The 56,422-nt window shown below is 66.2% G+C and carries 54 protein-coding genes and 1 tRNA gene (1 of these 55 cut by a window edge); 24 read left to right on the top strand and 31 right to left on the bottom strand.

Features of this window, described 5'->3' with window-relative positions; all coding sequences use genetic code 11:
- From ABY44_RS19680 to ABY44_RS19725, 10 genes are all read left to right on the top strand, one after another.
- On the top strand, window positions 1–639 hold a 639-nt coding region (locus tag ABY44_RS19680), incomplete at its 5' end, for a UDP-N-acetylmuramate--alanine ligase (RefSeq protein ID WP_431641632.1).
- 7 nt (window positions 640–646) lie between these two features.
- Window positions 647–1,198: a TlpA family protein disulfide reductase gene (locus ABY44_RS19685; RefSeq protein WP_021161888.1), complete on the top strand. Its 552-nt coding sequence runs from the start codon at window positions 647–649 to the stop codon at window positions 1,196–1,198.
- A gap of 194 nt (window positions 1,199–1,392) precedes the next feature.
- Window positions 1,393–1,845: a type II 3-dehydroquinate dehydratase gene (gene aroQ, locus ABY44_RS19690; RefSeq protein WP_011350880.1), complete on the top strand. Its 453-nt coding sequence runs from the start codon at window positions 1,393–1,395 to the stop codon at window positions 1,843–1,845.
- 66 nt (window positions 1,846–1,911) lie between these two features.
- Window positions 1,912–2,385 (top strand): acetyl-CoA carboxylase biotin carboxyl carrier protein, encoded by a 474-nt coding sequence (gene accB / locus ABY44_RS19695; protein ID WP_021161889.1) that lies wholly within the window; start codon window positions 1,912–1,914, stop codon window positions 2,383–2,385.
- A gap of 84 nt (window positions 2,386–2,469) precedes the next feature.
- Window positions 2,470–3,837: an acetyl-CoA carboxylase biotin carboxylase subunit gene (gene accC, locus ABY44_RS19700; RefSeq protein ID WP_021161890.1), complete on the top strand. Its 1,368-nt coding sequence runs from the start codon at window positions 2,470–2,472 to the stop codon at window positions 3,835–3,837.
- A 2-nt stretch (window positions 3,838–3,839) separates the two neighbouring features.
- The gene (prmA, locus tag ABY44_RS19705; protein ID WP_021161891.1) at window positions 3,840–4,742 is read left to right on the top strand and encodes a 50S ribosomal protein L11 methyltransferase; all 903 of its coding nucleotides are present in this window, start codon (window positions 3,840–3,842) and stop codon (window positions 4,740–4,742) included.
- Window positions 4,743–4,787: 45 nt separating this feature from the next.
- Complete coding sequence (locus ABY44_RS19710) at window positions 4,788–6,137, top strand: zinc-ribbon and DUF3426 domain-containing protein (RefSeq protein WP_060169897.1); 1,350 nt, start codon at window positions 4,788–4,790, stop codon at window positions 6,135–6,137.
- Between the two features lie 73 nt (window positions 6,138–6,210).
- A complete protein-coding gene (gene tpx, locus ABY44_RS19715; RefSeq protein ID WP_060085796.1) occupies window positions 6,211–6,714 on the top strand; it encodes a thiol peroxidase in 504 nt (167 codons plus the stop codon).
- Between the two features lie 85 nt (window positions 6,715–6,799).
- Window positions 6,800–7,738, top strand: coding sequence for a carbohydrate kinase family protein (locus ABY44_RS19720; protein ID WP_059697874.1), 939 nt, complete (start codon window positions 6,800–6,802; stop codon window positions 7,736–7,738).
- Between the two features lie 19 nt (window positions 7,739–7,757).
- Window positions 7,758–8,231: a glycine zipper 2TM domain-containing protein gene (locus tag ABY44_RS19725; protein ID WP_021161893.1), complete on the top strand. Its 474-nt coding sequence runs from the start codon at window positions 7,758–7,760 to the stop codon at window positions 8,229–8,231.
- A 242-nt stretch (window positions 8,232–8,473) separates the two neighbouring features.
- Here ABY44_RS19725 and ABY44_RS19730 read toward each other — a convergent pair whose 3' ends face one another.
- From ABY44_RS19730 to ABY44_RS19760, 7 genes are all read right to left on the bottom strand, one after another.
- Entirely contained in the window at window positions 8,474–9,142 is a 669-nt protein-coding gene (locus tag ABY44_RS19730; RefSeq protein WP_021161894.1) for a histone H1-like DNA-binding protein, read from the bottom strand.
- Between the two features lie 28 nt (window positions 9,143–9,170).
- Window positions 9,171–9,497: a hypothetical protein gene (locus tag ABY44_RS19735; RefSeq protein ID WP_080982133.1), complete on the bottom strand. Its 327-nt coding sequence runs from the start codon at window positions 9,495–9,497 to the stop codon at window positions 9,171–9,173.
- An 83-nt stretch (window positions 9,498–9,580) separates the two neighbouring features.
- Window positions 9,581–10,792: a ribonucleotide-diphosphate reductase subunit beta gene (locus ABY44_RS19740; protein WP_014898151.1), complete on the bottom strand. Its 1,212-nt coding sequence runs from the start codon at window positions 10,790–10,792 to the stop codon at window positions 9,581–9,583.
- 365 nt (window positions 10,793–11,157) lie between these two features.
- Window positions 11,158–14,151: a ribonucleoside-diphosphate reductase subunit alpha gene (locus tag ABY44_RS19745; RefSeq protein WP_060169895.1), complete on the bottom strand. Its 2,994-nt coding sequence runs from the start codon at window positions 14,149–14,151 to the stop codon at window positions 11,158–11,160.
- A gap of 451 nt (window positions 14,152–14,602) precedes the next feature.
- Window positions 14,603–15,193: a 1,6-anhydro-N-acetylmuramyl-L-alanine amidase AmpD gene (gene ampD, locus ABY44_RS19750; RefSeq protein WP_060169893.1), complete on the bottom strand. Its 591-nt coding sequence runs from the start codon at window positions 15,191–15,193 to the stop codon at window positions 14,603–14,605.
- Entirely contained in the window at window positions 15,190–15,510 is a 321-nt protein-coding gene (locus tag ABY44_RS19755; protein WP_027788431.1) for a PP0621 family protein, read from the bottom strand. Before ABY44_RS19755 ends, ampD begins: the two co-directional genes overlap by 4 nt.
- A gap of 13 nt (window positions 15,511–15,523) precedes the next feature.
- A complete protein-coding gene (locus tag ABY44_RS19760) occupies window positions 15,524–16,417 on the bottom strand; it encodes a cytochrome C assembly family protein (RefSeq protein WP_027788432.1) in 894 nt (297 codons plus the stop codon).
- Window positions 16,418–16,506: 89 nt separating this feature from the next.
- On the opposite strand from ABY44_RS19760, the gene ffh reads away from it, so the two are divergent.
- Together ffh and ABY44_RS19770 are read left to right on the top strand one after the other, a co-directional pair.
- Window positions 16,507–17,874, top strand: coding sequence for a signal recognition particle protein (gene ffh / locus ABY44_RS19765; RefSeq protein ID WP_021159890.1), 1,368 nt, complete (start codon window positions 16,507–16,509; stop codon window positions 17,872–17,874).
- A 94-nt stretch (window positions 17,875–17,968) separates the two neighbouring features.
- Complete coding sequence (locus tag ABY44_RS19770) at window positions 17,969–18,520, top strand: hypoxanthine-guanine phosphoribosyltransferase (RefSeq protein ID WP_060169891.1); 552 nt, start codon at window positions 17,969–17,971, stop codon at window positions 18,518–18,520.
- 83 nt (window positions 18,521–18,603) lie between these two features.
- Here the strand turns inward: ABY44_RS19770 and ABY44_RS19775 are convergent, their stop codons facing one another.
- Window positions 18,604–19,206 (bottom strand): MarC family protein, encoded by a 603-nt coding sequence (locus ABY44_RS19775; RefSeq protein ID WP_009688453.1) that lies wholly within the window; start codon window positions 19,204–19,206, stop codon window positions 18,604–18,606.
- Window positions 19,207–19,227: 21 nt separating this feature from the next.
- Complete coding sequence (locus ABY44_RS19780) at window positions 19,228–20,964, bottom strand: proline--tRNA ligase (protein WP_027788433.1); 1,737 nt, start codon at window positions 20,962–20,964, stop codon at window positions 19,228–19,230.
- 228 nt (window positions 20,965–21,192) lie between these two features.
- Between ABY44_RS19780 and ABY44_RS19785 the strand changes: the two genes are divergently transcribed.
- Window positions 21,193–21,840 (top strand): RNA pyrophosphohydrolase, encoded by a 648-nt coding sequence (locus ABY44_RS19785; RefSeq protein ID WP_027788434.1) that lies wholly within the window; start codon window positions 21,193–21,195, stop codon window positions 21,838–21,840.
- Window positions 21,841–21,853: 13 nt separating this feature from the next.
- The gene (locus tag ABY44_RS19790) at window positions 21,854–22,462 is read left to right on the top strand and encodes a CNP1-like family protein (protein WP_034195819.1); all 609 of its coding nucleotides are present in this window, start codon (window positions 21,854–21,856) and stop codon (window positions 22,460–22,462) included.
- Window positions 22,463–22,564: 102 nt separating this feature from the next.
- Here the strand turns inward: ABY44_RS19790 and proB are convergent, their stop codons facing one another.
- The 4 genes from proB to rplU form a co-directional block, all read right to left on the bottom strand.
- On the bottom strand, window positions 22,565–23,683 hold the full coding sequence (gene proB / locus ABY44_RS19795; RefSeq protein WP_027788436.1) for a glutamate 5-kinase: 1,119 nt from the start codon (window positions 23,681–23,683) through the stop codon (window positions 22,565–22,567).
- Between the two features lie 90 nt (window positions 23,684–23,773).
- Window positions 23,774–24,886 carry a GTPase ObgE gene (gene obgE / locus ABY44_RS19800; protein WP_060169889.1) on the bottom strand — a complete coding sequence of 371 codons (1,113 nt, stop codon included), beginning with the start codon at window positions 24,884–24,886 and terminating at the stop codon, window positions 23,774–23,776.
- 188 nt (window positions 24,887–25,074) lie between these two features.
- A complete protein-coding gene (rpmA, locus tag ABY44_RS19805; protein WP_006476999.1) occupies window positions 25,075–25,338 on the bottom strand; it encodes a 50S ribosomal protein L27 in 264 nt (87 codons plus the stop codon).
- A gap of 24 nt (window positions 25,339–25,362) precedes the next feature.
- A complete protein-coding gene (rplU, locus tag ABY44_RS19810; RefSeq protein WP_006025184.1) occupies window positions 25,363–25,674 on the bottom strand; it encodes a 50S ribosomal protein L21 in 312 nt (103 codons plus the stop codon).
- A 210-nt stretch (window positions 25,675–25,884) separates the two neighbouring features.
- On the opposite strand from rplU, the gene ABY44_RS19815 reads away from it, so the two are divergent.
- The 9 genes from ABY44_RS19815 (at window position 25,885) to ABY44_RS19855 (ending at window position 33,797) form a co-directional block, all read left to right on the top strand.
- Window positions 25,885–26,880, top strand: a complete 996-nt coding sequence (locus ABY44_RS19815) for a polyprenyl synthetase family protein (RefSeq protein ID WP_059528616.1) — start codon at window positions 25,885–25,887, stop codon at window positions 26,878–26,880.
- A gap of 178 nt (window positions 26,881–27,058) precedes the next feature.
- A tRNA-Pro gene (locus ABY44_RS19820) sits at window positions 27,059–27,135 on the top strand.
- A gap of 142 nt (window positions 27,136–27,277) precedes the next feature.
- Complete coding sequence (locus ABY44_RS19825; protein ID WP_021159896.1) at window positions 27,278–28,570, top strand: HlyC/CorC family transporter; 1,293 nt, start codon at window positions 27,278–27,280, stop codon at window positions 28,568–28,570.
- 83 nt (window positions 28,571–28,653) lie between these two features.
- Entirely contained in the window at window positions 28,654–29,931 is a 1,278-nt protein-coding gene (locus ABY44_RS19830) for a GspE/PulE family protein (RefSeq protein ID WP_060169886.1), read from the top strand.
- Window positions 29,928–31,139, top strand: a complete 1,212-nt coding sequence (locus ABY44_RS19835) for a type II secretion system F family protein (protein WP_060169884.1) — start codon at window positions 29,928–29,930, stop codon at window positions 31,137–31,139. Before ABY44_RS19830 ends, ABY44_RS19835 begins: the two co-directional genes overlap by 4 nt.
- A gap of 45 nt (window positions 31,140–31,184) precedes the next feature.
- Window positions 31,185–32,096 (top strand): prepilin peptidase, encoded by a 912-nt coding sequence (locus ABY44_RS19840; protein WP_059697884.1) that lies wholly within the window; start codon window positions 31,185–31,187, stop codon window positions 32,094–32,096.
- A gap of 1 nt (window position 32,097) precedes the next feature.
- On the top strand, window positions 32,098–32,706 hold the full coding sequence (coaE, locus tag ABY44_RS19845; RefSeq protein ID WP_027788442.1) for a dephospho-CoA kinase: 609 nt from the start codon (window positions 32,098–32,100) through the stop codon (window positions 32,704–32,706).
- Between the two features lie 109 nt (window positions 32,707–32,815).
- Window positions 32,816–33,571, top strand: coding sequence for a cell division protein ZapD (gene zapD, locus ABY44_RS19850; protein ID WP_027788443.1), 756 nt, complete (start codon window positions 32,816–32,818; stop codon window positions 33,569–33,571).
- A 25-nt stretch (window positions 33,572–33,596) separates the two neighbouring features.
- Entirely contained in the window at window positions 33,597–33,797 is a 201-nt protein-coding gene (locus ABY44_RS19855; protein WP_027788444.1) for a DNA gyrase inhibitor YacG, read from the top strand.
- Between the two features lie 66 nt (window positions 33,798–33,863).
- Here ABY44_RS19855 and ABY44_RS19860 read toward each other — a convergent pair whose 3' ends face one another.
- The 4 genes from ABY44_RS19860 to secA all read right to left on the bottom strand — a co-directional run bounded on the left by ABY44_RS19860 (window position 33,864) and on the right by secA (window position 39,392).
- Entirely contained in the window at window positions 33,864–34,322 is a 459-nt protein-coding gene (locus ABY44_RS19860; protein ID WP_027788445.1) for an NUDIX domain-containing protein, read from the bottom strand.
- On the bottom strand, window positions 34,319–35,188 hold the full coding sequence (locus ABY44_RS19865) for an ATP-binding protein (protein ID WP_060169882.1): 870 nt from the start codon (window positions 35,186–35,188) through the stop codon (window positions 34,319–34,321). The genes ABY44_RS19860 and ABY44_RS19865 overlap by 4 nt, the downstream gene beginning before the upstream one ends.
- 19 nt (window positions 35,189–35,207) lie before the next feature.
- Window positions 35,208–36,449, bottom strand: a complete 1,242-nt coding sequence (gene argJ / locus ABY44_RS19870) for a bifunctional glutamate N-acetyltransferase/amino-acid acetyltransferase ArgJ (protein WP_027788447.1) — start codon at window positions 36,447–36,449, stop codon at window positions 35,208–35,210.
- 144 nt (window positions 36,450–36,593) lie between these two features.
- Window positions 36,594–39,392 carry a preprotein translocase subunit SecA gene (gene secA, locus ABY44_RS19875; RefSeq protein WP_027788448.1) on the bottom strand — a complete coding sequence of 933 codons (2,799 nt, stop codon included), beginning with the start codon at window positions 39,390–39,392 and terminating at the stop codon, window positions 36,594–36,596.
- A 256-nt stretch (window positions 39,393–39,648) separates the two neighbouring features.
- On the opposite strand from secA, the gene ABY44_RS19880 reads away from it, so the two are divergent.
- Entirely contained in the window at window positions 39,649–40,125 is a 477-nt protein-coding gene (locus tag ABY44_RS19880; protein ID WP_431641646.1) for a DciA family protein, read from the top strand.
- An 80-nt stretch (window positions 40,126–40,205) separates the two neighbouring features.
- On the opposite strand, the gene lpxC is transcribed toward ABY44_RS19880, so the two are convergent.
- The 14 genes from lpxC to ABY44_RS19950 all read right to left on the bottom strand — a co-directional run.
- Window positions 40,206–41,123 carry a UDP-3-O-acyl-N-acetylglucosamine deacetylase gene (lpxC, locus tag ABY44_RS19885; RefSeq protein ID WP_027788449.1) on the bottom strand — a complete coding sequence of 306 codons (918 nt, stop codon included), beginning with the start codon at window positions 41,121–41,123 and terminating at the stop codon, window positions 40,206–40,208.
- 240 nt (window positions 41,124–41,363) lie between these two features.
- Window positions 41,364–41,870: a peroxiredoxin gene (locus ABY44_RS19890; protein ID WP_027788450.1), complete on the bottom strand. Its 507-nt coding sequence runs from the start codon at window positions 41,868–41,870 to the stop codon at window positions 41,364–41,366.
- Between the two features lie 188 nt (window positions 41,871–42,058).
- The gene (gene ftsZ / locus ABY44_RS19895; protein WP_021159911.1) at window positions 42,059–43,255 is read right to left on the bottom strand and encodes a cell division protein FtsZ; all 1,197 of its coding nucleotides are present in this window, start codon (window positions 43,253–43,255) and stop codon (window positions 42,059–42,061) included.
- A 113-nt stretch (window positions 43,256–43,368) separates the two neighbouring features.
- On the bottom strand, window positions 43,369–44,601 hold the full coding sequence (ftsA, locus tag ABY44_RS19900) for a cell division protein FtsA (RefSeq protein ID WP_006487138.1): 1,233 nt from the start codon (window positions 44,599–44,601) through the stop codon (window positions 43,369–43,371).
- Window positions 44,602–44,627: 26 nt separating this feature from the next.
- On the bottom strand, window positions 44,628–45,380 hold the full coding sequence (locus ABY44_RS19905; RefSeq protein WP_021159912.1) for a cell division protein FtsQ/DivIB: 753 nt from the start codon (window positions 45,378–45,380) through the stop codon (window positions 44,628–44,630).
- Window positions 45,381–45,399: 19 nt separating this feature from the next.
- Window positions 45,400–46,341, bottom strand: coding sequence for a D-alanine--D-alanine ligase (locus ABY44_RS19910; RefSeq protein WP_021159913.1), 942 nt, complete (start codon window positions 46,339–46,341; stop codon window positions 45,400–45,402).
- 1 nt (window position 46,342) lies between these two features.
- Window positions 46,343–47,740 carry a UDP-N-acetylmuramate--L-alanine ligase gene (murC, locus tag ABY44_RS19915; protein ID WP_059697890.1) on the bottom strand — a complete coding sequence of 466 codons (1,398 nt, stop codon included), beginning with the start codon at window positions 47,738–47,740 and terminating at the stop codon, window positions 46,343–46,345.
- The gene (murG, locus tag ABY44_RS19920) at window positions 47,737–48,840 is read right to left on the bottom strand and encodes an undecaprenyldiphospho-muramoylpentapeptide beta-N-acetylglucosaminyltransferase (RefSeq protein ID WP_021159915.1); all 1,104 of its coding nucleotides are present in this window, start codon (window positions 48,838–48,840) and stop codon (window positions 47,737–47,739) included. Before murG ends, murC begins: the two co-directional genes overlap by 4 nt.
- Window positions 48,837–50,120 carry a putative lipid II flippase FtsW gene (ftsW, locus tag ABY44_RS19925; protein ID WP_021159916.1) on the bottom strand — a complete coding sequence of 428 codons (1,284 nt, stop codon included), beginning with the start codon at window positions 50,118–50,120 and terminating at the stop codon, window positions 48,837–48,839. The genes murG and ftsW overlap by 4 nt, the downstream gene beginning before the upstream one ends.
- Complete coding sequence (murD, locus tag ABY44_RS19930; protein WP_431641649.1) at window positions 50,117–51,631, bottom strand: UDP-N-acetylmuramoyl-L-alanine--D-glutamate ligase; 1,515 nt, start codon at window positions 51,629–51,631, stop codon at window positions 50,117–50,119. The genes ftsW and murD overlap by 4 nt, the downstream gene beginning before the upstream one ends.
- Before the next feature lie 28 nt (window positions 51,632–51,659).
- Window positions 51,660–52,829, bottom strand: coding sequence for a phospho-N-acetylmuramoyl-pentapeptide-transferase (mraY, locus tag ABY44_RS19935; RefSeq protein ID WP_006477019.1), 1,170 nt, complete (start codon window positions 52,827–52,829; stop codon window positions 51,660–51,662).
- 16 nt (window positions 52,830–52,845) lie between these two features.
- Window positions 52,846–54,252: a UDP-N-acetylmuramoyl-tripeptide--D-alanyl-D-alanine ligase gene (locus tag ABY44_RS19940; protein WP_060169876.1), complete on the bottom strand. Its 1,407-nt coding sequence runs from the start codon at window positions 54,250–54,252 to the stop codon at window positions 52,846–52,848.
- Complete coding sequence (locus tag ABY44_RS19945; protein WP_060169874.1) at window positions 54,249–55,787, bottom strand: UDP-N-acetylmuramoyl-L-alanyl-D-glutamate--2,6-diaminopimelate ligase; 1,539 nt, start codon at window positions 55,785–55,787, stop codon at window positions 54,249–54,251. The genes ABY44_RS19940 and ABY44_RS19945 overlap by 4 nt, the downstream gene beginning before the upstream one ends.
- Window positions 55,784–56,422: the end of a peptidoglycan D,D-transpeptidase FtsI family protein gene (locus tag ABY44_RS19950; protein ID WP_027788455.1), read on the bottom strand. 1,209 nt of this gene lie beyond the right edge of the window; 639 of the gene's 1,848 nt are visible here — the last part of the coding sequence; its start codon lies beyond the right edge, outside the window; the stop codon is at window positions 55,784–55,786. Before ABY44_RS19950 ends, ABY44_RS19945 begins: the two co-directional genes overlap by 4 nt.

The raw sequence follows: 56,422 nt of genomic DNA on the forward strand, positions 1-56,422 counted from the left end.
CGCAAACCTCTTGTCGACCCGCGGCGCCTCCGCGAGGAAATTGCCCAGTCCGCCGCCCGCCTGATCGCGGAGGACGGCCTCGACTATGCCGGCGCAAAACGCAAGGCCGCGCGCCAGTTGCTGGGCGACTCGCGCGTTGCAGGCGAATGGCTGCCGGATAACGACCAGATCGAGGAAGAACTGCGCGAGTACCTCGCGCTGTTCCAGAGCGACACGCAGCCGGACGAACTGCGCCGCCTGCGCGAAGTCGCGCTCGACTGGATGCGCCGGCTCGCCGAGTTCCATCCTTATGTGACGGGTGCCGTGCTGAACGGCACCGCGAACGCGCATTCGGATATCCATTTGCAGGCATTCACCGACAACCCGAAGGACGTCGCGATCTACCTGCTGAACCAGAACGTCCAGTACGACGTGTCCGAGACGCGGCATTTCGCGGGCCGCGCCGACGTCGAGACGCTCAGTTTCCTGTGGCGCCCGCGGCGCGACGTGGATGCGATCGGCATCCATCTCGCGCTCTATGCGAGCGACGACCTGCGCGGCGCGGTCAAGGCCGACGCGCGCGGCCGGGTCGCCCGTGCGGATGCCGCCGCGCTGCGCGCGCTCGTCGAAGCAGGCAAGGCCCCTTCCGAACCGGAATGATTCAACGATGATGATGAAACGCATGTTGGCGCTCGCGGTCGTCGCGGCCGCCGCCGTTGCCGGCGGGCTCGCCGCCGGCCATTGGTTCCGCGGCACCGCCGATGACGGGGTCGCCGTCGCCGCGCCCGCCGCACAGGGCAGCCCGGTCGAACAGTTGTGGGCGGCCTCCCTGACGGGTGTCGACGGCAAGCCGGCCACGCTGTCCGCCTTCAAGGGCCAGAAGGTCGTCGTCAATTTCTGGGCGTCATGGTGCGGCCCGTGCGTCGAGGAGATGCCGGAGCTCGTCGCGCTGTCGCACCAATACAAACAGAAGGGCATCCGTTTCATCGGGATCGGCGTCGATTCCGAACAGAACGTGAAGAACTTTCTGCAGAAGGTGAAGGTCGACTATCCCGTCTTCGTCAGCGGTTACGCGGGCGCCGATCTGGCCCGCAATTTCGGGAATACCGCCGGCGCGTTGCCGTTTACTGTCGTCATCGACCAAACCGGCAAGATTCGCGAGACAAAATTGGGACAAATCCAGCCGGCCGAGCTGAAAAAGACGCTCGACGCGCTGTAACCTGTCCGAACGGCAGCCCGGACGTTGTCGGCGATTTGCCCGTCGATCGCCGCAATTTCGCGTGAATTCGCCGATACTTTGCATGCGCGCCGGTAATTCTTGCAGGTCCCGCGCGCTCGGCCGTTCGGCAAAACTAGACAAATTTCTCTAAATAGCGCTAAAGTTCGCGCAATTCCGCAGAAATAGAAGCGACCATGACACGATTGCTGGTGCTGCACGGCCCCAACCTGAACCTTCTCGGCACCCGGGAACCGGAGGTGTACGGCCGCGTCACGCTCGCACAGATCGATCAGGCGCTTGCCGCGCGCGCCCGGGAAGCCGGCGCCGAACTGTCGTCGTTCCAGAGCAACCATGAAGGCGCGCTGGTCGACCGCATCCAGGCCGCGCGGGAGGAACAGACCGATTTCATCCTGATCAATCCGGCCGCGTATACGCACACGAGCGTCGCGATCCGGGACGCGATCGCCGGCGTTGGCATCCCGTTCGTCGAGGTTCACCTGTCGAACGTGCATCGCCGCGAAGCGTTCAGGCACCACTCCTACTTTTCCGACCAGGCCGAAGGCGTGATCTGCGGGCTCGGCTGGAAAGGTTATCTGTACGCGCTCGAGTACGCGCTGGACAAGCTGCAAGGCACGTCGCGCGGCTGAATTCGCGATCTAGATTCAGCGCCGGCCCTTAACCGGCGCTTTCACGTATTGAAAGGGGAATTCCCGATGGATCTTCGTAAGCTGAAAACTCTGATCGACCTCGTTTCCGAATCCGGCATCTCCGAGCTGGAAGTGACGGAAGGCGAAGGCAAGGTGCGCATCGTCAAGAACGCGCCGCCGGTCTACGTGCAGCCGACGGCTGGGTATGCCCCGCAAGTCAGCGCGCCCGCTCCGTCGGTCGCGCTGCCGACCGAAGGCGCTGCCGCGCCGGCCGCTGGCGGCGCTGCCGCACCGGCTGCCCCGCAGGGCCACGTCGTGACGTCGCCGATGGTCGGCACGTTCTATCGCGCGCCGTCGCCGGGCGCAGACCCGTTCGTCCAGGTGGGCGACACGGTCAAGGAAGGCCAGACGATCTGCATCATCGAAGCGATGAAGCTGCTCAACGAGATCGAGTCGGACAAGGCCGGCGTGATCAAGGAAATCCTCGTCGAGAACGGCCAGGCCGTCGAATACGGCCAGCCGCTTTTCGTGATCGGCTAAGTCCGCCGCGCGGCCTGCGGGCCGCGCTCCGCCGATGCTCGCCAGGCGCCGTTCGCGCGCCCCTCGAAGAGACGAATACTCGCTATGTTTGAAAAAATCCTCATTGCCAACCGCGGTGAAATCGCGCTGCGCATCCAGCGTGCGTGCCGCGAGCTCGGCGTCAAGACGGTGGTCGTCTACTCGGAAGCCGACAAGGAAGCCAAGTACGTGCGCCTCGCGGACGAAGCCGTCTGTATCGGCCCGGCCCCGTCGAACCTGAGCTACCTGAACATGCCGGCGCTGATCAGCGCCGCGGAAGTCACCGACGCCGAAGCGATCCACCCCGGCTACGGCTTCCTGTCGGAGAACGCCGATTTCGCGGAACGCGTCGAGCAGTCGGGCTTCACGTTCATCGGCCCGCGCCCGGAAACGATCCGCATGATGGGTGACAAGGTCACCGCGAAGCAGACGATGATCAAGACCGGCGTGCCGTGCGTGCCGGGCTCGGAAGGCGCGTTGCCGGACGATCCGAAGGAGATCGTCAAGATTGCGCGTGCGATCGGCTATCCGGTCATCATCAAGGCGGCGGGCGGCGGTGGCGGGCGCGGGATGCGCGTCGTGCACACCGAGGCCGCGCTCGTCAACGCGGTCAACATGACCCGCGAGGAAGCCGGCCGTGCGTTCGGCAACCCGCAGGTGTACATGGAGAAATTCCTCGAGAACCCGCGCCACATCGAAATCCAGGTGCTGTCCGACGCGTACAAGAACGCGATCTGGCTCGGCGAACGCGATTGCTCGATGCAGCGCCGCCACCAGAAGGTGATCGAGGAAGCGCCGGCGCCCGGCATTCCGCGCCGCCTGATCGACCGCATCGGCGACCGCTGCGCGGACGCCTGCAAGAAGATGGGCTATCTCGGCGCGGGCACGTTCGAATTCCTGTACGAAAACGGCGAGTTCTACTTCATCGAGATGAACACGCGCGTGCAGGTCGAGCATCCGGTTTCGGAGCTGATCACGGGCGTCGACATCGTGCAGGAACAGATCCGCATCGCGGCCGGCGAGAAGCTCACGCTGCGCCAGCGCGACATCCAGTTCCGCGGACATGCGATCGAATGCCGGATCAACGCCGAAGATCCGTTCAAGTTCACGCCGTCGCCGGGCCGGATCACGTCGTGGCATACGCCGGGCGGCCCCGGCGTGCGCGTCGATTCGCACGCCTACAATGGCTATTTCGTGCCGCCGAACTATGATTCGATGATCGGCAAGCTGATCACCTACGGCGCGACGCGCGAGCAGGCGATCAGCCGGATGCGCATCGCGCTGTCCGAAATGGTCGTCGAAGGCATCCAGACCAACATCCCGCTGCACCGCGAGCTGATGATCGATTCGAAGTTCGTCGAAGGCGGCACCAGCATCCACTACCTCGAAAACCGGCTCGCCCAGAAGCAGCAGGTCGCACCGGAAGAAGCGTAAGCATGAGCTATCGCGAACTCGTCGTCGAACTGGCCCGTGAGCACGCGGAGGCACTGTCCGACGCGCTGCTCGAACTCGGCGCGCTGTCGGTGTCCGTGGAAGACGCCGACGCCGACACGCCCGACGAACAGCCGCTCTTCGGCGAGCCGGGCCTCGTGCCCGACCGCACCGCGTGGCAGCACTCGCGCGTGGTCGCGCTGCTCGCGGCCGAGCATGAGCCGGCCGTGCTGCTCGCCGCAGCTGCCAACGAGATCGGCATCGCTGAAACGCCGACGTTCGTCGTCCGCGAAGTCGAGGAACAGGACTGGGTGCGACTCACGCAATCGCAGTTCGAGCCGATCCCGATCGGCGAGCGGATCTGGGTCGTGCCGTCGTGGCACGATGCGCCCGATCCCGATGCGCTCGTCCTCGAACTCGATCCGGGCCTCGCGTTCGGCACCGGCAGCCATCCGACCACGCGTCTGTGCATGGAATGGCTCGAGCAGTCGGTGAAACCCGGCCAATCGGTGCTCGACTACGGTTGCGGCTCTGGCATTCTCGCGATCCTCGCGAAGAAATGCGGGGCGAACCCCGTCATCGGCATCGACATCGATCCGCAGGCCGTCGAATCGGCACGGCAGAACAGCGAACGCAACCGTGCGGAAGTCACGTACGGGCTGCCCGATGCGTGCCCGGACGGCGAATTCGACATCGTCGTCGCGAACATCCTGTCGAATCCGCTGAAGCTGATGGCTTCGATGCTCGCATCGAAGGTCAAGCCGGGCGGGCGCATCGCGCTGTCGGGCGTGCTCGCGCGCCAGGCGGACGAAGTCGCGGCCGTCTACGCGCGCTACGTCGACATCTCGGTCTGGCGTGAACACGAAGGTTGGGTATGCCTCGCCGGAACCCGGCGCGAAAGCCATTAGAATAGCGCTGTCCTTCACTCTGGCCAGCAGGCCGCCCGGCTCGACATGCTTCTTGCGACGCGCTGCCCTCATTGCGAAACCGTCTTCCGGCTGCAGCAGGAACAGCTCTCGCTGCATCAAGGGCTCGTGCGCTGCGGGCATTGCCACGAAGTCTTCAACGCATCCGAGTCGCTCGTTCCCGAGCACGCGCAGCAGCCTGAGCCGGCCCTGACCGAACCGGCTGCCGCGCCGGACGAAGGCAACGCGCACCATCCGGCCCCGCCGGCCCGGCTGTTCACTACCGATGCGCCGGCCGGGGCATCTTCCGACACCGATTACAAGCCGGAAGGCTGGGACATGTGGGCGCCGTGGCTCGACGCCGGCGTCGACCCGTCGCTGCAACACAACGTGCAGACCGTGCGCACCGAGCCGCTGATTCCGCTCGCCCTTCCGTCCACCGACGCCGGCGTCGTTCACTTGTCGGGTGCGCCCGCGCCGTTCGCCCCCTCCCCGGCCGAGCTGGGCACTTTCGCTGCCGTCGCGCAACCAGCCGAATCGCTGCAGACGCAAACGCCGCGGGATACCGAACCATCGGCCGCGCCCGTCGAGCGCGACCCGCGTGAGCCACGCTTCGTCGCACACCGTCCGTCGGACGCAGATACCGCTCACGATGCCGCCGAACCCGTTGGCACCGCACACTTTGCCGTGCCGGACGACGAACGCGCGCCGCGCGAACCGCGTTTTGCATTTGCACCGGCACCGGCCATCGCAACAGCCGGATCCGAACCCGACACCGGTACCGGCGCAAAGGCACCGCACGACGAGAAACCAGCCGCGGCCGCCAGCGCGCCGGCCGCACCGTTCCCCGCTGCACTGACCGACGACGATCGTCCTCACTTCGCCGTCACGCGCGAGACGCGCGCCCCGCAGCGGCGCGGAATGCTCGGCGGCTTTTTCGGCGGCCTCGTCGCCGCCGTGCTGGCCGTGCTGCTCGTCGCACAACTCGCGTGGTGGCAACGCGAAACGCTGATGATCCACTGGCCGGTCACGCAGGGCTGGTTCCGGCAGGCCTGCGCGCCGCTCGGCTGCACGGTCGCGCCGCCGCGCGCGATCGACGGCCTGCGGCTCGACGCGACCGACCTGCGCCAGCTCGACGGCCCGCGCGAGCTCGAGCTGAAGGTACCGCTGACGAACCGCTACCGCGTCGCGCTCGCCTACCCGTCGCTCGAACTGACGCTGCTGGACGACACCAACCACGTGACCGTGCGCCGCGTACTCGCGCCGCGCGACTACGTGCGCCCGGGCACGCCGATCGACGCCGGGTTGCCGCCCGGCACGACGCAGACGATGGTCGTCCGCCTCGAAACGAACGGCACGCCCGCCTCGAATTTCCGCGTCCAGATCTTCTATCCGTGACGCACCGCGGCGCGCGCATGCGCGCCCGTCTCAACCCGCGCGCCCGAGCGGCGCGCTCATTCGGAGCACGAACATGAGCAAAGTTACGCTGGGTGGCAACCCGATCGATCTCGCCGGCACGTTCCCGGCCGTCGGCGCGCAAGGCGCCGATTTCAAGCTGGTCGGCAAGGATCTCGCCGACCTGTCGCTCGCCAGCTTCGCCGGCAAGCGCAAGGTGCTGAACATCGTACCGAGCCTCGACACGCCGACCTGCGCGACGTCGACCCGCAAGTTCAACGAAGCCGCATCGTCGCTCGACAACACGGTTGTCGTCGTCGTGTCGGCCGACCTGCCGTTTGCCGCGACGCGCTTCTGCACGACCGAAGGCCTCGAGAACGTCGTGACGGCTTCGACGTTCCGCACCGGCCGCGCATTCGCGAACGCGTACGGCGTCGACGTGACGAGCGGCCCGCTGAACGGCCTGACCGCCCGTGCGGTCGTCGTGCTCGACGCGCAGGACAAGGTGATCCACGCGGAACTCGTCAGCGAAATCAAGGACGAGCCGAACTACGATGCAGCGCTCGCCGCACTGAAGTAAGCTTTCTTCCGCTTTCCCCTGCCGCGCCGCGCCTTTCGCGCGGCGTTGTCGCGCAGGGTCCCTCATTTCTACAGGAACGCACACCTTGGCTACGTTGATTTGCGGCTCGATCGCCTACGACTCCATCATGACCTTCGAAGGGCGGTTCCGCGAGCACATCCTGCCCGACCAGGTGCACCTCATCAACCTGAGCTTCCTGGTGCCGACGATGCGCCGCGAATTCGGCGGCTGCGCGGGCAACATCGCGTACGCGCTGCACCTGCTCGGCGGCGATGCACGCATGATGGGAACGGTGGGCGCGCTCGACGCGCAGCCGTATCTCGACCGGCTCGACCAGCTCGGCCTGCGCCGCGACCACGTTCGCGTGCTGCCCGATACCTATACGGCGCAGGCGATGATCACGACCGATCTCGACAACAACCAGATCGCGGCGTTCCACCCGGGCGCGATGATGCAGTCGCACCTGAACCACGCGGGCGACGCGCCGGACATCAAGCTCGCGATCGTCGGCCCTGACGGCTTCGACGGGATGGTGCAGCACGTGGAAGAGCTCGCCAAGGCCGGTGTGCCGTTCGTGTTCGATCCGGGCCAGGGCCTGCCGCTGTTCGACGGTGCGACGCTGCGCCGCAGCATTGAACTTGCGACCTACGTAGCGGTCAACGACTACGAGGCCAAGCTGGTGAGCGACAAGACGGGATGGTCCGAAGATGAAATCGCCAGCCGGGTCGACGCCCTCGTCATTACGCGTGGCGAGCACGGCGCGACCATCCGCCACAAGCAGGGTGCGGAGCAGATACCGGTCGTACCGGCCGAGCACGTCGCCGATCCGACCGGCTGCGGCGACGCCTTCCGGGGCGGCCTGCTGTACGGCATCGAGCATGGCCTCGACTGGGCAACCACGGGCCGCCTCGCGAGCCTGATGGGCTCGATCAAGATCGCCCACCAGGGGCCCCAGACTTACGTACTGACGCGCGCCGAGATCGACGCGCGCTTCGAGACTGCATTCGGTTACAGTCTCAAATGAATATTGTGGGAGAGCAAAGATGTTGACGAAAAAGACCCTCACGCTCGCGGCCATGCTGACGGCCTCGCTGACGCTCACCGGTTGCTTCACCGCGCCGGGCTCGGCGGATGTCTATAGCGTCGGCCAGGCGCAACGCGAACAGACGGTTCGCATGGGCACGGTCGAAAGCGTCCGTGCAGTGCGCATCCAGTCCGACGGCGGCGGTAGTGCGATCGGCACGCTCGGCGGCGGCGCACTCGGTGCGGTGGCAGGCAGCGCGATCGGCGGCGGCAAGGGATCGATCCTGACCGCGATCGCGGGCGGTCTCGTCGGTGCGGTCGCGGGCAACGCGGTCGGCGAAAACCTCAGCACGGCGAACGGTGTCGAAATCACCGTGCGCCTCGACAACGGCGATCTGCGCTCGATCACGCAGGCAGCAAGCGGCGAAGCGTTCCGCGCCGGCGAACGGGTGCGACTGCTGTCGAGCGGCGGCGTCACGCGCGTCACGCACTAACAGGTACCTCAGCTCGCGGCGCAAGCCGCGGTCGAACGCATGTGCGAAGCTGCACATGCGTTTTTTTTCGTCCGTACTCGCCGCGGCCCGCATACGGGCAGCCGGCACACAGGCTCCCAGGCACATCGACAACACGGACGAAAAAAATCCCGCCACCTGAGCCAGATGGCGGGACTGATTGAGTAGCGCTACTCAACCCACGGACACCATGTGAGTGTCCGGGTGGTACGGGTCAGCCTCGATTACGGACGGCTGCCGGTCGGGAACGGCCATGCCGCTGCCGGGTTGAGCGCGGTCTTCACGCCCGATGCCGGCGCAACCGATGCGGTCGACGCGGTCGTTGCCGGCGCAGCCTTCTTCACGACGGCCTTCTTCGGAGCTGCAGCCTTCTTGGCCGGTGCAGCAGCCTTCTTCGCCGGAGCAGCGGCCTTCTTCGCAGGAGCAGCGGCAGCCTTCTTCGCAGCAGGCGCAGCCTTCTTCGCGGCAGCCTTCTTCGCAGGCGCGGCCTTCTTGGCAGCAGCCTTCTTAGCAGGCGCGGCCTTCTTCGCAGCAGCCTTCTTCGCCGGTGCGGCCTTCTTCGCAGCAGCCTTCTTCGCCGGTGCGGCCTTCTTCGCAGCAACCTTCTTCACTGCGACTTTCTTGGCTGCAACCTTCTTCGCTGCGGCCTTCTTCGCCGGTGCTGCCTTCTTCGCAGCAACCTTCTTCACCGCGACCTTCTTGGCTGCAACCTTCTTCGCTGCGGCCTTCTTCGCCGGTGCTGCCTTCTTCGCGGCAACCTTCTTCACCGCGACCTTCTTCGCAGCAACCTTCTTCACTGCAGCAGCCTTCTTCGCCGGAGCAGCAGCCTTCTTCGCAACGGTCTTCTTGGCAGCAACTTTCTTAGCAGCCGGTTTCTTCTTGGCGGTAGCCATGTTGTTCTCCTTCAGGTTCAGATGAGAGTCAGTTCAAACTACACCCTTCGTCAAAACCCGCTTCCCGCGGACGCTGTTCAGGACGTGCGCTTCGAAGCGGGCTATTCATCGGCGTACGCGGATACCACGCGCTTACGCTAATGAATACGGTATGGCGCGCGTGACCACCCGGCCTCGCGCGCCAAATCAAGTCGGTAGCCGGCGCACCTCGCGCCGCTACCCCTAATCGCTTGATCAAGCGGACCGCCACACGGCCGTCCGCTTTTTCCGGAGGGAAGTTTGCCCATCCCACTGAAGGGTTCGCAAAGTGCCTGTCGTGTCGTTGGGCCGTTAAGGCACCGGGCATGCTTTGCATCAGGCGTTCTTGCTCCTAAACCTTGGGCCGGGGCCGAGAGGCCACCGGCTGCTCACATCATGTGACGGGTTCGCTGCTGCGGGTTATTCCCAGGACAGCGCACCGCCCGTCTGATACTCGATCACACGCGTCTCGAAGAAGTTGCGTTCCTTCTTCAGGTCGATCATCTCGCTCATCCACGGGAACGGGTTTTCCTCGTTCGGGTACAGCGGATCGAGGCCGATCTGCTGGCAACGGCGGTTGCTGATGAAGCGCAGGTAGCTCTTGAACATCGACGCGTTCAAACCCAGCACGCCGCGCGGCATCGTGTCTTCGGCGTAGCGGTATTCGAGTTCGACAGCCTGCTTGAACAGCTCGCGAATCTCGGCGCGGAATTCCGCGGTCCAGAGATGCGGGTTCTCGAGCTTGATCTGGTTGATCAGGTCGATGCCGAAATTGCAGTGCATCGACTCGTCGCGCAGGATGTACTGATATTGCTCTGCAGCACCCGTCATCTTGTTCTGGCGGCCGAGCGCGAGGATCTGCGTGAACCCGACATAGAAGAACAGGCCTTCCATGATGCAGGCGAACACGATCAGCGACTTCAGCAGCTTCTGGTCCGCTTCGAGCGTGCCGGTCTTGAAGGCCGGATCCGTCAGCGTGTGGATGAACGGGATCAGGAATTCGTCCTTCGCGCGGATCGACGTGACCTCGTGGTACGCGTTGAAGATCTCGCCTTCGTCGAGACCGAGCGATTCGACAATGTATTGGTACGCGTGCGTGTGGATCGCTTCCTCGAACGCCTGGCGCAGCAGGAACTGCCGGCACTCGGGCGCCGTGATGTGGCGGTACGTGCCGAGCACGATGTTGTTCGCCGCGAGCGAATCGGCCGTCACGAAGAAGCCGAGGTTGCGCTTCACGATGCGGCGCTCGTCCTCGGTCAGACCGTTCGGGTCCTTCCACAGTGCGATGTCGCGGGACATGTTGATTTCCTGCGGCATCCAGTGGTTCGCGCAACCGGCCAGATACTTTTCCCACGCCCACTTGTACTTGAACGGCACCAGCTGATTCACGTCAGTCTGGCCGTTGATGATGCGCTTGTCGGCGACATTGACCCGCGCTTCCGAACCGCCGGCGGGAACAGCCGATGCTTGCGGCGGCACCGCAAGATCGCCTTCGAAAATGTCACGGACCTGATGGGCGGCAGGCGTTGCAGCCTGCATTCCGACAGCCATCCCGGCGGAGGTGCGCATTGCGTTTTGCTGCGCTCCGCTCGCGGGGGTTACGGCAGTCTTCTCGTCATCCCAGTTGAGCATAAATTCTCACCATCAATTTAGAACGGTTTGTACCATCTTTTCCTGAGCGATAAAAGGGTTCGCTCACGAAAAATCCTTTTTTCGATTCGCGTTGCGACCTCGATACAACACTTTGAGCAACGCATCGTCATTCATGCAGCGCGCGATGTGAGTCGCGCGTGTATCGCGAGGTGCGCTCGACGCATCGAACGCTGATCGAAACACGACGTCGTCGGGGATGTTTCGATCGCTTGTCACTGCCTGCAACGCAGGTGCCGCGTTACAGATTCCTTATCATTTTTTTAGTTGAGAGCGGCGCACACTTCAACCTCGATCGGTCGTCGTGTGCGCCGCCCTTGCCTGCTTCTCAGGTCAGGCGCACTGCGTTACTGGCACGCTTCGCATTCGTCGAAGCCAGGATCGCCCGGACGCATCGTGCACACCGGACCATCCGCCTCGACCGGCGCGAGCGCCGGCGCTGCGTTGACCGCGCCCGACGACGCATCGCCGCCCGCCGCACCAAAGCCGCCCGCTGCGCCTTGCGCGCCGCCGCTGCTCGAGCCGCCGCTCGTCGGCACTGCGTTCAGTGCGCCGTGCGCGACCGTCGATTTCTCGACGTGCGTCGCCGCCATCGTGCGGAGGTAGTAGGTCGTCTTCAGGCCGCGCAACCATGCGAGCTTGTAGACCTCGTCGAGCTTCTTGCCCGACGCGCCGCCCATGTAGATGTTCAGCGACTGCGCCTGGTCGATCCACTTCTGGCGACGCGATGCCGCTTCGACCAGCCACGTCGGGTCGACTTCGAACGCGGTCGCGTAGATCGCGCGCAGGTCGGCCGGGATGCGGTCGATGCGCGACAGCATGCCGTCGAAGTACTTCAGGTCGGCGACCATCACTTCGTCCCACAGGCCGCGTTCCTTCAGGTCGCGGACGAGGTACTCGTTGACCACCGTGAATTCGCCCGACAGGTTCGACTTCACGTACAGGTTCTGGAAGGTCGGCTCGATACAGGCCGACACGCCGATGATGTTCGAGATCGTCGCCGTCGGCGCGATCGCGACGCAGTTCGAGTTGCGCATGCCGTGTGCGGCGATCCGCGAACGCAGCGACGTCCAGTCGAGCGACTCCGACGTGTCGACCTCGACGTAGCCGCCGCGCGCTTCCGTCAGCAGCTTCAGCGTGTCCTGCGGGAGGATGCCGCGATCCCACAGCGAGCCGCGGTAGCTCGAGTAGCGGCCGCGCTCTTCGGCCAGCTCGGTCGACGCGTAGTACGCGTAGTAGCAGACCGCTTCCATCGAACGATCGGCGAACTCGACCGCCGCTTCCGACGCGTACGGCGTGCGCAGCAGGTGCAGGCAGTCCTGGAAGCCCATGATGCCCATGCCGACCGGACGGTGCTTCAGGTTCGAGTTACGCGCCTTCGGCACCGCGTAGTAGTTGATGTCGATCACGTTGTCGAGCATGCGCATCGCGACGCTGATCGTGCGCTTCAGCTTCTCGTGGTCGAGCGCATAGCTGCCGTCGGCCTGCTTCACCAGGTGGGCGACAAGGTTCACCGAGCCGAGGTTGCACACCGCGATTTCGGTGTCGCTCGTGTTCAGCGTGATTTCCGTGCACAGGTTCGACGAGTGGACGACGCCGACGTGCTGCTGCGGCGAGCGCACGTTGCACGGATCCTTGAACGTGATCCACGGGTGGCCCGTCTCGAACAGCATGCCGAGCATCTTGCGCCAGAGTTGCTGCGCCGGGATCTTCTTGAACAGCTTGATCTCGCCGCGCGCGACCTTCTCTTCGTAAGCCGTGTAAGCCTTCTCGAAATCGGCGCCGAACTTGTCGTGCAGGTCCGGGCAGGTCGACGGCGAGAACAGCGTCCAGTCGGCGCCTTCCATCACGCGCTTCATGAACAGGTCGGGAATCCAGTTCGCCGTGTTCATGTCGTGCGTACGGCGGCGGTCGTCGCCGGTGTTCTTGCGCAGCTCGAGGAATTCCTCGATGTCGAGGTGCCACGATTCGAGGTACGCGCAGACCGCGCCCTTGCGCTTGCCGCCCTGGTTCACCGCGACGGCCGTGTCGTTCACGACCTTCAGGAACGGGACCACGCCTTGCGACTTGCCGTTCGTGCCCTTGATATGCGAGCCGAGCGCACGCACGCGCGTCCAATCGTTGCCGAGGCCGCCGGCGAACTTCGACAGCAGTGCGTTTTCCTTCAGCGCTTCATAGATGCCGTCGAGATCGTCCGCGACCGTCGTCAGGTAGCACGACGACAGCTGCGAGCGGTGCGTACCCGAGTTGAACAGCGTCGGCGTCGAGCTCATGAAGTCGAAGCTCGACAGCACGTTGTAGAACTCGATCGCGCGCGTCTCGCGGTCGATCTCGTTCAGCGACAGGCCCATCGCGACGCGCATGAAGAATGCCTGCGGCATTTCGATGCGGGTGCCGTCGACGTGCAGGAAGTAGCGGTCGTACAGCGTCTGCAGGCCGAGGTAGCCGAACTGCAGGTCGCGGTTCGCGTCGAGCGCTTCGCCGAGGCGCTTCAGGTCGAACTGCAGCAGCTTGTCGTCGAGCAGGCCTGCGTCGACGCCGCGCTTCAGGAACTGCGGGAAGTATTCCGCGTAACGGGCCGGCATCTCGGCCTGGACGACTTCCTCGCCGAGGATCTCGCGACGGATCGTGTGCAGCAGGATGCGGGCCGTGACCTGGCTGTATGCCGGGTCCTTCTCGATCATCGTGCGCGCTGCGAGGATCGCCGAGTCGTAGACCTGGCTCATCGGCACGCCGTCGTACAGGTTCTTCACCGTTTCGGCGACGATCGGGTCAGGGTTAACCGCAGCGCCGAGGCCGTCGCATGCCGACACGATCAGCGCGCGCAGCGCGTTCAGGTCGAGCGGACGCGTGACGCCGTTGTCGACGACGTTGATGCCGGCGCTCGACTCGCCGCCCGCTGCCGCCGCTTCCTCGCCCGCATGCTGGCGCTCGAGGTGACGCTTCTCGCGATACAGCACGTACGCACGCGCGACGTTGTGCTCGCCACCGCGCATCAGCGCGAGTTCGACCTGGTCCTGGATGTCTTCGATATGGAACGTACCGCCGTTCGGGCGGCTGCGCACGAGCGCGCGCACGACGTTGTGCGTCAGCTGTTCGACCTGCTCGCGCACGCGCGCCGATGCCGCGCCCTGCCCGCCGTTGACGGCCAGGAAAGCCTTGGTCACCGCGATCGCGATCTTCGAAGGTTCGAACGATACGACGCTGCCGTTGCGGCGGATCACCTTGTAGTCGGCGAACGTGGCCTGCGGCGCGAGCGCCTTCGCGCCCTGTTCGGTCCCGCCGAGCGGACGGCTCGAGGCGCTCTCGTACTGGGACGTCGCGTTGTCGGTGGTTTGCATGTGCAAAGCTCCTGGTGTTGGATGGTGCGGAGAGAACCGCGGATTAAAACGAACGCTGCGCAACGCGGTGCGCGAGCGGTAAGAGGCGAGCGATGCGCCGGGGAAGCCGGTTCGGTCGATGCGCGACAACCGAGCCGGTCGTGTGCTTCGTCATGTATACCCTGCCCCGTCGAAGTTCGCTGCGCTGATCGCGACGCCCGGACCGCCCGGCCTGACGCGCCGCCCTGAGAACCCTGTCCGCCGGCGTTGGCCGCCGGCCGGTGCCGCTCGGGTTTCCCCTGCGACACACACTATATCTAGTGCAGAACTGCTCAACTGGCACCAAGTATAGTGGACATTCGGAGGACGTCCAAACGGATAATTTACGATGGAGGTCTTGACATCGCTCACGCGCAGACACGACAAGGCATTGGTCGGAGAAAAAACTTTCTCCGGTCAAAAAACCCCGCGATCAGTGCTGACGGAAAGGAAAGTATTCGGCGGAAAACCCGGCATCGCTCGCGAAGCGTTGCCAATCGAAATGCGGGCCCGGGTCGGTCTTGCGGCCCGGCGCGACGTCCGAGTGCCCCGCGAATGCGTCGACCGGGTAGTGTGTGGCGAGCGCGCGGGAGAGTGCGGCGAGCGTCGCGTACTGCGCGTCGTCGAACGGCACGTCGTCCGCGCCCTCGAGCTCGATGCCGATCGAGAAGTCGTTGCAGCGCGGCCGGCCGAAGAATTCGGACGAGCCCGCGTGCCACGCACGCTCGTCGCACGACACGAACTGCACGAGTTCGCCGCTGCGGCGGATCAGGAAGTGCGCGGACACGCGCACGCCGCGCAGGTGGCTCTGGTAATAGGGGTGCGCATCGCAGTCGAGGCGATTCAGGAACAGCGCCTCGATCGCGTCGCCGCCGAACTCGCCGGGCGGCAAGCTGATGTTGTGGACGACGACGAGCGTCGGCACCGCGCCCGCGGGCCGCACCTCGTAATTCGGCGACGGCGCGTGGCGCGCTTCGCGCACCCAGCCGTGTGCGTCGACCGACAGTCGTGCTGCGTCGTTCATCGGGCGTCGTGGCCGCTCGCGCGTGCGCCGTGGCGCTGCGCGTGCTCGGTGCTGCAGAAGTATTCGCCGCCCGCGACGACGGCATCGCCCTTCGGCGCATGCACGCCGCATTCGGCGCAGCGCACCATCGGCTCGGGCAGCGAGCGAGCGGCGTCGCCGTTCGGCCGCGCAGCTCCGGGACCACCGGTGCCGGGCGCGCCGTCGTAACCGGCGCCGCGGCCGGTGCGCGCCTGCGCGTGCTCCTGCGCCTGGCGCAGCTTGCGCGCGAGCCACGAACCCGCGAAGAAGAGAAGGATCAGGAGAAGAATCTGTCGCATCGGAAACCTGCGTTCAAACCACGGAACGGTGCAGCAGCACCTCGAAAACGAACCGGCTGCCGACATACGCGAGCAGCAGCGCGGCGAACGACACGAGCACCCAGCGCGCGGCACCGCGGCCACGCCAGCCTGACGTCTTGCGGGCGACCAGCAGGCCGCCGAACATCAGCCACGACAGGATCGCGAATACGGTCTTGTGGTCGAGCCGCAGCGCGCGCGCGTCGACCTGCTCGCTGAACAGGATGCCCGACGCGAGCGTCAGCGTGAGCAGCACGAAGCCGGCGCCGATCAGGCGGAACAGCAGCTTCTCGAGCGTGAGCAGCGGCGGCAGCGTCTCGAGCCAGCTCGCGATCCAGCCCGTCGAGCCGTCGCGTCCGCCGCTCCTCAGCGACTGCAGGCGCCGCTCGACCATCAGCATCAGGATCGCGTGCAGCGCGGCGATCGCGAACAGCCCGTACGCGATGTTCGCGATCAGGAAGTGCAGCTTGAACAGCGGCGCTGCGGCATAAGGAAGCACCCGCACGCCGCCGAACACGAGCGGCAGCAGCGACGCACCGCACGCGAGCGGCAGCACGAGCAGCCGCAGGCTGTCGAGCGGGAAGAAGAAGCTCTCGATCCAGTAGATGCCGGCGCCGAGCCAGAACATCGCGGACAGCGCGAACGCGAAGCCGAACACCATCGCGTCGTGCGGGAAGATGGTCGTATGGAGCAGCACGCCGTGCGCGACGAGCGCGGCGAACAGCAGCGCGCGGCCGGCCCCGCTCATCCCGGACGCGGCGGACGCGGGAACCGGCACGGCCGGCACGCTCGCGACGAGCGGCGTCGCGCCCTGGCGGTGCGTGCGCCAGCCTGCGACGGCAAGGCCGCCGTACAGGAATGCGGTGAGGGCATACAGTACAATATCCATGTTCGAAGTTTACACTAGGCCCCCTTCCCGCGACGGCTCCCTTTGTTCGGTTCCGCCGCGCCTTCGGGCCCCACTGTCCATCGCTCCCCATGCTCGACAATCTCACTCAACGGATGGCGCGCGTCGTCAAGACGCTGCGCGGCGAGGCCCGGCTTACCGAGGCGAACACGCAGGAGATGCTCCGCGAGGTGCGTCTCGCCCTGCTGGAGGCCGACGTTTCGCTGCCGGTCGTCCGCGAATTCATCGCCAAGGTCAAGGAAAAGGCGCTCGGCGAAGAAGTGATCAGCAGCCTGTCGCCGGGTCAGGCGCTCGTCGGCGTGGTCCAGAAGGAACTGACCGCCGTGATCGGCGGCGACTACGAAGGCAAGGCCGCCGAGCTGAACCTCGCGGTCACGCCGCCCGCGGTGATCCTGATGGCCGGCCTGCAGGGCGCGGGCAAGACCACGACCGCCGGCAAGCTCGCAAAGCTGTTGCGCGAGAAGTACAAGAAGAAGGTGCTGACCGTGTCGTGCGACGTGTATCGCCCGGCCGCAATCATGCAGCTGAAAACGGTGAGCGAACAGGTCGGCGCCGACTTCTTCCCGTCCACGCCGGATCAGAAGCCCGTCGACATCGCGGTCGCGGCCGTCGACTGGGCGAAGCGCCACTACCATGACGTGCTGATCGTCGATACGGCCGGCCGCCTCGGTATCGACGAGGCGATGATGCAGGAAATCGCCGCGCTGCACGGCACGCTGAAGCCGGCCGAAACGCTGTTCGTGGTCGACGCGATGCTCGGCCAGGACGCGGTCAACACCGCGAAGGCATTCAACGACACGCTGCCGCTCACCGGCGTCGTGCTGACCAAGCTCGACGGCGATTCGCGCGGCGGCGCCGCGCTGTCGGTACGCCACGTCACGGGCAAGCCGATCAAGTTCGTCGGCGTGGCCGAGAAGCTCGACGGTCTCGAGGTGTTCCACCCCGACCGGATGGCAAACCGGATCCTCGGCATGGGCGACATCCTCGCCCTCGTCGAGGAGGCGCAGCGCGGCGTCGACGTGCAGGCCGCGCAGAAGCTCGCCGACAAGGTCAAGAAAGGCGGCGACTTCGACCTGAACGATTTCCGCGCGCAGATCTCGCAGATGAAGAACATGGGCGGCCTGTCGTCGCTGATGGATAAACTTCCGGCGCAGTTCCAGCAGGCGGCGGCCGGCGCCGACATGGGCCAGGCCGAGAAGTCGATCCGCCGGATGGAAGGCATCATCAGCTCGATGACGCCCGCCGAGCGCGCGAAACCCGAGATCATCAAGGCGACGCGCAAGCGCCGCATTGCAGCCGGCGCGGGCGTGCCGGTGCAGGAAGTCAACCGGATGCTGAACCAGTACGACCAGATGCGTACGATGATGAAGAAGCTGAAGGGCGGCAACATGCAGAAGATGATGCGCGGCCTGAAGGGCATGATGCCCGGCATGCGCTGATTCCGCCCATCGGCCGGCGCGCGGGTTTTTGCTGTAGCGCGCGCCGTCCGTTCTGCTTCATTCTTATTTGTATACCGACTGCCCGCCAGAACACATGAACCGCGAAGAAGCCCTCCACATTTTCAACCACTCCGAAGAGATCGTCTCGGCCGACGCCGTCAATGCGTCGATCTCCCGGATGGCCGACGCGATCCGCGCCGAGATCGGCGATGCGTTCCCGCTCGTTCTCTCGGTGATGGGCGGCGCCGCGGTGTTTACCGGGATGCTGCTGCCGCATCTCGATTTCCCGCTCGAATTCGACTACATCCACCTGACCCGCTACCGCAACACGACGCAGGGCAGCCCGGAAATGCACTGGCGCGTCGCGCCGCGCGAATCGGTGAAGGACCGGATCGTGCTCGTGCTCGACGACATCCTCGACGAAGGCGAGACGATGGCCGCGATCCGCGACCGCATCCTCGACATGGGCGCGAAGCGCTTCATGTCGGCCGTGCTGTGCGAGAAGACGCTCGCGAAGGCGAAGCCGCTGCACCCCGACTTCTGCGGCTTCGCGGTGCCGGATCGCTACGTGTTCGGCTGCGGGATGGATGCGAAGGGCTACTGGCGCAACCTGCCGACGATCCGCGCGCTGACCACGGACGTCTGAGCGCCCCGCTCCGCACTATATAAATAGAAAGCGGCGCTCCGGTTTCCCGGAGCGCCGCTTTTTTGTGGGCACGCGCCGCCAGCCTACAGCTGGTGCACGAATGCGCGGATGCCGCCCAGCATCATCTCGACCGAAATCGCGACGAGCACGAGGCCCATCAACCGCTCGAACGCCGCGACGGTCCGTTCGCCGATCCATTGCTGGATCCGCTCGGCCAGCACCAGCGTCACCGCGCAGACGATCATCGTGACCGTCAGCGCGCCGACCCACTCGAGCATCTTGCCGGGCCCCTGCGACGTCAGCAGCATCACCGTCGCAAGCGCCGACGGCCCGGCGAGCGCCGGAATCGCGAGCGGCACGATGAACGGCTCGCCGCCCGCGCGCGGATCGTTGCCGAGTGCGCCGTCCGGATGCGGGAAGATCATCCGCAGCGCGATCAGGAACAGCACGATCCCGCCGCCGAGCCGCAACGACAGGTCGGTGAGGCTCATCATCCGCAGGAAGCGGTCGCCGACCAGCATGAAGAACAGCAGGATCACGAACGCGATCCCCACTTCACGCAGGATCAGCTTCACGCGCCGCTCGCGCGGCACATCCCGCATGGCCGAAATGAACAGCGGGATGTTGCCGAGCGGATCGGTGATCAGCACCAGGAGCACGGTGGCCGACAGGAAGGTGTATTCCACCGCGTTCCCCGGTCGGTGCGCTTAGCGCGCGAGCGCGGCGCGGATCTTCTCCGCGACCGTCGCCGCAGCCGCGTCGGCCGGCAGCAGCGTCGCTTCGGCGTCGCGGCGGCCCTGATACTCGATCTTGCCTTCCTTCAGGCCGCGCTCGCCGATCACGAGACGATGCGGCACGCCGATCAGCTCCCAGTCGGCGAACATCACGCCCGGGCGCTCGCCGCGATCGTCGAGGATCACGTCGATGCCGGCCGCGGCGAGTTCCGCGTACAGCTTGTCGGCGGTCTCGCGCACCATGTCGCTGCGGTCATAGCCCATCGGGCACAGCACGACTTCGAACGGCGCGATCGATTCGGGCCAGATGATGCCGCGGTCGTCGAAGTTCTGCTCGATCGCCGCGCCGAGAATACGCGTGACGCCGACGCCGTAGCAGCCCATCAGCATCGGCTGCGGCTTGCCCGACTCGTCGAGGAACGTCGCGCCCATCGCTTCCGAATACTTGGTGCCGAGCTGGAACACGTGGCCGACCTCGATGCCGCGGCAGATGTCGATCACGCCCTTGCCGTCCGGCGACGGGTCGCCCTTCTTCACGTTGCGCACGTCGGCGACGTCCGGCTCGGGCAGGTCGCGGCCCCAGTTCACGCCGGCGATGTGATAGTCGACCTCGTTCGCGCCGACGACGAAGTCGCTCATGTTCGCGACCGTGCGATCGGCGATCACCTTCACCGGCTTCTTGGTGCCGACCGGGCCGAGATAGCCCGGCGGCGTGCCGAACCACTCGACGATTTCCTGCTCGGTCGCGAAGCGGTGGTTCTTCAGGCCCGGCAGCTTCGACACCTTGATCTCGTTCAGGTCGTGGTCGCCGCGCAGCATCACGAGCCAGATGGTCGGCTCGGCGCCTTCGTTGTCGGTCGCGAGCACGATCGACTTGATCGTGCGCTCGAGCGGGATGGCCAGCAGTTCGGCGACGGCTTCGCATTTCGCCTTGCCCGGCGTCGCGACCTTCGCCATCGCCTCGGCCGGCGCCGCGCGTTCGGCGCTCAGCGGCAGCGCTTCGGCCGCTTCGACGTTCGCCGCGAACTCGGACGTCGGGCAGTACGCGATCGCGTCCTCACCGGTGTCGGCGATCACGTGGAATTCGTGCGAGAAGTTGCCGCCGATCGAGCCGCTGTCGGCCGCGACCGCACGGAACTCGAGGCCGAGGCGCGTGAAGATGCGCACGTACGCGTCGTACATCTTGCGATACGACTCGTTCAGGCCGGCCGCATCCTTGTCGAACGAGTACGCGTCCTTCATGATGAATTCGCGGCCGCGCATCACGCCGAAGCGCGGACGGATCTCGTCGCGGAACTTCGTCTGGATCTGGTAGAAGTTCACCGGCATCTGCCGGTAACTCTTGATCTGGTTGCGCGCGATGTCGGTGATGACTTCCTCGTGCGTCGGCCCGATCACGAAGTCGTTGTCCTTGCGGTCCTTGAAGCGCAGCAGCTCGGGGCCGTACTGTTCCCAGCGGCCCGACTCCTGCCACAGTTCGGCTGGTTGCACGGCCGGCATCAGCAGCTCGATGGCGCCCGCCCGGTTCATTTCCTCGCGCACGATCGCCTCGACCTTGCGAATCGAACGCAGGCCGACTGGCAGGTAGTTATAGATACCGCCGGCGACGCGACGGATCATGCCGGCGCGCACCATCAGCTTGTGGCTGACGATCTCTGCGTCGGCGGGTGCTTCTTTCAGGGTGCCGATAAAGAAACGGGAAGCTTTCATGCGGACGGTTCCAAAAACGGCGCCCCCAGGCGGGGCGCCCGAAAAAGTTTCAAGGTGAAAAAGCTGCGCGCGGCGAACAGCAATGGACGACGATGGCGCAGACGACGTAGCAGACTAATCAGGGACAATTCAGCCGGTATACCCCGCGCGGATTCGCTCCGCTACGGTGCGCAGCGCCCGTTATCTGTTTATAATCAAAGCAATTTTAAAGGATTCGAAGGTGGTTGTATGCTGGATCGTGAAGGCTTTCGCCCGAACGTCGGCATCATCCTCTTGAACGCGCGCAACGAGGTGTTTTGGGGCAAGCGGCTCCGCGAGCACTCCTGGCAGTTTCCTCAAGGTGGGATCAAGTATGGCGAGACCCCCATGCAGGCGATGTACCGGGAGCTGCACGAGGAAACGGGCCTGCATCCGGAACACGTCAAGATAATCGGCCGCACTCGCGACTGGTTGCGTTATGAGGTGCCTGACAAGTTCATCAAACGCGAAGTACGCGGTCATTACCGCGGCCAGAAGCAGATCTGGTTCCTGCTGCGGATGGTCGGACGCGATTGCGACATTTGCTTGCGCGCGACCGACCACCCGGAGTTCGATGCGTGGCGCTGGAACGAGTACTGGGTGCCGCTCGATGCGGTGATCGAGTTCAAGCGGGATGTCTATCAGTTGGCGCTGACGGAACTGTCGCGCTTCCTGCGCCGCCCGGCGCAGCGAGCCGAGAAGCCGCGCGGGCCGCGTCTGTCGCGCTATCCGCGCGTCATCGGCGCACAGGCCCAGCAGACGCTGACGATTGTCGACGCATCGGTAGTCTGTTCGGAGATCGAAGTGGAAGCGAGCACGCTCGACGAGATGCCGCCCCGCGTGATCGTCGGCAAATGACGAATCGAACTGCATGACCGGGCGCGACCTTGGTGTCGCGCCCTTTTTTTACGAGGAATGCATATTGAAAGCGATTGCTCTCGCGCTCGCATCGATTGCCGCGGTGGCCACGCTGGCAGGTTGCGCGAATTCGAAGACGCCGACCAACAAGGATGACAGCGAGTTCGTGTATCTGCTGGACCGCCAGGGAACCTGGAAGGAAAACACGGTCGACTCGCTGCCGCCGCTGCCGCAGGCGAGCGACCTGCTGCCGTTCAACGTCTCGCAGAACACGCCGCTCAAGTTCTTCGTCGACGCGAAGTCGCTCGCGGTCGGCACCGACGGCGTCGTGCGCTACGCGGTCGTCGTCACGAGCCCTGCCGGCGCGCGCAACGTGAACTACGAGGGCATCCGCTGCGACACCTACGAATGGCGCCAGTATGCCGGCCTGAATTCGGACCACGACGGCTGGGATCGCACGGTCGAGAACGATTGGCAGCGCATCGAGAACGGCGAGCTGAATGCCTACCACTCGGCGCTGTATCAGGATTACTTCTGCGCGAACAAGATGCCGCAAGGCTCGACCCGGCAGATCCTGGAGAACATCCGGTTTCACCGTACCGCGATGAGCCAGTTGCGCTGATGGCGCGCGGCGCCCGCCGCCGCCCTTTCTGCCCCGCTGCATGAAAAAGCCCGCATCACGCGGGCTTTTTCATTTGACGGCCTGAACCGGCAAGGCGAATGATCACACCAGCACCAGATTGTCGCGATGGATCAGTTCGGGCTCCAGCATGTAGCCGAGCACGGATTCGATCTCGCCGCTCGGCTTGCGGTGAATCAGTTTCGTCTCCGCGCTGCTGTAGTTCGTGAGCCCTCGCGCCACTTCGCGCCCGTCGGGGCCGACACACGCGATGACTTCGCCGCGCGCGAACGCACCCTGTACGTCGATCACGCCGATCGGCAGCAGGCTCTTGCCGCCGGCCGTCAGTTTCTCGACCGCGCCCGCATCGATCACGACATGGCCGCGCACCTGCAGGTGATCGGCCATCCACTGCTTGCGCGCCGCCATCCGCGCGGTACGTGCGATCAGTTGCGTGCCGATCGCCTCGCCGGCCGCCAGACGCACGAGCACGTCGGACTCCCGGCCGCTCGCGATCACCGTATTTGCACCGCTGTGCGCCGCGCGCTTCGCCGCGAGGATCTTCGTCAGCATCCCGCCGCGGCCAAGGCTCGAGCCCGCACCGCCCGCCATCGCCTCGAGTTCCGGCGCGCCCGCATTCGCTTCCGCGACGAGCGTCGCGTTCGGATCCTTGCGCGGATCGGCCGTAAACAGCCCCGACTGGTCGGTCAGGATGATCAGTGCATCGCCTTCGATCAGGTTTGCAACGAGCGCACCGAGCGTGTCGTTGTCGCCGAACTTGATTTCATCGGTGACGACCGTGTCGTTCTCGTTGATGATCGGCACGACGCCGAGCCGCAACAGCGTCAGCAGCGTCGATCGCGCATTCAGGTAGCGCTCGCGGTCCGCCAGGTCGGCATGCGTCAGCAGGATCTGCGCGGTGCGGATGTCGTGCTCGGTGAAGCGGCTCTCGTAGACCTGCGCAAGCCCCATCTGGCCGACCGCAGCCGCCGCCTGCAACTCGTCGATTTCCCGCGGCCGCTTGCTCCAGCCGAGCCGCTGCATCCCTTCGGCAATCGCGCCCGAGCTGACGAGCACGACTTCCTTGCCCTGGGCGCGCAGCGCGGCGATCTGGGCCGCCCAGCGGCCGATTGCAGCATGATCGAGCCCCTTGCCGTCGTTGGTCACGAGGCTGGAGCCCACCTTCACCACCAATCGCTTCGAATCCGCGATGATCGAACGCATCCTGCACTGTCTCCTGTATCTGATGCCTGCCCGGCCGGGCGCGATTGAGCGCCGACGCCGGGCGGCACGCCCGGCGCGCTCCGGAACCACTCAGGCGTCGTCGCCCGGCACGGCCTCGCCCTTCGCAGGCGGTGCGTCGCGGAAACGCACGTCCGCCGCGAGATCTTCCGCCTCCGCCGCGCGATGCGCGTCCGAATGTTCGGAGAGGTAGTCGTAGATCGCGTAGCACAGTGCCTCACAGCCCTGGCCCGTCAGTGCCGAAATCTCGAACACCGGGCCGTCCCACTCGAAGCGCTCGAGGAAATCCGCGACGCGCGCCTTGCGCTCGTCTTCCGGCACCATGTCGAGCTTGTTGAGCACGAGCCAGCGCGGCTTCTCGTAGAGCGCCTCGTCGTATTTGCGCAGCTCGCCGACGATCGCCGTCGCTTCGGCAACCGGATCGACGCTTTCGTCGAACGGCGCGAGATCGACCAGATGCAGCAGCACGCCGGTGCGCTGCAGGTGGCGCAGGAACTGATGGCCGAGGCCCGCGCCTTCGGCGGCACCCTCGATCAGCCCCGGGATGTCGGCGATCACGAAGCTCTTGCTCGGACCGACCCGCACCACGCCGAGATTCGGCGCAAGCGTCGTGAACGGGTAGTCGGCGATCTTCGGCCGCGCATTCGACACCGACGAGATGAACGTCGACTTGCCTGCGTTCGGCATGCCGAGCAGGCCGACATCGGCGAGCACCTTCAGCTCGAGCTTCAGCATGCGACGCTCGCCGGGCTTGCCGTCCGTCTTCTGGCGCGGCGCGCGGTTCGTGCTCGACTTGAAATGCAGGTTGCCGAGCCCGCCGGCACCGCCCTGCGCAAGCATCACCTGCTGGTCGTGCTCGGTCAGGTCGGCGATCAGCTCGCCGGTATCCATGTCGCTGATGATCGTGCCGACCGGCATGCGCAGCGTGACGTCGTCGCCACCCTTGCCGTAGCAATCCGAGCCTCGCCCGTTTTCGCCATTGCGCGCCAGATGCTTCTTCGCGTAACGGTAGTCGATCAGCGTGTTGATGTTGCGGTCGGCGATCGCGTACACGCTACCGCCCCGACCGCCGTCGCCGCCGTCCGGCCCGCCGAACGGGACGAATTTCTCGCGGCGCATCGACGCGCTGCCATCGCCTCCGTCGCCGGCGATGACTTCGATTCGTGCTTCGTCAATGAACTTCATTCGTCACTCCGCCCAGTATTTCCGCTATTGTGCCGCGCGCCGGCACGCTTGAACAATCTGCCGTTCGGCCGATCGTACGCCGGTTGCGCAACGGTCGCCGGAACACGCATACGCCCGGCGGCCAAATAAAAAAAGGCCCCGCGAAGACTGCGGGGCCTTTCGGCTACGAAGCCCGTGGGTGCCTGAACTTAGGCAGCCGCCGGGACGACGATGACCAGATGCTTCTTGTCCGCGCCTTTCGTCGCGAACTTGACGTGACCGTCGACCAGCGCGAACAGGGTGTGATCCTTGCCCATGCCGACGTTCTCGCCTGCGTGCATGCGCGTACCGCGCTGACGCACGATGATGCCGCCGGCATTGATTGCCTGGCCGCCGTACACTTTCACGCCGAGACGTTTCGACTCGGAGTCGCGGCCGTTCCGGGAAGAGCCGCCTGCCTTTTTGTGTGCCATCTGATTGCTCCTTTACCGAGGCGCTTACGCGTTGATCGCGTCGATGCGCAGCTCAGTGTAGTTCTGGCGGTGGCCGCCGTGCTTTTGGTAGTGCTTCCGGCGACGCATCTTGAAGATGGTGACCTTAGCATGACGACCGTGCGACACAACGGTGGCCTTGACGGAAGCCCCACTGACCAGCGGCGTACCGAACTTAATCGATTCGCCTTCGCCCACTGCGAGAACCTGGTCGAGCGTGATTTCAGCGTCAATGTCAGCCGGTATCTGTTCTACTTTGAGTTTTTCGCCAACGGCAACCTTGTACTGCTTGCCGCCGGTTTTTATGACCGCGTACATTGAGAACCTCACTCTGGATCCAATTTTTCCGCACACCACGCGCGGAAAACACGTGATTATACATGGGGTTAGCACCGAAGTCAAAACCGATCGACGATTGCCGCACGCGGGCCTCGACCGAACGGCCAAATTCGCGGCTGCGGCACGTGTGACAGACCGGGATATCTCGGATTCGACTTATAATCCGCGGCATCACCCAATTCCATCATCATGTCGTCGTCCACCGCCTCCCCCACCCTCAGCGCCGCCCACCTGCTCGCTCCGATCACCAGCGACATGGAGCAGGTGAATCGCGTTATCCGGCAAAGCCTCGCGTCCGACGTACTGTTGATCAACCAGATCGCCGAGTACATCATCGGCGCGGGCGGCAAGCGGCTGCGCCCGGCGTTGCTGCTGCTCGTCGCCGGTGCACTCGGCGAGACGTCGCACCAGCGGCACGTGCTGGCCGCCGTCGTCGAGTTCATCCACACGGCCACGCTGCTGCACGACGACGTCGTCGACGAATCCGAGCTGCGCCGCGGCCGCCAGACCGCCAATGCACTGTTCGGCAACGCGGCGAGCGTCCTGGTAGGCGACTACCTCTATTCACGCTCGTTCGAAATGATGGTCGGCGTCGGCAAGATGCGCGTGATGGAGATCCTGTCCGAAGCGACGACGATCATTTCCGAAGGCGAGGTGCTCCAGCTCCTCAACATGCACGACGCGGACGTCGACGAAACGCGCTACATGCAGGTGATCCGCTACAAGACGGCCAAGCTGTTCGAGGCATCGGCACGCCTGGGCGCGGTGCTCGCGGGCGCCGATGCGCCGACCGAGGCCGCCGCCGCCGAATACGGCCGCCGGATCGGCACCGCATTCCAGATCATGGACGACTGGCTCGACTACGCGGGCACCGTCGAGGCAATGGGCAAGAATGCCGGCGACGACCTCCGCGAAGGCAAGCCGACGCTGCCGCTCATCTATCTGATCGAGCGCGGCACGCCCGAGCAGGCAGCGCTGGCACGCGAGGCGATCGAACAGGGCGGCACCGATCGCTTCGACACGATTTTCGAAGCGATCACGCGCTCGGGCGCACTGGATCACACGCTCGAATGCGCGCGCCAGGAAGCGCAGGCGGCCGCGGCAGCGATCGCCGCATTCCCCGATTCGATCTACAAGGAGAGCCTGCTCGCGCTGTGCGCTTACTCGACGTCGCGGCAGTCCTGATTGCATGTCGTGTGTCGCCGCCACGGCTGCGACACACGTTCGATACGGGAAAATCACCCGTCTCGAAAAAATTTTTTCTCCAAGGGCTTCCCTTCTTGAAGAAACGTCGTTATAGTTATGTTCTTGCTTGACGACGCAGCGGTCTTGAAGAAGACTGCGAAATCGGAAGAGTACAAATCGGGGTGTAGCTTAGCCTGGTAGAGCGCTACGTTCGGGACGTAGAGGCCGGAGGTTCGAATCCTCTCACCCCGACCAGATTTTGAAAAAACCGTGCACCACGTGCACGGTTTTTTTTCGTCCGGCCGCCGCGGGCCCCTCGTGTCGCGCACGACACATCACGGTCGCCGGCCTCTGCTATATTCCCTCCATCCCTGTCCTTCACTGCTCCTTCCAACGCGTGGACCAAATTCCCTTATGGGCGCAAATCGGCGCCGTCTTCCTGCTTCTCCTCTGTTCCAGCTTCTTTTCCATTTCCGAGACCGCGATGATGGCGCTCAACCGCCATCGGCTGAAGCATCTCGCCGGCCAGGGCGCGCTCGGCGCGAAAACCACGCAGGGGCTGCTGACGCGTACTGACCTGCTGCTCAGCGTGATCCTGATCGGCAACAACCTGTTCAACACGATCATCCCGGTCCTGACGACGTCGCTCGCGCTCCATACGTTCGGCCGCAACAATCTCGCGCTGTCGATCGCGACCGGCATCGTCGCGTTCCTGATCATCGTGTTCGCCGAAATCGCGCCGAAGATCGTCGGCGCGACGTTCCCCGAACGCATCGCACTGCCCGCGAGCCTCGTGATCGCGCCGCTGATGCGCGTGTTCAAGCCGGTCGTCTGGTTCGTCAACGCGCTCGCGAACGGCGTGCTGTGGGTGCTGCGCATCAACACGAAGAAGGGCCGAGACCAGCGGATGTCGGCCGACGAGCTGCGGGCCATCGTCCTCGAGTCGAGCAGTTTCATGCCGACCAAGCACCGCAGCATCCTGCTCAACCTGTTCGACCTCGAGAACATCACGGTCGACGACGTGATGGTGCCGCGCCGCCAGATCGAGTCGCTCAACTTCTACGCGCCGCTCGACGACGTCCTGCACCAGCTCGAAACCTGCTATCACAACCGGCTTGTCGTCTACGAAGGTGACATCGACAAGGTGCTCGGCGTGCTGCACGTCCGCAAGACGCTGACCGCGCTGCACAACCAGGAGTTCGACCGCGAGACGCTGCGCACGCTGCTCGCCGAGCCGTACTACGTGCCGTCGGGCACGCCGGTGGTCCAGCAGCTCCAGTTTTTCCAGGAAACGCGGCAGCGGACCGCGCTCGTCGTCAACGAGTACGGCGAACTCGAAGGGCTCGTCACGCCCGAAGACATCATCGAGGAGCTGATCGGCGAATTCACGACATCGATGCCGCGCAGCGAACGCGCGGGCGGCTGGGACGAGAACGGCGAATGCATCGTCTCGGCGAGCATGCCGCTGCGCGAACTGAATCGCTGGCTGCACCTGAAGCTGCCGACCGACGGGCCGAAGACGCTGAACGGACTGGTCCTCGAAATCCTCGAGGAAATTCCGGAAGACGACGTGTGCCTGAAAATCGGCGACGTGATGCTCGAGGTGATGCGCAGCGACGATCAGGCCGTGCGCACCGTCAAGCTCTTCAAGCCGCGCGGCTCGCGCACCGCACGCGCCGCCGCGCGTTAGCCGAACGGCCGACTGCCGGCGCCGCCCGCGACGCGCGACCATCTGCTGGTCACGGTCAACTGGCGGCCAGCGTGCCGGCTCACATGCATTTCACTCCTCCCGGGGCGCCGCTGCGCACGCAGCCGCCGCCCGCTCATTCCGATGCGTCGCCCGTCACCGCACCGCGCGCACTCGACGCGGCCCAGCTCGACGACGCGCCGGCTGTGCGGCTGCTGACGGACACGCTTCACGCTGCACGCGTGCGCGACGCATCCGACATCCACGTCGAACCGTTCGAAGCCGGCTGGCGCATCCGCCTGCGCATCGACGGCGTGCTGCACGAACATGCGCGGCCGCCTCTTCATCTGCGCGACGCGCTCGTCACGCGGATCAAGGTGCTCGCACGCATGGACATCGCCGAGCGACGGCTCCCGCAGGACGGCAGGCTGCGTATCGCGATCGACGGCGGTACGCGCGGCGACTACCGGGTCAGTTCGCTGCCGACGTTGTTCGGTGAAAAGCTCGTGCTGCGGCGCCTCGAAACCCTGCCGACCGACCTCACGCTCGCCCGTCTCGGCTTCGACGCGCAACAGGCGGCCGCGATGGAAGCCGCGATACGCGCACCGCATGGCCTCGTGCTCGTCACGGGCCCGACCGGCAGCGGCAAGACGCTGTCGCTCTACTGCGCGCTGCAGATGCTCGATCGCGACGCGCACAACGTCTGCACGGTGGAGGATCCCGCCGAGATCCAGCTCGACGGCATCAGCCAGGTCGGCGTCGCCGAAAAGGCGGGGCTCACGTTCGCGACGGCACTGCGCGCGCTGCTGCGGCAGGATCCGGACATCATCATGGTCGGCGAGATTCGCGATGCGGAGACGGCCGACGTCGCGATCAAGGCCGCGCAGACCGGCCATCTCGTGCTGTCTACGCTGCACACGAACGACGCGCCGGCCGCCGTCGCGCGGCTGCTCGATATCGGGGTCGCTCCGTACAACCTCGCGGCCGCGCTGCACCTCGTCACCGCGCAGCGCCTCGTCCGGCGGCTGTGCACCGCCTGCCGCATGCACTCGGACGCACCGGTGCCCGTATTGCGCGAAGCCGGCTGCGACCCGGTTGCGCTCGCCGCAGGATGGCGGCCGTTCGTCGCGCGAGGCTGTTCGGCCTGTCACGGCATCGGCTATCGCGGCCGTATCGGCCTGCATCAGACGATGCCGGTATCGCCCCGGCTGGCGGAACGCATCGTCGCCCGGGCGAGCGTCGGCGAACTCGCGCAATGCGCGGCGGCCGAAGGCGTGCGCAGTCTGCGCGACGCGGCGTTCGCGCGTGTCCGGGACGGCACGACGAGCATCGCGGAAGCCATCGCCGCGACACCTGCTGCATGAGCATGCGCACAACGCCGCGCGAAAGCCGCTTCGGATGGCGCGGCCGCCATCGCGACGGCACGCCACGCCGCGGGATCATCATCGCGTTCGACGCCGCGAGTGCACGCGCCGCGCTCGCACGCGACGGCATCGCAGTCCTGTCGCTCGACATCCGCGGGCCGGCCCGGCCGCCAATGGCCGGTACTCGGGACGTCACGCGTTTCACGCGTCAGCTCGCGAGCCTGCTGCAGGCCGGGTTGCCGCTCGCGCCGTCGCTCGAGATGCTCGCGCGCACGCGGCCACGCGACGGCCTGCCGCGAATCGCCGCCGGTCTCGCCCGCGAGATCGTCGGCGGCCATCGCTTCGCCGATGCACTCGCACGCTATCCGGCGCAGTTCGGCACACTGTATCGCCAGCTGATCGAGGTCGGCGAAGCGTCAGGCTCGCTCGGCGTCGTGCTGACACGGGTCGCGGAGCACCGCGAGCGCGCCGACGCGCAATGGCGCAAGCTGCGGGCCGCGCTTGCCTATCCGGCGGCCGTCATCCTGTTCGGGCTCGCAATTTCGGCCGCGTTGATGGTGTGGGTCGTACCGACGTTCCGCCAGATCTTCGACGGTTTCGGCGCCGCGCTGCCGGCACCGACCCGTGCGCTGCTCGCGTTGTCCTCGGCGCTGTCGGCGTGGGGCGGTGTGCTGGTTGCCGGTACGGCGGCAGCCGCGCTGGCCGCCCATCGCGCGCTACGGCTATCGGCACCGCTGCGCCACGCTGTCGCGCGGCGCCTGCTGCACGTCCCGCTCGCGGGGAGCGCGATGAGCCGGTTCGCGGCCGCGCGCTGGTGCCGATCGCTGGCGACGCTGCTCGGCGCCGGCGTGCCGCTCGCAGACGCCTTCGCCACGCTCGAACGCACGGCCGGCCATCCCGTGTTCGAGCGCGCCACCGCCCACATCGCCGCCCACGTGCTGCGCGGCGCGCGTCTCGCGGACGCGATGCAGTCGGCCGGCTGCTTTCCGGACGACGTCGTGCAACCGATCGCCGTCGCCGAGGAGACCGGTGCGCTCGACACGATGCTCACCGACATCGCCACGCTGTGCGAGCGCCAGCTCGACGCGCATCTCGATACGCTTGCCGCGCTCGGCGAACCGCTGATCGTGATCGTACTGGGCGCACTCGTCGGCGGCCTCGTGATCGCGATGTACCTGCCCATCCTTCAGCTCGGCAACGTGGTGTAGCATCGCAACCGATTCTGTCGCCTTTTAGTCCGAACCTTGAGCCTCATGACACCCGCGCCCTTGTCCGCCGTTTCCGATTCGCCCGAGAGCACGCTGCTCGCGCTGGCGATGCTGCCGGCCGCACTGCAGTACGCGTTCGCGGTCATCATCGGCCTGTGCGTCGGCAGCTTCCTGAACGTGGTCGTGCACCGGCTGCCCGTGATGATGCAGCGCGCATGGCAGGCCGAGATCGACGAAGCGACCGGCAACACGAGTGCCACTCCCGAAGACGGCTACCCGCCGCGCTACGACCTGTGGCACCCGCGCAGCGCCTGCCCGCATTGCGGCCACGTGCTGCGCGCATGGGAAAACATCCCGCTCGTCAGCTACCTGATCCTGCGCGGGCGCTGCCGACGCTGCGGCCACGCGATCGGCATCCGTTATCCGCTCGTCGAGCTTGTGTGCGCGCTGCTCGCCGCCGGCTCGCTCGCGGCATTCGGCCCGACCGTCGCCGCGCTCGCCGCGTTCGCGCTGTGCGCCGCGCTGCTCGCGATGAGCGCGATCGATATCCGGACCGGCTACCTGCCCGACTCGATGACGCTGCCGCTCCTCTGGGCCGGGCTCGTGCTGAACCTCGGCGGCACGTTCACATCGCTGCGTTCGGCCGTGATCGGAGCCATGGCCGGCTACCTGTTCCTGTGGTCGGTCTACTGGCTGTTCAAATGGCTGCGCGGCATCGAGGGCATCGGTTTCGGCGACCTGAAGCTGCTCGCCGCGCTCGGCGCATGGATGGGCTGGGCCGCACTGCCGCAGGTCGTGCTGTTCGCCGCGGTGACGGGCGCGGTCGTCGGGCTCGTCGCGACCTGGCGCGGTCGCATGCGCTTCGAGGAGCCGATTCCGTTCGGCCCGTTCCTCGCGGCAGGCGGTGTCGCGACGCTGTTTTTCGGCACCCCTTTCTATTCGGCGCTCGGAGGCTGACATGTTCGCAATTGGACTCACCGGCGGCATCGGCAGCGGCAAGACGACCGTCGCCGACCTGTTCGCCGCCCGAGGCGCATCGCTGGTCGATACCGATCTGATCGCCCATCGCATCACTGCGCCGGGCGGCCTCGCGATGCCCGCGATCGAACAGGCATTCGGCCGCGACTTCGTTGCCGCCGACGGCTCGCTCGACCGCGCGCAGATGCGCGCACTGATCTTCAGCGACGACGACGCGCGTCGGCGCCTCGAAGCGATCACGCACCCGCTGATCCGGGCGGAGACCGATCGTGAGGCGCGCGAAGCGCAGGGCCCATACGTGATGTTCGTCGTGCCGCTGCTCGTCGAATCCGGCAACTGGAAGGCGCGCTGCGATCGCGTGCTCGTCGTCGACTGTCCGGTCGAAACGCAGATCGCACGCGTGATGCGGCGCAACGGCTTCACGCGCGAGCAGGTCGAGGCGATCATCGCGCGGCAGGCGTCGCGCGAGGCCCGCCTCGCGGCGGCCGACGACGTCATCGTCAACGACGCGACGACGCCCGATGCGCTCGCCGCGCAGGTCGATGCACTGCACCAACGCTATCTCGGGTTCGCGGCCGCCGCGCACTGAGCCTCGCGCGCGATCGTGATGGTGTACGAAATTGGCGCGTTGCTAGGGTAGAGCGTGGGCATTAGAATGTCCTGCATTGTTTCAATCCCTACCCAAGAGGCGAGCGCGCTTGATTCTTTACGAGTATCCGTTCAACGAGCGAATTCGCACGCTGTTGCGCCTCGAAGATCTCTTCGAGCGCTTCGCGTTCTTTTTGGCTCAGGAGGACCCGCGTGAACACCACGTCGCGCTGACGACGCTGTTCGAAATCGCCGAGGTAACGGGCCGCGCGGACCTGAAATCGGATCTGATGAAGGAGCTCGAACGTCAACGCCAGACGCTCGCCCCCTTTCGCGGCAATCCGGGCATCGAGCAGAACGCGCTCGAAGCCGTGCTCGGCGAAATCGAGCAGACGCTCGCGAATCTCGCGCAGATGCAGGGCAAGACCGGGCAGCACCTCGTCGACAACGAGTGGCTCGCCAGCATCCGCAGCCGTGCGGTGATTCCGGGCGGCACGTGCAAGTTCGACCTGCCGTCGTACTACGCATGGCAGCAATGGCCCGCCGAGCAGCGGCGCCAGGACATCGCGAAATGGATCCTGCCGATGCTGCCGCTGCGCGATGCCGCTGCGATCGTGCTGCGGCTCGCGCGCGAATCGGGTCAGGCGTCGAAGGTCATGGCGATGCAGGGCAGCTACCAGCAGATGCTGTCCGGCCGCACCTACCAGTTGATGCAGGTGCGCGTGGCGCCGGAATTGCGCGTCATTCCCGAGGCAAGCGCCAACAAATACATGCTGTGGGTACGGTTCACCACGCAGGACGGCGATGTGCGGCCTCGCGCGGTGGACATCGACGTGCCGTTCCATCTGACACTGTGCAATCTGTAACGGCCGCGTGCCGGATCGCTTTCGTATGACTACCGTTGTGAAATGCCCGTCGTGTGGCGCCGAAGTGCGCTGGACGCCCGAAAATCAGTTCCGTCCGTTCTGCTCGGCCCGCTGCAAGCAGCTCGACCTCGGCGCCTGGGCCGCGGAAAAGTACCGGATCGGGGGATCCTCCGACGAGGGGCCCTCATCGGAAGAAGACGGCACGGACGGCCGCCGCGACAGCTGAGCGGCGCTCGGCACCGTCAGCCAGTGACAGTGATATGGCCCGCCTTTCCGGCAGGCCATCGTGGCGTCAGATCGACGCAGCTTCCTTCTCGAGCAGTTCAAGCACCGGCAGCGCGGCCGGCAGCAACGGCGCGACCTCGACCGGCAGTTGCTGCCATACGAACGCCTGCCCTTCCTTGCTGTGCGGCTCGCCCGTCCAGCCCGTCACCTTGCAGAAATAAAGCCGCACATAGGCATGCGGATAATCGTGCTCGAGCGTGTGCCAGCGATGGCTGGCCGTGACCTGGATGCCGAGTTCCTCGTGCAGTTCGCGCGCAAGCGCGTCCTCGACGCTTTCGCCGGCCTCCAGCTTGCCGCCCGGAAATTCCCAGTAGCCTTCGTACGGTTTGCCTTGCAGCCGCTGCGCGAGCAGATAGCGGCAGCGGCCGACCGGGCCACCAGGCTGCACCATCACGCCGACCGCCACTTCCGTCACCTTGCGGCCATCGGGCGCGCGCACGGCGCCTTGTGCGAGATCCGCGCTCATGCTTGCTCCTTGCGACCCGACCAGTCACGCGCAAACTGCCACGCGACGCGCCCCGACCGCGAGCCGCGCTCGAGCGCCCACACGAGCGCATCGCCGCGTGCGGACTCGATCTCCCCATCCGGGCAACCGAAATGACGAAGCCAGTGCCCGACGATATCGAGATAGTCGTCCTGCTTGAACGGATAGAAGCTGACCCACAGACCGAAGCGCTCCGACAGCGAGATCTTCTCCTCGACGACTTCGCCTGGGTGAATCTCGCCATCCGGGAGATGCTTGTACGTCTCGTTGTCGCTCATGTACTCGGGCAGCAGATGGCGGCGGTTCGACGTCGCGTAGATCAGCACGTTGTCCGACTGCGCGGCGATCGAGCCGTCGAGCGCCACCTTCAGCGCCTTGTAGCCCGACTCGCCTTCCTCGAACGACAGGTCGTCGCAGAACACGATGAAGCGCTCGGGACGTTGCGAGATCAGGTCGACGATGTCGCCGAGATCGTGCAGGTCGTCCTTGTCGACTTCGATCAGACGCAGCCCGTCCTTCGCATACGCGTTCAGGCACGCCTTGATCAGCGACGACTTGCCGGTACCGCGCGCGCCGGTCAGCAGCACGTTGTTCGCCGGCTTCTGCTGCACGAACTGCCGCGTGTTCTGGTCGATCAGCCCTTTCTGGCGATCGATGTTGTGGAGGTCGTCGAGCGTGATCGACGACACGGCCGGCACCGGCTGCAGATAACCGCGCCCCTGGCGCTTGCGCCAGCGGAACGCGTGTGCGGCATTCCAGTCGACCGCTGCCTGCGCGGGCGGCAACATCCCCTCGAGACGACCGAGCAGCGCTTCCGCGCGTGTCAGAAACTGTTCAAGCTTGTCCATGTCGTTCAGGCACTCCCGATCAGGAGCGGTAATCCGCGTTGATGCTCACGTAGTCGTGCGACAGGTCGCACGTCCAGATGGTGGCCTGTGCGTCGCCGCGGCCAAGCAGCACGCGGATCGTGATTTCGCTCTGCTTCATCACGCGCTGGCCGTCCTCTTCCTGGTAAGCCGGGTTGCGGCCGCCCGCCTTCGCGACGAGCACATCGTCGAGATAGAGGTCGATCTTGCCAACGTCGAGATCCGCAACGCCCGCATAACCGATCGCCGCGAGAATCCGGCCGAGGTTGGGGTCGGATGCATAGAAGGCGGTCTTCACAAGCGGCGAATGGCCGATCGCGTAAGCGATCTGGCGGCATTCCGCGACGCTCTTGCCGCCTTCGACCTGCACCGTCATGAATTTCGTCGCACCTTCGCCATCGCGCACGATCAGCTGCGACAGCACCTGCGCAACTTCCGTCACCGCATCGCGCAGCGCCGCATAGGCCGGCGAATCCGTCGACGTAATCGCCGGCAGCGTGCTCTTGCCCGACGCGATCAGGATGAACGAGTCGTTCGTCGACGTGTCGCCGTCGATCGTGATGCAGTTGAACGAGCGGTCGGCCACTTCCTTCACGAGCGTGTCGAGCACCGGCTGCGCGACGTTCGCGTCGAACGCGAGGAAGCCGAGCATCGTCGCCATGTTCGGCTTGATCATGCCGGCGCCCTTGCTGATGCCCGTCAGCGTGACCGTGTGACCGTCGATCGTCACCTGGCGCGACGTGGCCTTCGGCAGCGTATCGGTCGTCATGATCGCCTGCGCGGCGTCGAACCAGTTCGCGGCCTTGCGGTTCGCGAGCGCGGCCGGCAGCCCGGCCTTCAGGCGGTCGATCGGCAGCGGTTCGAGGATCACGCCGGTCGAGAACGGCAGCACCTGCGCCGGCTCGATACCCGCGAGGCGGGCAAGTTCCGTGCAGGTTTCACGCGCGTTCGCAAGGCCCGGCTCGCCGGTACCGGCGTTGGCATTGCCCGTATTCACGACGAGCGCGCGAATGCCCGCACCGCCCGCGCGCACCTTCGCCAGATGCTCGCGGCAGACGATGACCGGCGCCGCGCAGAAGCGGTTTTCGGTGAACACGCCCGCGACCGTCGCGCCTTCGTCGACGGAGATGACCAGCACGTCCTTGCGATTCGGCTTGCGGATGTTCGCTTCCGCCCAGCCGAGCGTGACGCCGGCGACGGGATGCAGTTGGGCGGGATCGATCGACGGAAAATTGACAGCCATGGGGCACACCTGCCAGATGGAAAATGCCGGCGTGCGCCGGCATCGATTGGAAGAACCGGCGGCCGCATGCGCGGGCCGCCGCAACTCAGATCACGCGCTCGAAGCTGCGAACCGAGCGGCGCGCGTCACGCGCGCCGCCGTCGATCATGACAGCTTCCCGTGACATTGCTTGTACTTCTTGCCGCTGCCGCACGGGCACGGGTCGTTGCGGCCGACCTTCGGCATTTCACCGCCGGGGCCGCTGTGCGTCATCGCGCTGCCGACCATGTCGGCCGTCGCCGTGGCCGCCGCGGCAGCCGTGACGTTCGCCACCGGCGCACCGGCTTCCGCGTAGTCGGCGTGCTGGTACTCGACGTTCTCGAGATGACCTGCGCGCTCCTCGATCTGCTCGGCCGCTTCCTCGAGCTGTTCCGGCGACTGGATCTGCACGTTCATCACGACACGCGTGACTTCCTGCTTGATCGCCTCGAGCATCGCGGCGAACAGCTCGAACGCTTCGCGCTTGTATTCCTGCTTCGGGTTCTTCTGCGCGTAGCCGCGCAAGTGGATGCCCTGGCGCAGATGGTCGAGCGCCGCGAGGTGCTCGCGCCACAGGCGGTCGACCGTCTGCAGCATCACCGAGCGCTCGAATGCGCTGAACGATTCGCGGCCGACCATCGCGACCTTCGCCTCGTACTGCTCGTCGGCGGCCGTCATCACGGCGTCGAGAATCTCCTCGGCCGTAATCGACGACGACTCGTTCACCATTTCCTGGATCGCGAGGTCGAGCTGCCAGTCGTTGCGCAGCGCTTCCTCGAGCTCGGGCACGTCCCACTGCTCTTCGATGCTGCCTTCCGGCACGAACTGGCGGACGACTTCGGCGATCACGCCGTGACGCATCGCGGAGATCGTCTCGGTGATGTCGTGCGCTTCGAGCAGCTCGTTGCGCTGCTGGTAGATGACCTTGCGCTGGTCGTTCGACACGTCGTCGTATTCGAGCAGCTGCTTGCGGATGTCGAAGTTGCGCGCTTCGACCTTGCGCTGCGCGGACTCGATCGAGCGCGTGACGATGCCTGCCTCGATCGCCTCGCCTTCCGGCATCTTCAGGCGATCCATGATCGAACGCACGCGGTCGCCCGCGAAGATGCGCAGCAGCGGATCGTCGAGCGACAGGTAGAAGCGCGAAGAGCCCGGATCGCCCTGGCGGCCCGCACGGCCGCGCAACTGGTTGTCGATCCGGCGCGATTCGTGGCGCTCGGTGCCGATGATGTGCAGGCCGCCAGCGGCCTTCACCTGCTCGTGCAGCGTTTCCCACTCGTCGTGCAACTGCTGGATGCGGCGCGCCTTTTCGTCGGCCGGGATCGCGTCGTCGGCCTCGATGAACGCGGCCTGCTTCTCGGCATTGCCGCCGAGCACGATGTCGGTACCGCGGCCGGCCATGTTGGTCGCGATCGTGACGCGCTTCGGACGGCCGGCTTCCGCGACGATCGCCGCTTCGCGCTCGTGCTGCTTCGCGTTCAGCACCTCATGCGGCAGCCCGGCCTGCTTCAGCAGGTGCGACAGCAGTTCCGAGTTCTCGATCGACGTCGTGCCGACCAGCACCGGCTGGCCGCGCTCGTAGCATTCGCGGATGTCGCGGATCACCGCGTCGTAGCGCTCCTTGGCCGTCTTGTAGATCTGGTCCTGCTTGTCGATCCGCTTCGGCGGGCGATTGGTCGGGATCACGACCGTCTCGAGGCCGTAGATCTCGTTGAATTCGTACGCTTCGGTGTCCGCGGTACCGGTCATGCCCGCGAGTTTCGCGTACATCCGGAAGTAGTTCTGGAACGTGATCGACGCGAGCGTCTGGTTCTCGCTCTGGATCTTCACGTGTTCCTTCGCCTCGACCGCCTGGTGCAGGCCGTCGGACCAGCGGCGGCCGGCCATCAGGCGGCCCGTGAATTCGTCGACGATGACCACTTCGCCGTTCTGCACGACGTAGTGCTGATCCTTGTGGAACAGCGTGTGTGCGCGCAGCGCCGCGTACACGTGGTGCATCAGCGTGATGTTCTGCGGCGCGTACAGGCTCTCGCCCTCGCCGATCAGGCCCCATTCGGCGAGCAGGCGCTCGGCCTTCTCGTGGCCCGATTCCGTCAGGAACACCTGGCGGGCCTTCTCGTCGAGCGTGTAGTCGCCCGGCTTCTCGACACCCGTGCCGTCGGCCTTCTCTTCGCCGATCTGGCGCTCGAGCAGCGGCGGCAGTGCGTTCATCCGCACGTACAGCTCGGTGTGATCCTCGGCCTGGCCCGAAATGATCAGCGGCGTGCGCGCTTCGTCGATCAGGATCGAGTCCACTTCGTCGACGACCGCGAAGTTCAGTGCCCGCTGCACGCGCGCGTCGGTCTCGTAGACCATGTTGTCGCGCAGGTAGTCGAAGCCGAACTCGTTGTTCGTGCCGTACGTGATGTCCGCCGCGTAAGCCTGCTGCTTCTGGTCGTGCTCCATGCCGGACAGGTTGATGCCGACCGACAGACCGAGGAAGTTGTAGAGGCGCGCCATCCATTCGGCGTCGCGCTGCGCGAGGTAATCGTTGACGGTCACGACGTGCACGCCGCGGCCGGCCAGCGCGTTCAGGTACACGGGCAGCGTCGCGACGAGCGTCTTGCCCTCGCCGGTGCGCATTTCCGCGATCTTGCCGTAGTGGAGCACCATGCCGCCGATCATCTGCACGTCGAAGTGCCGCATCTTCAGCACGCGCCGGCTGGCCTCGCGACAGACCGCGAACGCCTCGGGCAGCAGCTTGTCGAGCGACTCGCCGGCCGCGACCCGCTGGCGGAATTCGTCCGTCTTGCCGCGCAACTGGTCGTCCGTCAGCTTCTCGATCTGCGTTTCGAGCGCATTGATCGTCGCGACGGTCTTTTGGTATTGCTTGACGAGCCGCTGGTTGCGGCTGCCAAAAATTTTCTGGAGAAAACCGGTTGTCATCGGATCGGATCCTGCGTCGCAGCACCGGCGCCCGGCGCGTGTTGCGCGCCCCGACGCCCGAGCCTCGGCGGCTTAGCGAATTAGTGGACTCAAACGTCGAATTTTAGCACGCGGGAAAGCGTGCGCCCGTGTCTCGGCCGGACGGGCACTGCGCGCCTACGGCCGGGCCCACGGGGCGAAAGCCGCCCGTGCACGGGCCCGCGCGGGTACAATCGGCGTCAACGTCCGCGCGCGTGCGCGCCCGAAGAATGTCTCGATGAACCGATTTTCCAAGCGTTTCGGCCCGCTCGCCGCCTATCGCCCGCAACCCGTGTCCAAAGTGCTCGGCCGCACCGACGCGTTCGCGGCACTGCGCGCCGGCGTCGAGCAAATCGCGTCGCTGCAGCGCGATCTTGCCGCGCTTCTGCCCGACTACCTGGCGAACCACGTCGAACCCGGCTTCGTGAAGGACGGCACCCTGACCCTCTTTGCCGCGCACAACGCGCTGGCCGCGCGGCTGCGGCAGGTCGAGCCGCGGCTGCTCGGCGATCTGCAAAAGCGCGGCTGGCCGGTCTCGACGCTGCGCGTGCGCGTGCGCCCGAAGGATGCGCCGGAGCCGCCGCACGTGAAGCAGGCGCGGATGACGTCGGTCGGCGCGGCCGCGTTGCGCGATCTGGCCGATCATCTCGAACCGTCGCCGCTGCAGGCCGCGCTTGCGCGGATGGCGGCCCGGCACGGCGCAAAGTCGCGCTGACGGCCTACGCCGCCGGCATCGTCCGGCCAACAAAAAAGCAGCCCGAAGGCTGCTTTTTTGTTGCTTGCGCCGAACACTGTTCAGGCGAAGGCCGTCTGCGCGTCGAACGCGAAACCCTTCGGCGCGGCCTGCGGATCGTCGAACGTGACGATCTCGTACGCATCTTCGTTCGCGAGCAGCTCGCGCAGCAGCGCGTTGTTCAGCCCGTGGCCGGACTTGTACGCCGTGTACGACGCCAGCAGCGGATGGCCGATCACGTACAGGTCGCCGATCGCGTCGAGCATCTTGTGCTTCACGAACTCGTCGTCGTAGCGCAGCCCGTCGTTGTTCAGGATGCGGTACTCGTCGAGCACGATCGCATTTTCCATGCTGCCGCCGCGGGCGAGGCCCATCTCGCGCAGCATCTCGGCCTCATGCGCGAAACCGAACGTGCGTGCGCGCGCGATCTCGCGCACATACGACGTATTCGCGAAATCGACCTCGAGCTCCTGGCCGGTCTTGTCGACGGCCGGGTGACGGAAGTCGATCGAGAATTTCAGCTTGAAGCCGAAGTACGGATCGAGACGCGCGAACTTGTCGCCGTCACGGATTTCGACCGTCTTCTTCACCTTCACGAAACGCTTCGGCGCGTTCTGCTCCTCGATCCCGGCGGACTGGATCAGGAACACGAAGGTCGCCGCGCTGCCGTCCATGATCGGGATTTCCTCGGCCGTCACGTCGACATAGAGGTTGTCGATGCCGAGGCCGGCACATGCCGACATCAGGTGCTCGACGGTCGACACGCGCACGCCATCCTTCTGCAGCACCGACGCGAGCCGCGTATCGCCGATCGACGTTGCCGCCGCGGGAATGTCGACGGGCGTGGGAAGGTCGACGCGGGAGAACACGATGCCCGTGCCCGGTGCGGCGGGACGGAGCGTCAGCTCGATCTTGCGGCCCGAGTGGACACCGATACCCACGGTCTTCACGATGGATTTGATGGTGCGCTGCTTCAGCATGATGTTCTTCGTCGTGATTGAAGATATCAATCAGGAGTTATATTCAATAGGAGGGATTATAGCGTAATTCCCTATTCAACGCAGTTTGAAACTGCGTATCAATCTGTTTCGGCTGTTTACCCCTGCCGATACGGGACGGGCCGATGCCCGGAACGGAGGCGTTTCCGGTCATCAGCCCGTGTTACAACTGCACTGAGGCCGGTGAGCAGCGTTGCCGGCAGGCAACGGCGCACCGCACGATCAGGACGTCAACGTCGCGAGAACACTCGCCGCATCGCTCACTTCGAATTTGCCCGGCGCCTCGACGGCCAGCGTCTTGACCACACCGCCGTCAATCACCATCGCGTAGCGCAGGGAACGAATCCCCATGCCACGCGCGGACAAATCCTGCGTCAGCCCCAGCGCATGAGTGAAAGCCGCGCTGCCGTCCGCCATCATGCGCACCTTGCCCGCGGTGTGCAGATCACGTCCCCATGCGCCCATCACGAATGCGTCGTTGACGGACACGCACCAGATCTCGTCGATTCCCGCCGCGCGCAGTTGCTCGGCGTGTTCGACGTAGCCCGGCACATGCTGCGCCGAACAGGTCGGCGTGAAAGCGCCCGGCAATCCGAAGATCACCACCCGCTTTCCCGCAACCTGATCGCGCACGCTGCAGGCGTTCGGCCCCAGCGTGCACCCTTCGCGCGCGTCGTCGATGTACTCGAACAGTTGCGCGTCGGGCAGCGCGTCGCCCACTTGAATCATGGCTGGTCCCTCATAGCGATACGGTTTTTCAGCGTGTCGCGGACAGCACGGCCCATCCCGCCCCGCTTGTGCGGAGAGGGCACGTTTCCCGGCCCGGCGTCGCAGCCGACGCGGCCTGTCGTGGTCCGTAGCATCCGTCACGCCGGCGATACCGCGGCAGTTTCGCCGCGGCTTCGCCTGTGTTTGCGTCAGTCAGCCTGCTTGCGCAGGAAAGCCGGGATGTCGTACGTGTCGACACCCTTCTCCTGCAGCGCCTGCACGTGCGATGCCGCGGTTTCACGCGAATTGCGCCACACCGCCGGCGTATCGAGTGCGCCGTAGTCGGCCGTGCTGACGTGATGCGCCGGTGCATAACCGTGCGACACCGCGCTGACCGGCTGGTTGTCCGTACCCGTGCGCAGCAGCGTCATCGGTGCCGACTGCTGCTTCTTCGCCGCACGGCCCAGACCCGTTGCCACGACCGTCACGCGCAACGCATCGCCCATCGCGTCGTCGTACACCGCACCGAAGATCACCGTCGCATCTTCCGCCGCGTAGCTCTTGATCGTGTTCATCACTTCGCGCGTTTCCGACAGGCGCAGCGAACGGCTCGACGTGATGTTGACCAGCACGCCGCGTGCGCCCGACAGGTCGACGCCTTCGAGCAGCGGGCTCGCCACGGCCTGTTCCGCCGCGAGGCGCGCGCGATCGACGCCGGCGACCGTTGCCGTGCCCATCATCGCCTTGCCCTGCTCGCCCATCACCGTCTTCACGTCTTCGAAGTCGACGTTCACGAGGCCATCGACGTTGATGATTTCAGCGATGCCTGCCACCGCGTTGTTCAACACGTCGTCCGCGCACTGGAAGCACTTGTCCATCTCGGCGTCGTCGCCCATCACGTCGAACAGCTTGTCGTTCAGCACGACGATCAGCGAGTCGACGTGATCCTCCAGTTGCTGCGAACCTGCTTCAGCGACGCGCATGCGCTTGCCGCCTTCGAACTCGAACGGCTTGCTGACGACACCGACCGTCAGGATGCCCATCTCCTTCGCGATCTGCGCGACCACCGGTGCCGCGCCCGTGCCCGTCCCGCCGCCCATGCCGGCCGTGATGAACACCATGTGCGCGCCGCGCAGTGCGTCGGCGATGCGCTCACGCGCTTCTTCCGCTGCCGCACGGCCCATTTCCGGCTTCGCACCGGCGCCGAGGCCCGTATTGCCGAGCTGGATCACCGACGATGCGCGCGAACGCGACAGCGCCTGCGCATCCGTGTTCATCACGATGAAATCGACGCCCTGCACGCCGCGGTTGATCATGTGCTGGACGGCATTGCCGCCAGCGCCGCCAACGCCGACCACCTTGATGATGGTGCCGTTGGTCTCGGTTTCCAGCATTTCGAATTCCATGTTGCCTCCGTCAAGAGAAAAACTGCTAATCGGCCGTTATTCGGCAGGAGATCGGGCAACCCCCTGTCGCGCGCCAGCCGCCGGCACCAGCGCGAATTTCGAGATTCGGTTTGTCAGAAGTTGCTCAGGAACCATTCCTTCATCCGCGAGAACACCTGCCCCGCGTTGCCGGACTGCACGGCGACCTTGCGGCCGCGCATGCGCTGGGCACTGCCTTCGACGAGCAGCCCCATCGCCGTCGAGTAGCGCGGATTGCGCACGACGTCGGAGAGGCCGCCTGCATACTCCGGCGCGCCGATGCGCACCGGTTTCAGGAAAATGTCTTCGCCGAGCTCGACCATGCCGGGCATCATCGACGCACCGCCGGTAATGACCACGCCGGAGCTCAGGAGTTCTTCGTAACCCGATTCGCGCACGACCTGCTGCACGAGCGAGAACAGTTCCTCGACGCGCGGCTCGATCACGGCCGCGAGCGCCTGGCGCGATAGCGTGCGCGGACCGCGTTCGCCGAGGCCCGGCACTTCCACCATTTCGTCCGGATCGGCGAGCGCCTGCTTCGCGATCCCGTAGCCGACCTTGATGTCTTCCGCATCCGGCGTCGGCGTGCGCAGCGCCATCGCGATGTCGCTCGTGATCTGGTCGCCGGCGATCGGAATCACCGCGGTGTGGCGGATCGCGCCTTCGGCGAAGATCGCGATGTCCGTCGTGCCGCCGCCGATGTCGACCAGCACCACGCCGAGATCCTTCTCGTCTTCCGTCAGCACCGCCAGCGACGACGCGAGCGGCTGCAGGATCAGGTCGTTCACTTCCAGCCCGCAGCGGCGCACGCACTTGACGATGTTCTGCGCGGCGCTCACCGCGCCCGTCACGATGTGCACCTTCACTTCCAGCCGGATGCCGCTCATCCCGATCGGCTCGCGCACGTCTTCCTGGCCGTCGATGATGAATTCCTGCGTGAGGATGTGCAGCACCTGCTGGTCGGTCGGGATGTTGATCGCCTTCGCGGTCTCGATCACGCGCGCGACGTCGGTCTGCGTGACTTCCTTGTCCTTGATCGCGACCATCCCGCTCGAGTTGAAGCTGCGGATGTGGCTGCCGGCGATCCCCGTGAACACGTTGGTGATCTTGCAGTCGGCCATCAGCTCGGCTTCCTCGAGCGCGCGCTGGATCGACTGCACGGTGGCCTCGATGTTGACCACCACACCTTTCTTCAGACCCTTCGACTCGCTCTGGCCGAGACCGATCACCTCGTAGTGACCTTCGCCTTTCAGCTCGGCGACGATGGCCACCACCTTCGACGTGCCGATGTCGAGGGAAACCAGCAGATCCTTGTAGTCTTTGCTCATAAAGTGCTCTTGCGTGTGATCTCTCGTTACTTCTTGCGCTTGTCGGTATCGGTCAGGAACCGCATGCCTGCCGCGCGAATCGCGAATCCGTTCGGATAACGCAGGTCCGCGTACTCGATGTCGTTGCCCCAGCGCTCCGTGACCGCCGGCCAGGCGGCGACCAGGCGCTGGCTCCGGTCATGCAGCGACTCGCTGTTGCGTTCCTTGCCCAGCTCGACCTGCATGCCGTTCGACAGCTTCACCGTCCACGCGTACCGCGCCGACAGCGTCACTTCTTCCGGCGCCGCCTTCAGCGGCGCAAACCATTTCCCGAAGTCGCGATACCGCGTGACGACTTCCTTCGCACTGCCCTCCGGGCCGTCGAACGCCGGCAGTTCCTGATCCAGCTCGCCCTGGTTCGCGGTGAACAGCTCGCCGTCGACGCTCACGAGCTGGTCGCTGCCCCAGGTCCCGAGCGGTTTGTACTCCTCGAGCGTGACAGCCAGCGCATTCGGCCACACCCGGCGCACGCTCGCATGGCGCACCCAGGGCATCTGCTCGAACGCGGCGCGCGCGGCGTCGAGATCGACCGTGAAGAAATTGCCCTTCAGCCGGCCGACCACGCCCGCGCGTACCGTCGGCGAATTGATGTGCTCGGTGTCGCCGTCGATCCGGATTTCCCGCAACGCGAACGTCGGGCGCTGGATCAGCCAGTAGCAACCGGCCGCCGCCAACACGAGCAGCAGCAGCGCGTACAGCGCGCTGGCGGCAAGGTTGAGTTGGCGAACGTTGTTCCACATACGTCGTTCCGTTCCTGCGTCAGTCGTTGAGCGTGAGCGACAGCACCTTCACGACCAGCTCCGAATAGCTGATGCCGACCGCGCGCGCGGCCTTCGGCGGCAGCGAGTGGTCGGTCATGCCCGGTGCGGTGTTCACTTCCAGGAAGTACGCATTGCCATCGGCGTCGAGCATGAAGTCCGCGCGACCCCAGTCGGTGCAGCCGAGCACGTCGAACGCACGGCGCGCGACGCGCTTGAGCTCCGCTTCCTTGTCGGCGGGCAGCCCGCACGGGATCAGGTATTGCGTGTCGTTGGCGATGTACTTCGCGTGATAGTCGTAGAACTCGCCGGCCGGCACGATCTTGATCACCGGCAGGTCGAGATCGCCGGCGATGCATGCGGTGTATTCGCCGCCGCCTTCGATACTCTTCTCGACGATCACGATCGGGTCGTGCTTCGCGGCTTCCTCGAGCGCAGCCGGCAGCGCATCGGCCGTCTTCACCTTCAGCACCGCGACGCTCGAGCCCTCGCTCGCCGGTTTCACGAACAGCGGCAGGCCGAGCTTCGCGACGATGTCCGTCGCGCGCGCCGCGAGGTCGTCGCCGCGCAGCACCGTCTCGAACGGCGGCGTCGGCACGCCCGTCTGCTGCCAGACGAGCTTCGTGCGGAACTTGTCGAGGCCGAGCGCCGACCCGAGCACACCGCTGCCCGTGTAACGGATCCCGTAGAAATCGAGCGCGCCCTGGATCTGGCCGTTCTCGCCGTAACCGCCGTGCAGCGCGTTGAACGCACGCACGAACCCTTCGTCCTTCAGCGCCGCCAGCGGGCGCTCGGCCGGGTCGAACAGGTGCGCGTCGATGCCTGCGTCGCGCAGGCCCTGCAGCACGAGCTGGCCGGACGTGAGCGAGACCTCGCGCTCCGAGGACTCGCCGCCGAACAACACCGCCACCTTGCCGAAACGTTTCGGATCAATCCCGCTCATGTCATGCCTTCTGTTGAGTGTGCTGCGCGACCTTCGCCGGCACGCCGCCGATCGAACCCGCGCCCATCGTGATCACCACGTCGCCGTTCTGCGCGACCTTCGCCAATGCGTCCGGCACGTCGTCGACCGTCGCGACGAACACCGGGTCAACCTTTCCTGCCCCGCGCAGCGCGCGCGACAGCGCGTCGCCGTTGGCGGTCGAGATCGCGGCCTCGCCGGCCGCGTAGACTTCCGTCAGCACCAGCGCATCGACCGTCGACAGCACGTTGACGAAATCGTCGAAGCAATCGCGCGTGCGCGTGTAGCGGTGCGGCTGGAATGCCAGCACGAGGCGGCGGCCCGGGAACGCGCCGCGCGCGGCCGCGATCGTCGCGGCCATCTCGACCGGGTGATGGCCGTAGTCGTCGATCAGCGTGTACTGGCCGCCGTCCGCGGTCGGCACCTCGCCGTAGCGCTGGAAACGCCGGCCGACGCCGTTGAATTCGGCCAGCGCCAGCTGAATCGCGTCGTCCGACACGCCAAGATCGGTCGCGATCGCGATCGCCGCGAGCGCGTTCTGCACGTTGTGCAGGCCCGGCATGTTCAGCACCACCGCGAGCGGTGCACGCCCTTCGCGGATCACCGTGAAATGCATCCGGCCGTCGCGCGCGTCGATGTCTTCCGCGCGCACCTGCGCGTCCGGCGACAGCCCGTAGCGCACGACCGGCTTCGAGATGAACGGGATGATCTGCCGCACATTCGGATCGTCGACGCATACGACCGCGCTGCCGTAGAACGGCAGGCGCTGCGTGAATTCGATGAACGCCTGCTTGAGCCGCGCGAAATCGTGGCCGTAGGTGTCCATGTGGTCGGCATCGATGTTCGTGATGACTTCGATCACCGGATACAGGTTCAGGAACGACGCGTCCGACTCGTCGGCCTCGGCGACGATGAAATCGCCCGTGCCGAGCCGCGCGTTCGCGCCGGCGCTGATCAGCCGGCCGCCGATCACGAAAGTCGGGTCGAGGCCGCCCGCGGCGAGCACGCTCGCGACGAGGCTCGTCGTGGTGGTCTTGCCGTGCGTGCCGGCGATCGCGATGCCCTGCTTCAGGCGCATCAGCTCGGCGAGCATCACCGCGCGCTGCACGATCGGCACGCGCTTCGCGCGCGCGGCCAGCACTTCCGGGTTGTCCGAGCGCACGGCCGTCGATACGACGACCGCATTCGCGCCCTCGATGTTCGCCGCGTCGTGGCCGATCGCGATCCGTGCGCCGAGCGCCTGGAGACGATCGGTCACCGCGTTGCGCGAGAGATCCGAGCCGCTGACCTCGTAGCCGAGGTTGACGAGCACTTCGGCGATGCCGCTCATGCCCGCGCCGCCGATCCCGACGAAATGAATGTGTTTGACGATGTGTTTCATTGCAATATTTCCAGGTTCGCGCCGGCCGCCTTCGCGCACACGCGCGCGACTTCGTCGGTGGCCTCGGGCTTCGCCAGCGAGCGCGAACGTTCCGCCATGTCCGCGAGCGATGCCCGCGACTGGCCGCGCAGCCAGTCGGCGAGCAGTTCCGCCGACAGGTCGCGTTGTTGCACCAGCACGGCCGCGCCCGCATCGGCGAGGAACGCGGCGTTGCTCGTCTGGTGATCGTCGACCGCGTACGGGAACGGCACGAACAGCGCCGCCACGCCCACCGCCGCGATCTCCGACACCGTCATCGCGCCCGACCGGCAGATCACGAGATCCGCCGCCGCATACGCGGCCGCCATGTCGTCGATGAACGGCACGAGCCGCACGTCTTCGCCGGCCGCGAAACCGGCCGCTTCGTAATTCGCCTTCAGCGCGTCGATGTGCTTCGCGCCGGCCTGATGCACGATGCGCGGGCGTTCACCCGGCGTCAGCATCGCCAGCGCGCGCGGCACGACTTCGTTCAGCGCGGCCGCACCGAGGCTGCCGCCGACGACCAGCACGTTCAGCGGGCCGCTGCGCGACGCGTAGCGTGCTTTGGGCGCTTCGGTGCCGGCAAGTTCCGCGCGAATCGGGTTACCGGTCCATTCCGCGTGCGGCAGCGCGCCGGGGAATGCGACGAGCACGCGTTTCGCGAATTTCGCGAGCACCTTGTTCGTCAGGCCCGCGATCGAATTCTGTTCATGCAGCACGAGCGGACGCCCCGACAGCGCCGTCATCACACCCGCCGGGAACGTGATGTAGCCGCCCATCCCGAGCACGACGTCGGGCCGCACGCGGCGCAGCGCGGCGAGGCTCTGCCCGCATGCGCGCAGCAAGTTGAACGGCAGCGTCAGCTTGGTCTTCAGGCCCTTGCCGCGCAGCCCGCCGAACCGCACGTATTCCATCGGAATGCCGTGCTTCGGCACGAGCGTCGCTTCCATCCCGGCCGGATTGCCGAGCCACACGACGCGCCAGCCCGCCGCCTCCATCCGGTGCGCGACCGCGAGCCCCGGGAACACATGGCCCCCGGTGCCGCCTGCCATCACCATCAGCGTGCGTTGCGACGCGGTCATACCTTCCCCCCGCGCATCAGCACCCGGTTTTCATAGTCGACCCGCAGCAGCACCGCGAGCGCCACGCAGTTCAGCAGAATGCCGGAGCCGCCGTAGCTCACGAGCGGCAGCGTCAGGCCCTTGGTCGGCAGCAGCCCGAGGTTCACGCCCATGTTGATGAAGGTCTGCGCGCCGAACCAGATGCCGATGCCCTTCGCCATCAGGCCCGCGAACGTGCGATCGAGTGCGAGTGCCTGGCGGCCGATCTCGAACGCGCGGCGCACGATCCAGTAGAACAGCAGGATCACGACCAGCACGCCGACGAAACCGAGCTCCTCGCCGATCACCGCGAGGATGAAGTCGGTATGCGCTTCCGGCAGATAGTTCAGCTTCTCGACGCTGCCGCCGAGGCCGACACCGAACCACTCGCCGCGTCCGAACGCGATCAGCGAGTGCGTGAGCTGGTATGCCTTGCCCTGCGCGTAGCGCTCGTCCCACGGATCGAGGTACGCGAAGATCCGCTCGCGACGCCACGGCGACAGCCATACGAGCATCGTGAAGGTGCCGACCGCCGTCGCAACGAGGCCGCCGAACAGCTTGCCGTTCACGCCGCCGAGGAACAGCACGCCCATCGCGATCGCCGCGACGACCATGAATGCGCCCATGTCCGGCTCGAGCAGCAGCAGCGCACCGACCAGGCCGACCGCGAACGCCATCGGCAGGAAGCCTTTCGCGAAGCTCTGCATGTATTCCTGCTTGCGCACCGTGTAGTTCGCCGCGTAGATCGTCACCGCGAGCTTCATGATTTCCGACGGCTGCATGTTCGTGATGCCGAGCGGAATCCAGCGGCGCGCGCCGTTCACGCCCTTGCCGACGTGCGGGATCAGCACGATCACGAGGCCGACCAGCGCGATCAGGAAGAGATGCGGCGCGTATTTGTCCCACGTCGACACCGGCACCCGGAACGCGATCACCGCCGCGATGAACGCGACGACGAGCGATACGCAGTGGCGCATCAGGAACGCGTAATCGTGATACGCCGCGTATTTCGGCGAATCGGGCATCGCGATCGACGCCGAATACACCATCACGACGCCGAGCCCGAGCAGCGCGATCGCGACCCACAGCAGCGAGTAGTCGAAGTCGAGCATCCGCGAACGGCTCGGGCGCACGCCGTTGACGACGCTCGCGAGGCCGCCGGTCGCGGCGCGCGTGGCCGACGCGACGCGGCCGCCCGCGGCATTGCCGCCGGTGTCGCGCCGATCGTTGAAACGGGAGACGAGGCGATCGGACCAGCTCATGGCGTCGCTCCTTTGTCGATGGCGATTTCGTCGACCGCCGCGCGGAACACATCCGCGCGATGGGCGTAGTTCCTGAACATGTCGAGGCTCGCGCATGCAGGCGACAGCAACACCGCATCGCCCGGCTCGGCGAGGTCGGCCGCCGCGTGCACCGCGCCTTCGAGCGTCGTGTGGTCGGCGAGCAGCACGCCCGTTTCGGCGAGCGTGTCGCGGATCGCCGGCGCGTCACGGCCGATCAGCATCACCGCGCGGCACCAGCGCGCGACCGGCGCGACCAGCGGCGCGAAGTCCTGGCCCTTGCCGTCCCCGCCCGCGATCAGCACGATCTTCTGGGCGAGCCCGTCGAGCGCGGCAACCGTCGCGCCGACGTTCGTGCCTTTGCTGTCGTCGACGTAGTCCACGTCGTCGATCGTCGCGATCACTTCGACGCGATGCGCTTCGCCGCGGTACTCGCGCAGCGCGTGCAGCAGCGGCGCGGCCGGCAGGTCGATCGCGCGTGCGAGCGCGAACGCGGCCAGCGCGTTCGCCGCGTTGTGCAGCCCGCGGATACGCAGTGCGTCGGCCGGCATCAGGCGCTTCTGAGCGATGTCGGGCGTGTGCGCGGCATCGCGCTTGCGCCGGCGGCTCGTCGTCGCCGCTTCGTCCGGTGCATCGCGATCGACGGCTTCCACCAGCCACGCGATGCCGTTGTCGCGCGACAGACCGTAGTCGCCGTCCTGCACCGGTTCGTTCAGGCCGAACGTGACCGTACGCGGCGCGTCGGCCGCGCCGGCTGCCGGCGCGAACTTCATCACGGCCGCATCGTCGCGGTTCAGCACGCGCGTCGTCGTCGCGCCGAAGATCCGGCCCTTTGCTTGCGCGTACGCTTCGAAGCTGCCGTGCCAGTCGAGGTGGTCCTGCGTGATGTTCAGGATCGCGGCCGCATCGGGCGCGAACGTGCGCGCGGTCTCGAGCTGGAAGCTCGACAGTTCGAGCACCCATACGTCCGGCAGCGCGGTTTCGTCGATCGCGCCGGCGAGCCGGTCGAGCATCGCCGGGCTGATGTTGCCCGCGACCGCGACCTTCTCGCCCGAGCGCTGGCACAGCAGGCCCGTGAGGCTCGTCGTCGTGGTCTTGCCGTTGGTACCCGTGATCGCGAGCACCTTCGGCTGGTAGCCGCTCGTGCCGAGCGCACGCAGCGCCTGCGCGAAGAATTCCAGCTCGCCCCACACCGCGATGCCGCGCTCGTTCGCGGCCGCGACCAGCGCCGCGAGCGCCGGTTCGAGCGGCGACAGCCCGGGGCTCAGCCCGACGAGCTCGATGCCGCCGTCGAGCAGCGCAGGCGTGAACGCCCCGCCGACGAACTCCGCATCGATGCCTTCGGCCTGCAGCGCGGCAAGGTTCGGCGGCGCCTCGCGGGTATCGGCAATGCGCAGCCGGCACCCGTGCCTCGCGCACCATCGCGCGATCGCGAGACCCGATTCCCCGAGCCCCAGTACGAGCACCATCGGCCGTTGCCGATCTCCAAACATCTCGCCAGACATCCTTGTTACCTTTCCTTTACCGCAGCTTGAGGGTGGTCAGACCGAACAGGCACAGCATCAGCGTGATGATCCAGAAACGCACGACCACCTGCGTTTCCTTCCAGCCGGACAATTCGAAATGGTGATGCAGCGGCGCCATCTTCAGCAGGCGCCGCCCTTCGCCGTAGCGCTTTTTCGTGTACTTGAACCACGACACCTGCAGCATCACCGACAGCGTTTCCGCGACGAAGATGCCGCCCATGATGAACAGCACGATTTCCTGGCGCACGATCACCGCGACCGTGCCGAGCGCGCCGCCGAGCGCCAGCGCGCCGACGTCGCCCATGAACACCTGCGCGGGGTGCGTGTTGTACCAGAGGAACGCGAGCCCTGCCCCGCCCATCGCGGAACAGAAGATCAGCAGTTCGCCCGCGCCCGGGATATGCGGGAACAACAGGTATTTTGAATAGACCGCACTGCCCATCACGTACGCGAACACACCCAGCGACGCGCCGACCAGCACGACCGGCATGATCACGAGGCCGTCAAGGCCGTCGGTCAGGTTCACCGCGTTGCTCGCGCCGACGATCACGAAGTACGTCAGCACGATGAAGCCCCACACGCCGAGCGGATAGCTGATCGACTTCAGGAACGGCAGCATCAGGTCGGCGCGTGCCGGCAGCCCCATCGACAGGCCGCTCCTCACCCACGCCATGAACAGGTCGAACACGCGCACGTTGTTCGCCTCGGACACGCTGAAGGCGAGGTAGACGGCCGCGAACAGCCCGATCACCGATTGCCAGAAATACTTCTCGCGCGACGACATCCCGCGCGGGTCCTTGTGGACGACCTTGCGGTAATCGTCGACCCAGCCGATCACGCCGAAACCGAACGTGACGAGCATCACGATCCAGATGAAACGGTTCGTCAGGTCGCCCCACAGCAGCGTCGCGACCGCGATGCCGATCAGGATCAGCACGCCGCCCATCGTCGGCGTGCCGGACTTGACGAGGTGCGTCTGCGGGCCGTCCTTGCGCACGGCCTGACCGACCTTCATTTGCGTCAGCTTGCGGATCACCCACGGTCCGCACACGAGCCCGATCCCGAGCGCGGTGATGGTGGCCATCACCGCCCGGAACGTGAGGTACGTGAACAAGCGCAAAAAGCTTGCGTCTCCTTGCAGCCATTGCGCCAGCGCCAGCAGCATGCTTCCTTCCTTCTACTCAGTGTGCAGCGGGCGCCGTGCCCGCCGCGGGTTGGTTCGTCAGCGCGTCGACCACGCGCTCCATCTTCATGTACCGCGAGCCCTTCACGAGCAGCGTCGCCTGCGCGCCGTAACCGGCCGCGAGCAGCGCCGCCACGAGCGCGCCGACGTCGTCGAAGTGGCGTGCCGTGTCGCCGTACGCCGTGCACGCATCTCGCGATGCGTCGCCGAGCGCGAACAGCGCGTCGATCCCGCGCTCGCGCGCGTATGCACCGACCTCGCGATGGAAAGCCGGCCCTTCGTCGCCGACCTCGCCCATGTCGCCGATCACCAGCACGCGCGGCGCCGGTTGCGTGGCGAGCACGTCGATCGCGGCACGCATCGAATCGGGATTCGCGTTGTACGTATCGTCGACGACCGTCGCACCCGCGAGGCTGCCCGCGATCGCCTGCTTCACCTGCAGCCGGCCCTTGACCGGCTCGAACGATTCGAGACCCTGCTTGATCGCCGACAGCGCGACGCCGGCACCCAGCGCCGCGGCCGTGGCGGCCAGTGCGTTGCGCGCGTTGTGCTCGCCGAGCGCGCGCAGCCGCACCGTGACGGCGCCCGCGGGCGTATCGATCGCGAGTTCGCCGCCGTGAAGACCGCCCGTGACCTGCGCGTCGTTCTGCCGTTCGGCATCGTGCAGCGCGAAATCGAGGATCCGGTTGCCGGTCGCCGCGACGCGCCAGATGCCCGCATACGCGTCGTCGGCCGGGAACACCGCAACGCCGTCCGGCGGGAGCGCGTGAATCACGGCCGCATGTTCGAGCGCGACCGCTTCGACCGTCGCCATGAATTCCTGGTGCTCGCGCTGCGCGTTGTTGACGAGCGCGACCGTCGGCGCCGTGAGACGCGCGAGGACTTCGGTCTCGCCCGGATGGTTCATCCCGATCTCGATCACCGCGAGACGATGTGCGGCCGACAGGCGCAGCAGCGTCAACGGCAGGCCGACGTCGTTGTTCAGGTTGCCGGCCGTCGCGAGCCGCGCGTCGGCGCCGACCGCCGCCGCGAAGATCGACGCGATCATTTCCTTGACGGTCGTCTTGCCGTTGCTGCCCGTCACCGCGACGAGCGGCAGCGCGAATCGTTTGCGCCAGCCATGTGCCAGTGCGCCGAGCGCGGCACGTGTTTCGCCGCCTTCGATCGCCGGCATCGTGACGCCCGTCGGCACGTGCGCGACGAGCGCCGCCGCCGCACCGCGCGCAGCGACATCGCCAAGGAAGTCGTGCGCGTCGAAGCGCTCGCCTTTCAGTGCAACGAACAGGTCGCCGGGGCCGACTGTGCGGCTGTCCGTCGACACGCGGTCGAACGTGACGCCCGCATCGCCGTGGACGGTTGCGCCGGGAATCAGGCGAGCGACTTCGCCGAGACTGAGCATCGTCATTCGGCGCCTCCCTTGCCGTGCGTCGCGCGCGCTGCCAGCGCGAGCCGCGCGTGATCCTGGTCGGAGAACGTACGCTTCTTGCCCATGATTTCCTGCGTGCCCTCATGGCCCTTGCCGGCCAGCACAACGACATCCTCGCGTGCGGCGCCGCGCACGGCCTGCAGGATCGCGCTCGCGCGATCCTCGATACGACGTGCGTGATCGGCCGCGGTCATGCCCGCGACGATCTGGTCGATGATGCGCTGCGGATCCTCGCTGCGCGGGTTGTCGCTCGTGACGACGGTTTCATCGGCGAGCCGCTCCGCGATCGCGCCCATCAGCGGGCGCTTCGTCGCATCGCGATCGCCGCCGCAGCCGAACATGCAGACGAGCCGGCCGCCGCGCGCCGTGGCGATCGGGCGCAGCGCGTCGAGCGTCTTTTCGAGCGCGTCGGGCGTGTGTGCATAGTCGATCACGACGAGCGGTTCGTCGTTCTGCAGCCGGCCGCCGAGCCGCTGCATCCGTCCGTTGACGGACTCGAGCCGCGCGATCTCGGCGAGCGCCGCGTCGAACGGCAGGTCGGCCGCGAGCAGCGAGCCGAGCACCGCGAGCAGGTTGCTGACGTTGAACGTGCCGAGCGTGCCGACCTCGACGTCCGCTTCACCCCACGACGAACGCAGGTGGAACGCCGTGCCGGTCGCGGTGGCGCGCACGTCGAGCGCGACCAGTTCGCGATCGGCGTCAGGCGCCGGTGCGTCGCCGATCCCGTACGCGATCGTACGCACCCGGCCGGCGAGCTTCTCGAGCAGGCGCCGACCGGCTGCATCGTCGCGGTTGACGACTGCCGCGCGCAGGCCGCGCCACGCGAACAGCTTCGCCTTCGCGGCCTCGTACGCATCGAACGTGCCGTGATAGTCGAGGTGATCCTGCGTGAGGTTCGTAAACACCGCGATGTCGAAACCCGTGCCGTTCACGCGCCCTTGGTGCAGCGCGTGCGACGACACTTCCATCGCCACGGCCTTCGCGCCCGCGTCGCGCAACTGCGCGAGACTGCGCTGCAGTTGCGGCGCGTCGGGCGTCGTGAACCCCGTCGGCACGAGCTGGCCGGGCATCCCGGTGCCGAGCGTGCCGATCACCGCGCACGGCTGGTGCAGCGCCGTCAGCGCGGCGGCGATCCATTGCGTGCACGAAGTTTTGCCGTTCGTGCCGGTCACGCCCACCGCAAGCAGGCTGTCGCTCGGATTGCCGTACCAGCCGCTGGCGATCTCGCCGGCGAGCTGGTCGAGCGCCGGCACGGCCAGTGCAACGGGCACCGCCGGCGCCGCGGCCAGCCCTTCCGGCTGATACAGTACGGCGGCCGCACCGCGCGCGACGGCATCGACAATGAAAGCGCGGTTGTCGGCCCCGTCAACCGCATAGGCAAAAAACACGTCGCCGGCCTTGAGGCTGCGCGTGTCGGCATGCAGTTGCGCTGCGGGGGCCACATGCTGATGCAGCCACGCAAGCGCGGCTGCGATCTGCTGATGCGCCGGATGGGAACTGCGAGCGGCGCTCATCGAACAACTCCTGGTGAATTACGCGTCGTGCTGGACACGATCATATGCTTCGCACCGCCACCTGCGGCCAGCTTTTGCGGCCCCGCTGCGGAAGGTGCTGCCGGCGAATCGTCAGACACGACGAGTTGCTTGATCGGCATGTTCGGCGGCACGTTCAGCGCACGCATCGTGTCGCCGGCGATCGCCGAGAATACGGGGCCGGACACCTGGCCGCCGAAGTGGCTGCCGGCGGTCGGCTCGTCGACCGACACCGCGACGACAATGCGCGGATTCGGCATCGGCGCCATCCCGACGAACGACGCGCGGTACTTGCGCGTGTAGCCGTGCCCCTCATGCTTGTACGCGGTACCGCTCTTGCCGCCGACGCGATAGCCCGGCACGGCCGCATCGGGCGACGTGCCGCCCGGCGCCACCACCGTTTCGAGCATCGCGCGCACTTCGCGCGCGGTGGTCGGGTTGAATACCTGCGTGCCCACGACCGGCTGATTGGGGTCGGTCTTGAAAATGGTCACGGGCATCAGCTCGCCGTCATGCGCGATCGCCGTGTACGCGCGCGCAAGCTGGAACAGCGACACCGACAGGCCGTAGCCGTACGACATCGTCGCCTGCTCGATGCGACGCCAGCTCTTCCACGG

Source organism: Burkholderia sp. ZZQ-2 (assembly GCF_050768715.1).
GTDB classification, from domain to species: domain Bacteria; phylum Pseudomonadota; class Gammaproteobacteria; order Burkholderiales; family Burkholderiaceae; genus Burkholderia; species Burkholderia cepacia.

What these genes read in the sequence shown, in the direction of transcription:
- ABY44_RS19760 (WP_027788432.1), bottom strand. Translation starts at nt 16,417, where the DNA reads ATGGATATTGTACTGTATGCCCTCACCGCATTCCTGTACGGCGGCCTT.
- ABY44_RS19685 (WP_021161888.1), top strand. Translation starts at nt 647, where the DNA reads ATGATGATGAAACGCATGTTGGCGCTCGCGGTCGTCGCGGCCGCCGCC.
- proB (WP_027788436.1), bottom strand. Translation starts at nt 23,683, where the DNA reads ATGCGTTCGATCATCGCGGATTCGAAGCGATTGGTGGTGAAGGTGGGC.
- lpxC (WP_027788449.1), bottom strand. Translation starts at nt 41,123, where the DNA reads ATGCTGAAGCAGCGCACCATCAAATCCATCGTGAAGACCGTGGGTATC.
- ABY44_RS19865 (WP_060169882.1), bottom strand. Translation starts at nt 35,188, where the DNA reads ATGGACAAGCTTGAACAGTTTCTGACACGCGCGGAAGCGCTGCTCGGT.
- ftsW (WP_021159916.1), bottom strand. Translation starts at nt 50,120, where the DNA reads ATGAGCTGGTCCGATCGCCTCGTCTCCCGTTTCAACGATCGGCGCGAC.
- ABY44_RS19905 (WP_021159912.1), bottom strand. Translation starts at nt 45,380, where the DNA reads ATGTGGAACAACGTTCGCCAACTCAACCTTGCCGCCAGCGCGCTGTAC.
- murD (WP_431641649.1), bottom strand. Translation starts at nt 51,631, where the DNA reads ATGTTTGGAGATCGGCAACGGCCGATGGTGCTCGTACTGGGGCTCGGG.
- accC (WP_021161890.1), top strand. Translation starts at nt 2,470, where the DNA reads ATGTTTGAAAAAATCCTCATTGCCAACCGCGGTGAAATCGCGCTGCGC.
- ABY44_RS19790 (WP_034195819.1), top strand. Translation starts at nt 21,854, where the DNA reads ATGACCGGGCGCGACCTTGGTGTCGCGCCCTTTTTTTACGAGGAATGC.
- argJ (WP_027788447.1), bottom strand. Translation starts at nt 36,449, where the DNA reads ATGGCTGTCAATTTTCCGTCGATCGATCCCGCCCAACTGCATCCCGTC.
- ABY44_RS19945 (WP_060169874.1), bottom strand. Translation starts at nt 55,787, where the DNA reads ATGAGCGCCGCTCGCAGTTCCCATCCGGCGCATCAGCAGATCGCAGCC.
- murC (WP_059697890.1), bottom strand. Translation starts at nt 47,740, where the DNA reads ATGAAACACATCGTCAAACACATTCATTTCGTCGGGATCGGCGGCGCG.
- ABY44_RS19740 (WP_014898151.1), bottom strand. Translation starts at nt 10,792, where the DNA reads ATGCTCAACTGGGATGACGAGAAGACTGCCGTAACCCCCGCGAGCGGA.
- ABY44_RS19780 (WP_027788433.1), bottom strand. Translation starts at nt 20,964, where the DNA reads ATGAAAGCTTCCCGTTTCTTTATCGGCACCCTGAAAGAAGCACCCGCC.
- ABY44_RS19880 (WP_431641646.1), top strand. Translation starts at nt 39,649, where the DNA reads ATGAACCGATTTTCCAAGCGTTTCGGCCCGCTCGCCGCCTATCGCCCG.
- ABY44_RS19835 (WP_060169884.1), top strand. Translation starts at nt 29,928, where the DNA reads ATGAGCATGCGCACAACGCCGCGCGAAAGCCGCTTCGGATGGCGCGGC.
- ffh (WP_021159890.1), top strand. Translation starts at nt 16,507, where the DNA reads ATGCTCGACAATCTCACTCAACGGATGGCGCGCGTCGTCAAGACGCTG.
- ABY44_RS19940 (WP_060169876.1), bottom strand. Translation starts at nt 54,252, where the DNA reads ATGACGATGCTCAGTCTCGGCGAAGTCGCTCGCCTGATTCCCGGCGCA.
- accB (WP_021161889.1), top strand. Translation starts at nt 1,912, where the DNA reads ATGGATCTTCGTAAGCTGAAAACTCTGATCGACCTCGTTTCCGAATCC.
- ftsZ (WP_021159911.1), bottom strand. Translation starts at nt 43,255, where the DNA reads ATGGAATTCGAAATGCTGGAAACCGAGACCAACGGCACCATCATCAAG.
- rplU (WP_006025184.1), bottom strand. Translation starts at nt 25,674, where the DNA reads ATGTACGCGGTCATAAAAACCGGCGGCAAGCAGTACAAGGTTGCCGTT.
- ABY44_RS19890 (WP_027788450.1), bottom strand. Translation starts at nt 41,870, where the DNA reads ATGATTCAAGTGGGCGACGCGCTGCCCGACGCGCAACTGTTCGAGTAC.
- secA (WP_027788448.1), bottom strand. Translation starts at nt 39,392, where the DNA reads ATGACAACCGGTTTTCTCCAGAAAATTTTTGGCAGCCGCAACCAGCGG.
- ABY44_RS19860 (WP_027788445.1), bottom strand. Translation starts at nt 34,322, where the DNA reads ATGAGCGCGGATCTCGCACAAGGCGCCGTGCGCGCGCCCGATGGCCGC.
- coaE (WP_027788442.1), top strand. Translation starts at nt 32,098, where the DNA reads ATGTTCGCAATTGGACTCACCGGCGGCATCGGCAGCGGCAAGACGACC.
- ABY44_RS19815 (WP_059528616.1), top strand. Translation starts at nt 25,885, where the DNA reads ATGTCGTCGTCCACCGCCTCCCCCACCCTCAGCGCCGCCCACCTGCTC.
- ABY44_RS19910 (WP_021159913.1), bottom strand. Translation starts at nt 46,341, where the DNA reads ATGAGCGGGATTGATCCGAAACGTTTCGGCAAGGTGGCGGTGTTGTTC.
- ABY44_RS19735 (WP_080982133.1), bottom strand. Translation starts at nt 9,497, where the DNA reads ATGCAAAGCATGCCCGGTGCCTTAACGGCCCAACGACACGACAGGCAC.
- ftsA (WP_006487138.1), bottom strand. Translation starts at nt 44,601, where the DNA reads ATGAGCAAAGACTACAAGGATCTGCTGGTTTCCCTCGACATCGGCACG.
- ampD (WP_060169893.1), bottom strand. Translation starts at nt 15,193, where the DNA reads ATGAACGACGCAGCACGACTGTCGGTCGACGCACACGGCTGGGTGCGC.
- aroQ (WP_011350880.1), top strand. Translation starts at nt 1,393, where the DNA reads ATGACACGATTGCTGGTGCTGCACGGCCCCAACCTGAACCTTCTCGGC.
- ABY44_RS19770 (WP_060169891.1), top strand. Translation starts at nt 17,969, where the DNA reads ATGAACCGCGAAGAAGCCCTCCACATTTTCAACCACTCCGAAGAGATC.
- ABY44_RS19710 (WP_060169897.1), top strand. Translation starts at nt 4,788, where the DNA reads ATGCTTCTTGCGACGCGCTGCCCTCATTGCGAAACCGTCTTCCGGCTG.
- murG (WP_021159915.1), bottom strand. Translation starts at nt 48,840, where the DNA reads ATGACCGCGTCGCAACGCACGCTGATGGTGATGGCAGGCGGCACCGGG.
- mraY (WP_006477019.1), bottom strand. Translation starts at nt 52,829, where the DNA reads ATGCTGCTGGCGCTGGCGCAATGGCTGCAAGGAGACGCAAGCTTTTTG.
- ABY44_RS19785 (WP_027788434.1), top strand. Translation starts at nt 21,193, where the DNA reads ATGCTGGATCGTGAAGGCTTTCGCCCGAACGTCGGCATCATCCTCTTG.
- tpx (WP_060085796.1), top strand. Translation starts at nt 6,211, where the DNA reads ATGAGCAAAGTTACGCTGGGTGGCAACCCGATCGATCTCGCCGGCACG.
- ABY44_RS19730 (WP_021161894.1), bottom strand. Translation starts at nt 9,142, where the DNA reads ATGGCTACCGCCAAGAAGAAACCGGCTGCTAAGAAAGTTGCTGCCAAG.
- obgE (WP_060169889.1), bottom strand. Translation starts at nt 24,886, where the DNA reads ATGAAGTTCATTGACGAAGCACGAATCGAAGTCATCGCCGGCGACGGA.
- ABY44_RS19725 (WP_021161893.1), top strand. Translation starts at nt 7,758, where the DNA reads ATGTTGACGAAAAAGACCCTCACGCTCGCGGCCATGCTGACGGCCTCG.
- ABY44_RS19755 (WP_027788431.1), bottom strand. Translation starts at nt 15,510, where the DNA reads ATGCGACAGATTCTTCTCCTGATCCTTCTCTTCTTCGCGGGTTCGTGG.
- ABY44_RS19745 (WP_060169895.1), bottom strand. Translation starts at nt 14,151, where the DNA reads ATGCAAACCACCGACAACGCGACGTCCCAGTACGAGAGCGCCTCGAGC.
- ABY44_RS19855 (WP_027788444.1), top strand. Translation starts at nt 33,597, where the DNA reads ATGACTACCGTTGTGAAATGCCCGTCGTGTGGCGCCGAAGTGCGCTGG.
- ABY44_RS19830 (WP_060169886.1), top strand. Translation starts at nt 28,654, where the DNA reads ATGCATTTCACTCCTCCCGGGGCGCCGCTGCGCACGCAGCCGCCGCCC.
- rpmA (WP_006476999.1), bottom strand. Translation starts at nt 25,338, where the DNA reads ATGGCACACAAAAAGGCAGGCGGCTCTTCCCGGAACGGCCGCGACTCC.
- prmA (WP_021161891.1), top strand. Translation starts at nt 3,840, where the DNA reads ATGAGCTATCGCGAACTCGTCGTCGAACTGGCCCGTGAGCACGCGGAG.
- ABY44_RS19840 (WP_059697884.1), top strand. Translation starts at nt 31,185, where the DNA reads ATGACACCCGCGCCCTTGTCCGCCGTTTCCGATTCGCCCGAGAGCACG.